Below are 57,075 nucleotides of genomic sequence, written 5' to 3'. Positions count from 1 at the left end.
AGCGCGACGATCTCGCCCTGGTTGACGTGGACATCGACGCCGTTCAGCGCCTTGATGTTGCCGTAGTAGGTCTCGACGCCCTTGATGTCGAGCAGCGTTGTCTCGGCCATCACTTACGCCCTCCGCGCGGCTTGCCTGTCGGGGATTTGGTGGCCGCCGGTTTGGACTTGGCCGTTAGACGCTCGGACGGTGCTCTTGGCGCGGAGTTGGCTCTTGTATCGTATTGGGTGGCCTTTGAAGCTCCCTTCGACACTGTGACCCGCTCGCCCTGGCTGTGGCCGATCGTGTCGCTTACCGGGCCGGCGAGATAGGAAGACGATGTGCCTGGTCCGTGAGCCGAATCCGGCCCGATGTCCAGCTGCTCGATGACGTCTTCATCGCCGACCTCGGTCAGCACCGTCTCGACCTCCTCGTCGTCGACGCCGAGATAGGCGGCGATGACGCGCGGGTCGGTACGCACCGATTGCGGGCTGCCGTCGGAAATCTTGCGGCCATATTCAAGCACCACGACATGGTCGGAAATCTGCATGACCACCGACATGTCATGTTCGATCAGCAGGATCGAGGTACTGCTCTTGATGTCCATCAGCAGCGAATTCAGCGCTGCCGATTCCTTCGGATTGAGACCGGCCGCAGGCTCGTCGAGGCACAGAAGTTCGGGCCCTGTGCACATGGCGCGCGCAATCTCGAGGCGCCGCTGCGCGCCATAGGGCAGGTCGCCGGCCGGATCGTCGGCGCGATCGACAAGGTCGGCCTTCTCCAGCCAGTGCTTGGCAAGCTCCACCGATTCAGCCGAGGCCCTGCGGTAGCCGCCGATCCCGAATAGGCCCAGGATCGTGTAGCCGGATGCCTTCATCAGCTTGTTGTGCTGGGCAACCAGCAGATTCTCCAGCAGCGTCATGCCCGAGAACAGGCGGATGTTCTGGAAGGTGCGCGCCACCTTGGCGCGCGCCGGGATCTCATGATTGGGCAGCCGTTCGAGCAGGAAGCTCGAGCCATCGGCCCGGTTGAGCGTAATCATGCCTTCCGACGGCTTGTAGAAGCCGGTGATGCAATTGAAGACGGTGGTCTTGCCGGCGCCATTTGGTCCGATCAGCGCGGTGATCTCGCCGCGCTTGGCCTGGAACGACAGGTCGCCGATGGCGATCAGGCCGCCGAACTTCATCGAAAGATGCTCGACCTGGAGGATGGCGTCTTTCATACCCGGATTGGTCTTCTGAATGGAGGTCGCGCTCATCAGCCGTGCCCTTCCTTGGTGAAGGAGGAGGAGACCGCTTTTCGTTCACTGAGGAAGGCCGTCGGTTCACGGCTGCCGACAAAGCCGCGCGGCTTCCACAGCATGACGATGACCATCGCCATGCCGAACAAAAGCATGCGGTAAAGCTCCGGGGTGAAATCTTTTCCGAAGACACTTTTCAGGAAATCGAGTTCGCGCAGCGCCTCGGTGCCGCCGATCATCACCAGCGCGGCGACCGCGATGCCGACCAGCGAGCCCATGCCGCCGAGCACCACGATGGCCAGGATGATCGCCGATTCCAGGAAGACGAAGGATTCAGGGCTGACGAAGCCTTGCCGTGCGGCGAAGAAGGCGCCGGCAAAACCGCCGAACATGGCGCCGGTGGCAAAGGCGGTGAGCTTGGTGGTGGTGGTGTTGATGCCAAGCGAGCGGCAGGCAATCTCGTCCTCGCGCAGCGCCTCCCAGGCGCGGCCGACAGGCATGCGCCTGAGCCTGATGGTGACGAAGGCGGTCAGCAGCGCCAGCCCGAGAATGAGATAGTAGAGGAAGATCTTGTAGTAGGCGCTTGACTGGGCGATGTGCAGCACCTTGCCGATATAGTTCGGGTCGGTCGAATTAAACGTCATCAGGCCGAAGAAGGTGACCTTCGGGATGCCGGAGATGCCGGCCGAGCCGTTGGTGACTTCACGCCAGTTGATCAGCACCAGGCGGATGATCTCGCCGAAGGCCAGCGTCACGATCGCCAGGTAATCGCCACGAAGCCTGAGCACCGGAAAGCCGAGCATAACGCCCCAGAAGGCGGCCATGGCGCCGGCGGCGGGCAGCAGGATCCAGAACGACAGGCCGTATTGCGAACCGAGCAACGCATAGGCATAGGCACCGACCGCGTAAAAGGCGACGTAGCCGAGATCGAGCAGGCCGGCGAGGCCGACGACGATGTTCAGCCCCCAGGCCAGCATCACATAGATCAGGATCTGGATGCCGAAATTGTCGACCCACTTCAACGAGCCCTGCAGGCCGCCGGTTATCGACCACGCGTAGATCGACAGCACCACGACGACGAGGATCGGGTATAGCACCAGCGCCGCAATCCCGAGCTTGGTGAAATTGGCGTGGATGAAGGAGCGGAAATAGAAGATCACGCAAGCGAGCGCGTAAATGACGGCCAATGCGCGCAGGAACTGAAGGTAGCCGGCCAGATCGGGTCCCACCAACACCGGCAGGGCGCTGCCGAACGCAACGAGGACAACCGCCAGCACAACGGCGACGATGAAGGCCGGAAGCAGGAAGAAGCGCGACGCGACGCTCGCCGGCAACAGGCCGGTGGCGACATTGGTGATCTTCTGATTGGCCATGAACGGCTGGCCATATGCAATGTAGAAGAAGCGGCCAAGCATGGTCAGCACGACCACGGTGATGAGCAGCAACCAGCGCTGCACCAGGATCAGCTGGTTGCTTATGTTCTGGTCGGTCTTCAGGCCGATGAAGAGAATGAACAACCCCAGCGAGATGGCGCCGGCATAGAACGCTTCGCGCAATGCACGCTGCACGGGGGAGGCGACGGTGTCGCGCTCCGAGGATACGGAAACCGCCATTGTCTCAGACCTTTTCGACTTCTGGCCGGCCCAAAATGCCGGAAGGCAGGAAGATCAGCACGATCGCCAGGATCGAGAACGCCGCGACGTCCTTGTAGTCGATCGAGAAATACGCCGACCACATGCTCTCGATGAAGCCGATCAAAAGCCCGCCAAGCACCGCGCCCGGCAGAGACCCGATGCCGCCGAGAACGGCCGCGGTGAAGGCCTTGACCCCCGGCACAAAGCCGTCGGAAAAGGCGATGACGCCGTAATACATCAGGAACAACGTGCCCGCGACGGCCGCAAGCGCTGCACCCATGATAAAGGTGATCGAGATCGTACGGTCGACATCGACACCGAGCAGCGCCGCCATCTTGCGGTCCTGCTCGCACGCCCTTTGCGCCCGGCCGAGGGAAGTCCTGTTGACCAGGTACCAGAACAGCGCCAGCAGCAGGGCGGTGACGACGACGATGATGATCTGCTTCAGCGACACGCTGATGCCGTTGATGTTGTAGACCTGGCTGACCATCGGCGGGATCGGCTTGTTGCGCGGGCCCTGCGTCACCTGGATGAAGTTCGACAGCGCGATCGACATGCCGATGGCGGTGATCAGCGGCGCCAGCCGGAACGAACCGCGCAGCGGCCGGTACGCCACCTTCTCGATCGTCCAGTTGTAGAGGCTGGTGAGCAGCATCGCCACGATCATCATGATCAGCAGCGCCAGGACGACCGGCACCGAATAGAACAAGGAGCCGAGGATGAGGAAGACGACGAGGGCGGCGAAGGCCCCGACCATGAAAATGTCGCCGTGGGCGAAGTTGATCATGCCGATGATGCCGTAGACCATCGTGTAGCCGATTGCGATCAGCCCATAGATCGATCCCAGCGTCAGCCCATTGATAAGCTGCTGGACAAAGTACTGCATGTGTACATGGCTCCCCTGGAATGTCGCCCATGCAGACGCATTCCTTTTCGTATTTCCCCTAGTCGTAAAGTTTCGAGCCCGGATTGCAACGTGATTTTTCAAACGTCGAGCGTGTTTTGCCGGCACGCCTTCCGATTGCCCGTTTTTTTGCTCCCAACCCCTGGACTATCGCGGACCCTATCATTGGCATAACGCAATGTCTTTGACGATTCAGCCGGACCAGCGACCTCATTTCGAAGAAATCCCGGTCAAAATTAGGTGATGAGACGAATCTTTGCGTTGTTGGCGGGCTTCGTTTTTTAGCCACATTCCGTACTGACCAGCTGCAACATGGGTTACTTCCGACTACGGCGGTTCGGGTAGTGTGCTGAGAGTTCTGCAAATTCGCTGAGAGAGGGCGGTCATGGCAGGCTGGTGATGTTCAACGTCACCGATTCCTGGAAGGAACGCCACCATGACCAAGACAGAAGGTAAATCGACCAGCGCTGCCGTCAAAGACATTCTGCTTTCGAACCCGGAGGGGCTGCACGAAGTGATCCGTGCGGTAATGCAGGAGGTTCTCGAGGCCGAGATGGAGGAGGCGCTGGGTGCTTCGAAGGGCGAACGCACGCCTGAGCGCCTTGGGTATCGCTCGGGTTACTACGGCCGCACCCTGGTCACCCGGGTGGGCAAGCTTGAGCTGCGGGTTCCACAGGACCGGGCGGGTCACTTCTCCACCGAGCTGTTCGAGCGCTACCAGCGTTCGGAGCGGCCTTGGTGGCGACGCTTGCGGAGATGTATGTGCAGGGCGTGTCGACCCGCAAGGTCAAGGCGATCACGGAAGAGCTGTGCGGTCATGCGTTCTCGGCTTCGTCGATCTCGGCCATCAACAAGCGCTTGGACGAGAGCCTGAAGGCGTTTGCCGAACGACCGCTTCAGGAGCCATTCCCCTACCTCATTCTCGATGCCCGCTACGAGAAAGTGCGCGAAGCCGGCATCGTGATGAGCCAGGCGGTGCTGATCGCGGTCGGCATCGACTGGGACGGGCGCCGGCAGATCCTGGCCGTGGAGATGGCCAATCGCGAGAGCCGCTCGGCCTGGAAGGACTTCCTCGTCGGCCTCAAGGCGCGCGGCCTCAAGGGCGTCGAGTTGGTTGTGTCCGACGACCATGCCGGCCTGGTCGCGGCGATCGGCGAGGTGATCCCGGAAGCAGCATGGCAGCGCTGCTACGTCCACTTCCTCAGGAACGCGCTCGATCACCTGCCCAGGAAGCACGGCGACGATTGTCTGCAAGAACTGCGCTGGCTCTACGACCGGCGCGATCTCGCCGAGGCCAAGGCCGATCTCGCCGCGTGGCTGTCCAAATGGTCCGCCCGCTACCCGCGGCTGACCACCTGGGCGGAAGAAGCCATAGAACAGACGCTGACTTTCTTCCGGCTGCCGCGTCAGCATCACAAGCACCTCAAGTCCACCAACATGCTTGAACGGCTCAACGAGGAAATCCGCCGGCGCACCTATGTCGTGCGCATCTTCCCGAACGCCGAAAGCTGCCTGCGCCTGGTCAGGGCGCTGGCCGTCGAAACCAACGAAAACTGGATGGAGGCCAACCGCTATATCAACATGGATGATCTGCGCGAGCACAAGAAGCTCGCTCTACGCCAAGCCGCATGACCAGTTTCATGATCGCCCATTTTTACTTGACGCACACAACTGCGGTGGATGCCTCGCCCAACGCGCTAACCTTTCGCTGACTGGTTTCGCCAAGAGGTCCCGCCCTGGGTCCAAGTCCTGGTCTCGGTGGATGATCGGCAGCCTACCGTATCACTTAACCACAAACCCGTGCGCGAACGGATCGCGGTCGTCGATGAAGATGGTGTTCAGGCCGGTCATCCGCGCCCAGCCGCCGATCGAGGGAATGATGGCCGGCTTGCCGGCAACAGTGACGTCCCTCTCGACCTTGCCCTTGAACAGCGAGCCGATGATCGATTCGTGGACAAAACTGTCGCCGGCCTTGAGCTTGCCCTTGGCATGGAGCTGCGCCATGCGCGCCGAGGTGCCGGTGCCGCAAGGTGAGCGGTCGATCGCCTTGTCGCCATAGAAGACCGCGTTGCGCGCATCCGCGCCCGCCACTGTCGGCTCGCCGGTCCACAGCATGTGGGACAGCCGGTTGATGCCGGGGTTTTCCGGATGCACGAACGAGTACTTCTCGTTGAGCCGCTGCCGCACCACAGGGCTCCAGGCGACGAAATCGCCGGCGGAATAATCAGCCATGTCGCGAAAATTCGCCTGCGGCTCGACGATTGCGTAAAAATTGCCGCCATAGGCGACATCGACGGTGATCTCGCCAAGCTGCGGGCAGTCGACCGTCAGTCCCTCGGCATAAAGGAAGGACGGTACATTGGTGATGCGCACCTCCTCGACATAGTCGCCGACTTGCTTGTATTCGGCGATAACCAGCCCGGCCGGTGTGTCGAGCCGGAGCACGCCGGGTGTCTTCGGCTTGATCAGCCCATGTTCAATGGCCATCGTCACCGTGCCGATCGTGCCGTGGCCGCACATCGGCAGGCAGCCCGACGTCTCGATGAACAGGATGGCTATGTCGCAATCCTCGCGCGTCGGCGGATAGAGGATCGAGCCCGACATGACATCGTGGCCGCGCGGCTCGAACATCAGCCCGGTGCGGATCCAGTCATACTCCGCCAGGAAATGCGCCCGCCGCTCCATCATCGTCGACCCCTCGAGCAAGGGACCGCCGCCGGCGACCAGCCGCACCGGATTGCCGCAGGTATGGCCGTCGATGCAAAAGAAGGATTTTTTGGCCATGATTTCCTCGAACTCAAAACCGTTGCGGGCTGAAGGGAGCAAGATCGATCGGCGAAGTCTGCCCGAGAACAAGATCGCGGATCAAGCGGCCGGTGGCCGCCGCCTGGGTCAGGCCGAGATGGCCATGGCCGAAGGCGTAGACAACGTTGGGCGCGGTTCGCGCCGTGCCGATCACCGGCAGCGAATCCGGCAGCGACGGGCGATAGCCCATCCATTCGCGGCCACCTGACGCGTCCAGCCCCGGAAGGAACTGTCTGGCTTTTTCCAGCATGGCCTTCGAGCGCGCAAAATTCGGCGGCCGGTCGAGACCGCCCAACTCGACGGCGCCGCCGACGCGCAAGCCCGTGTCGAGTGGCGTGATGACGAAGCCATGGCCGGAAAAGATCAGCATCCGCTGCACGTCGAAAGCGGTCTTCGGCAGTGTGGTGTTGTAGCCGCGCTCGGTTTCGAGCGGGATGGTGTCGCCAAGCGCCTTCGCCAGCCGATGCGACCATGCCCCGGCGGCCACGACAAGATGTCTTGCCTGCCTGGTCGTGCCGTCGGTCAGCGCCAGCGTCGCGCCATCAGGATTGGCGGCGACGCGCTCTATGCGCGCCTTTTCGAAACGCGCGCCCAACCCTTCGGCATAGGCCCACACCCCCTTGCCGAGCAGTTTCGGATCGGCGACGGTCTTCCAGCCCGGCACGAAGGTGCCCTTGATGAAGCGCGGCGACAGTCCCGGCTGCAGCCGCGCCAGTTCGTCGCCTTCGACATGGCGAAAGCCGATGCCGAAGCGCTCGCGCGCCGCCCAGCCCGGCAGCCCGGCCTGAAATTCGGCCTCGCTTTCATAAAGCTCCAGCGAGCCGTCCTCGCGCAGCATCAGCCGCGTGCCGGAACGGTCGAGCAGGCCCATCCATTCAGCCTCGGCGAGCTTCATCATGCCTGCCTGAGCAGCAAGGCTCGCCTCATATTTTTCTGGTGCGCCAGCGCGCCAGAAGCGCAACAGCCAAGGCAACAGCTTCGGCAAGTAGGCCGGCGGGATGCTGAGTGGCCCGAGCGGATCGGCAAGCCATTTCGGCAAGTGCCTCATCATGCCCTTATGCGCCAGCGGCAGCACGTCGGAGAAGGCGAAGGCGGCGGCATTGCCGGAGCTCGTCTCCTCGCAGATGCCGGTGCGGTCGAAGACCGTGACGCTGCGCCCGGCCTCGGCCAGCATGGCCGCCGCGCAGATGCCGACAATGCCGCCACCGACAATGGCGATATCTACCCCTTCTCCCCGTTCACGGGGTGAGGAGTGGTCCGCGAAGCGGTGGAAAAGCCGACTGCTTGGCTTTCCGAACGACGAACGCCCGGAGCGCCAGCGAAGGGCTGCGGGGCCCGAAGGGCGGATGAGGGGCGGCGGCCCTCCTCTGTGTCCCTGGAATTTCCTTGCACGTCGGCGCTGCCCCTCATCTGGCTGCCGCCATCTTCTCCCCGTGCACGTGCACGGGGAGAAGAAAGCCTTCAGAACTGCGGCAGCTTCGGCCGTACCGCCAGCGCGTCCTTGACGATCTTCTCGACCGCTTTGCGGCGCTCGCCCGACAGCGGCTGGCGCGGCATGCGCACGCGGTCATTTGTGTCGATCGCGAGCACTTCGGCAAGCTTGATGTTTTGGACCAGATAGGTCGAGACATCGAGATCGAGCAGCGGCCGGAACCAGCGGTAGATCGAAAGCGCCTCCTCGCGGCGGCCCTGCTTCATCAGCTGGTAGATGGCGACGGTCTCGCGCGGGAAGGCGACGACCAGACCCGCCACCCAGCCGATGGCGCCCACCGACAGCGCCTCGAAGGCGAGATTGTCGACGCCGGTGAACAGATCGTAGCGGTCGCCGAAGCGGTTGATGATCTCTGTCGAGCGGCGGATGTCGTCGGAGGACTCCTTGATGGCGACGAAGCGCTTGTCGGCGGCCAGTTCCTCCATCTGGTCGACGGTGACGTCGACGCGGTAGGCGAGGCGGTTGGAGTAGATCATCACCGGCAGGTCGCCGGCCTGAGCGACGGCGCGCAAGGCGGCGACCGTCTCTTCCGGGTTGGTGTGATAGATCGGGCTCGGCACCACCATCAGCCCGTTGGCGCCTTCCCGGCTCGCGCGCTTTGCGATGCTCGCCGCCTCGCGGGTGCCTGCCTCGTTGACCGTCAGCAGAACCGGCTTGCTGCCGGCAACTTTCTGGGCAGTCTTCAGCACCTCGATTTTTTCGTCATGCGACAGCATCGGGCCTTCGCCGAGCGAACCGCAGACGATGATGCCGTCGCAACCGGCCTCCATCTGCAAAGCAAAGCAGCGCTCCATCTCGGCATGGTCGAGGCGGTCGTCATCAGTAAACTTGGTCGTGACGGCGGGGAAAACTCCGGTCCACATGATCGTCTCTCCATCTGATATATCAGCCGTATATCTGTTGGAAGACCGGCTGTCAACGCGGACTCCGTTGTGATATATGGAAGATATATCAGGAGCCCACCTTTGATATCCAGTGAGACAGCATACCCCGAGCCGGCTGCCGCCAAGGCCTACCATGTACTCGAGCATATGATCGTGACGTTGGAACTGGCGCCGGCGAGCTTTGTCACCGAAGGCGCCCTCATCGAGAAGCTGGCGCTAGGACGCACGCCGGTGCGCGAAGCGATCCAGCGCCTCGCCTGGGAAGGACTGCTCGATGTCAGGCCACGCGCCGGCATCGCCATTGCCCCGCTTCATCCCGGCGACTGGCTGCGCGTGCTGGATGCCAGGCGCGGCGTCGAGGTGGTGCTGGCGCGCTCGGCCGCCCGCTTCGTCACCCGCGAGGCCGCCGACCTGTTTCATGAGGCAGCCCTTGCCATGCAGAAGGCCGTCATCTCGGGCAATGTGCTGGCCTTCATCCAGGCCGACAAGGCGCTCGACGAGGCCTTGGCGATGGCCGCCGACAACCCATTTGCGGCCCGTCTGGCCGCGCCCCTGCAGACCCACAGCCGCCGCTTCTGGTTCCGCTACAAGGCCGACACAGGACTGGCCGAATCGGCTGAGCACCACGTCGCGCTAATCCGCTCGATCCTGGCTGGTGACGAAGAGGCTGCCGCCAAGGACGCCAAACGCCTTATGGCACTGCTGCGCGGCCATGCCGAAGTGGCCGCCACACGCTGAACTCCGTCTTTGCTCCAGACTTCCGACCGGTCTTTTATCAGGTGCCCGGCAAGACTGCTGCCATAGCCGCCCCGTCCCAGCCTTCGCCAGCCGTGATGATGCAGCTTTGGCCGTGTGTGTCGGTGGCCAGGATGGTCCAGGTGCCCTGGTCGGAGACGAATATCTCAAGCACCACATTTGGGTTCACCAGGCCACGTGCGGCTTGGCTTTCGTGGAACTTCTCGCCGAGCGCCTTGACCAGGTCGGTCCGCGCCGCGCATTGATCGGCTTTGGCCTCGGCGATGCCGGACATCGCGAACACCGCAAAGAATATCGCCGCCACAAGACGTCGTGTCATCTGACACCTCCTTGCGCCAGACGAGAACCCCGGCTGCAACCGGCGCTATTTTGATGGCCTGCACCACGGCAGGAATGCAATTTAAGGCAGATGACAGGCTCTTGGTTCCATCGCTTTAACGTGATGGCCAATGTCGGTTTCGTACAAAGAAAGGCCCGGGACGTTGAACCCGGGCCTTCTTGCCGATCTTCGAAATCGTCCGGTCAGTTCATCGTCGGGATGACGAACTCGGCACCGTCCTTGACGCCGGAGGGCCAGCGCGAGGTCACCGTCTTGGTCTTGGTGTAGAAGCGGAACGCGTCCGGGCCGTGCTGGTTGAGGTCGCCGAAGGACGACGCCTTCCAGCCGCCGAACGTGTAGTAAGCGATCGGAACCGGGATCGGCACGTTGATGCCGACCATGCCGACCTGGACGCGCGAAGCAAAATCACGAGCAGCATCCCCGTCACGGGTGAAGATGGCGACGCCATTGCCCATCTCATGATCGTTGGCGAGCTTGATGGCGCTCTCATAGGTCGGCGCACGCACCACCGACAGCACCGGGCCAAAAATCTCTTCCTTGTAGATGCGCATGTCAGCGGTCACATTGTCGAACAGGCAGCCGCCCATATAGTAGCCATCCTCGTAGCCCTGCATGGAGAAGCCGCGGCCATCGACGACCAGCTTGGCGCCTTCCTTGACGCCGGTGTCGACATAACCCTTGACGCGTTCCAATGCCTGCGCCGTCACCAGCGGGCCGAAATCGGCGGACGAATCCGTCGACGGGCCGACCTTGAGGCTTTCGACACGCGGGATCAGCTTTTCCATCAGCCGGTTGGCGGTGTCGTTGCCGACGGGAACGGCAACCGAGATCGCCATGCAGCGCTCGCCGGCCGAGCCGTAGCCCGCGCCGATCAGCGCGTCGACGGTCTGGTCCATGTCGGCATCGGGCATGATGATCATGTGGTTCTTGGCGCCGCCGAAGCACTGCACGCGTTTTCCCGCCGCCGTGCCGCGCGAATAGATGTAATGCGCGATCGGCGTCGAGCCGACAAAGCCGATAGCCTTGATATCAGGATCGTCGAGGATGGCGTCGACGACATCCTTGTCGCCATTGACGACGTTGAGAACGCCAGCCGGCAGGCCAGCCTCGAGGAACAGTTCGGCGATGCGCATCGGCACGCCAGGGTCACGCTCGGAAGGCTTCAGGATAAAGGCGTTGCCGCAGGCCAGCGCCGGGGCAATCTTCCACAACGGGATCATCGCCGGGAAATTGAACGGGGTGATGCCGGCAACGACGCCAAGCGGCTGGCGCATCGAATAGACATCGATGCCGGGGCCGGCGCCGTCGGTGAACTCGCCCTTCATCATGTGAGGCGCACCGATGCAGACTTCGACCACTTCGAGGCCGCGCTGGATGTCGCCCTTGGCGTCGGCGATGGTCTTGCCGTGCTCGCGCGCCAGGAGATCGGCCAGTTCGTCATAGTCGCGGGCAACCAGTTCAAGAAACTTCATCAGCACGCGCACACGCCGCTGCGGGTTGGTCGCAGCCCATTTGATCTGTGCTTCCTCGGCGTTCAGCACAGCCGCACGCAGTTCCGCCGGCGACGCCAGCGCCACCGTGCCGCGCACCGAGCCGTCCATCGGCTGCATGACGTCCTGCTTGCGCCCGCTGGTCCCGGCGACATGCTTGCCGCCAATGAAATGACCGTATTCGATCATGGTTTCTCTCCCTGAGTTTGTGATGAAGCATTCAACGCCTTTGCAGGCGCGAAGGCAACGCGAGGGGAAACGCAACCGTTGTGCGGTAAATAGACAACGAAGGACGAGTGTGCATTAATTGCCGCAAATTACAGATTGCTGAAAGGCCCGAAGGTTGCGCTCCGTCACACCCCCCTCTGTCCTGCCGGACATCTCCCCCGCAAGGGGGGAGATCAGATGTGGCTGCCGCCTTCGCAAATCTTCAACGCAGCAAAAGAGACGCAGGCGGCGGAGCTGCCAATCTCCCTCCTTGCGGGGGAGATGGCCGGCAGGCCAGAGGGGGGTGGGCGGGAACGCCGCCTTCGCCGCTAGCCCGGACCACCCCCATGAACTGGGATGATGTCCGCATCTTCCTCGCCGTGGCCCGCGCCGGGCAGATCCTTGGCGCCGCCAAGCGGCTGGAACTCAATCACGCCACCGTCTCGCGCCGCATCGCAGCGCTTGAGGATGCGTTACGGACAAAACTGTTTCGCCGGCTTACCACCGGCAGCGAGCTGACGCCGGCCGGCCAGCGCTTTCTCGACATTGCCGAGCGCATGGAAGCCGACATGATCGCCGCGCGCTCCGCCGTGTCGGGCGAAGGCGACGATATCTCAGGCACCGTGCGCATCGGCGCGCCCGACGGGTTTGGCGTCGCATTCCTCGCCACGCGTCTTGGCGCGCTGACCGCGCTGCACCGCGAACTCACCATCCAGCTGGTGCCGGTGCCGCGCTCCTTCTCGCTGTCGCGGCGCGAGGCCGACATCGCCATCACCGTCGAGCGGCCGAGCGAAGGCAGGCTGGTGGCGGGAAAGCTGGTCGACTACACACTCGGCCTGTTTGCCTCGCGCGCCTATGCGCAGGCGCACGGCTTACCCGAAACCGCTGCCGAACTCGGCCAGCATACGCTGATCGGCTATGTCCCAGACCTGATCGTCAGCCCGTCGCTCGACTATGCGGCAGAGTTCAGCCCGGACTGGCGCACCAGCTTCGCCATCTCCTCAGCGCTGGGCCAGGCCGAAGCGGTGCGGTCGGGCGCTGGCATCGGCATCTTGCACACCTTTGTCGCCCGCTCGATGCCGGAGCTGATCCCCGTCGACATCGTGACGCCGATCCGCCGCGCCTACTGGCTGGTCTATCATGAATCGGTCCGGCCGCTGCGCCGCGTGCAGATCGTCGCCAACTTCATCACCAAGGCGGTCGAGAGAGAGCGCGGGCTGTTTGTCTGATGGCCGCGCCGCCTTGCCTTCGCCACAAAATCGGCCAGTGTGGCAACAAGCGCGATGTCGCCTATCATTAGGGATTGGCTGCGCCGGGTGGGACACTTTTTTGCAAAGCTGGTGCGGATCAAAATGCGAGCGGTGCTCGCCATCTTGCCGCTTGTCGCGCTTTCCGCCTGCGCCAATCCATGGACCGCAGTTCCGGAAGCCGAACTGCCCAAGCCGGTCCGCATCGCAATGGCCCGCCCGTCGCCTTTCGTCTTCGGCAATTACTGCGGTCCCGGCACCCGCACCGGCGACCTCTCGGCTCGCCCTGTCAATCGCCTCGACAGCGCCTGCCAAATCCATGACGCCTGCTACATCGCGCGCCATAATCATTGCGACTGCGACGGCGCGCTCGTCGCCTCGGCAAAGGCGATCCGTGATGACAAGACAGCGCCGAAAAAGGTGCGCGGCGAGGCCGAGCTTTTGATCGCCACTTTCGCACTTCCCGTCTGCAAGGTCTTTCCGCAAGGCTTTATGCCGCCGCGCGACCCGGCTGAGCTGAAGACGATGAACGGGGCCACCGGATGAACCGCGCCATCTGCCTGGCTCTGGCCGGGCTGGGGCTGGCGGCCCTTGCCGCTTGCGCCGCCCCGATCCGGCACAGCTGCGATTTCTTCCCCGATGCGAAGGATTGCGGCCGGCCGTCGGTATCGGCCGGCACGCCCGGACCGCAGACTGCAGCAGCAGCGTTTTTCGGCGATGCCGGTGCCAGCGACTATGAAAGGCAGTTCCTGGCGCTGCTCGCCCACAACCAGATTGGCGCCATCGACAGGGCGAACGGCACCGGTCCGTTCGGCCATGACCGCCACGCCATCGCCAACCGCGATTTCCAGGCCACCTACCGGACGCTGGAACAGCTGGCGAAGCCGGTTAGCGCCGAACAGATGCCGGCAGGTAGGGGCACCGGCGAAGGCCATTTCAACGGCCGTTGGCGCGTGTCGCGGCAGACGCTCTATGTCAACGCCGCCGCGCGGCCCTCCGCGCCAAAGACGTTCAGCTTTTCCGGCCTGCAGGCGCGCTCGATCGAGATCGTGATGCGCCAGGCGGGAAAGCAGCCGGTTGAGATATCTGGCGCCTGCGACGGGCGCTGGCGATTCGCGCCGGCGGTGGCTCGCGCAGCGTGGCGAGCGGTGCCGCCTTCCGCCTCCGCCTGTCGGCCGGGCAAACCGCCAGCCTGTTCCCCAGCGATGGTTTGAACCGTTGCAGCCTCAAGCTCAGCTCCAGTCTGGCGCCGGCAGGCGCCCCGCTCATCATCCTGCGCGAAGAGGTTGCCTATCCGGCGATAGCCGCGCTCGACAGCCGCTACGAGCGTTGTCCAGTGCCCGATCCATCCCGCCTGGATAAGCTTGCCAGCGTCTTTTACGCCGGCCGCTGGCTGTCGCAGACCTGTTCGCTGCCGCTCGGGTCACCGCGCCTGTTACGCAAGTCGCGCGACGGCTTTAACGCCAAGGTCGAAGCGCTGCTCGGCGCGCCTTTACCCGACAGCGCCTTCGACAAGGCCGACCCCGAACTGCCGCTCGATTTCTCGCGCGCGCCGAAACTCAAGCTGGTCTATCTGTCGTCGCTGGAGTTCAAGGCCGATTTTTCCGGCCGCGTCATCGAGCGGCTGATCCGCCATCACGCAGGCCTCGGCACCAAAGTGCGCATCATGGTCACAGACGTGCTGGAGCGCGACAAGGACGACGCGCTGCTGCACCGGCTGGCGGCCGATTATCCCAATGTCGAGTTGCAGGAATATCGCTGGCGGGCCGACCACGGCGCGCCGGTCGACGAGCAACTGTCACAGCTGCACAAGACCCATCACGTCAAGATGCTGGCGACGCTTGCCGAGGATCCCGCCCGCTCGCGCGTCATCATCGGCGGCCGCAACATTCATGACGGCTTCCTGTTCCACAAGCCGATCGACCTGTCGCGCTATCCGAACCTCGAGCAATACGGCAAGACCGACGGCCTCTCGCTCAACTACTATTCGAACTGGAGCGATTTCGACATCGAGTTTGCCGACCCGGCCACGGTCGAGACGCTGGCCGCGCATCTCTCGACATTGTGGCTGCGCGACGCCGACACCAACATCGCAAGGCCCTTCTCCATTCCGGTGCGCTCCGACAGCCGGCGCCCGCCGGGCACGGTGCGCCATTTCATTTCCGTGCCCTACGAGGACAACCATGCGCTCGAGACCTATTTCGTCGAGCTGATCGACACTGCCCGGCACCATATCGAGATCGTCAATCCCTACCTTAATCTGACGCCGAAGCTCAGCCTGGCCATCGAGCGGGCGCTGGCGCGCGGCGTCAGGATCGACATTGTCGGCCGCATCGACCTCAAGGGCGATATTGGCGGCAAGCTGCTGACCGCGCTCAACAAGCTGTTCGTCGAGAAATATGGCGACCGCATCAACATCCGCGAATTCAAGGCGCCCGATGTCGTGCTGCACTCCAAGATCATGATGATCGACGAAAGGCTGGTGACGATCTCGTCGGTCAATCTCAACAACCGCAGTTTCTTCCACGATCTGGAGAACGGCATGACGGTGCTCGACCCTGCCTTCTACGCCAGGATGCAGCCGGTCTACGACGACTATGTCGCCCATTCGAATCCGGTATCGACCAAGGTAATGATCCCCTGGGCCTACCGGTGGCTGTTCTCGAAGGGCTGGGTGAAGGAGGCGTTTTGAGAGGCTGGCGAGGCTGAAGGAATGCCGTTCTGTAGCGATCCTTTACACCCCCTCTGTCCGGTAGGACAGAGGGGGTGCTGGCCCGCGAGCTTTAAAAAGCACCCCTACCTCAAATACCGCTCCGGCCCCAGCTCCCGCACATCGATATCAGGCACCTTGCTGGAGATGATGTCGGACAGCACCTTGGCCGAGCCGCAGGCCATGGTCCAGCCAAGCGTGCCGTGCCCGGTGTTGAGATAGAGGTTGGAGAACTCGGTGCGGCCGACCAGCGGCGGCCCGTCCGGCGTCATCGGCCGCAGCCCGCACCAGAAGGACGCCGCCTTGAGGTCGCCGCCATCCGGGAACAGATCGCCGACCGAATGTTCGAGGGTGCGCCGGCGCGATTCATGCAGCCTGAGATCGAAGCCGGAAATCTCCGCCGTGCCGCCGACGCGGATGCGGTCGCCGAGCCTGGTGATCGCCACCTTGTAGGTTTCGTCCATTACCGTCGACACCGGGGCGGCGACCGCGTCCTTGATCGGAACGGTGATCGAATAGCCCTTGACCGGATAGACCGGGATCGGGCGCCTGAGCAGGCGCATGAAGCGCGCCGAATAGCTGCCCAGCGCCAGCACATAAGCGTCGGCCGCGCGCGAGCGCTGGTCGGTGCCGACGCTGACGATGCGATTGCGGTTCTTGGAGAAGCGCCGGATCTGCGTGCCGTACTCGAACGTGACGCCGCGCGCCACGCAGAGCTCGGCCAGCCGATCGGTGAACATCTTGCAGTCGCCAGTTTCGTCGCCGGGCAATCTCAGCCCGCCGACAAACTTTTCCCGCACGCCGGCCAGCGCCGGCTCGGCCCCAATGCAGCCTTCGGGATCGAGCAACTCGTAGGGAACGCCATATTTCTTCAGCACCTCGACATCGCCGCCGGTGCCGTCGATCTGCTTTTGCGTGCGAAACAGCTGCAGCGTGCCCTTGGTCCGCTCATCATAAGCGATGCCGGTCGCCTCGCGCAGCGCCTTCAGCGTGTCGCGGCTGTATTCGGCGAGCGGCACCATGCGCGCCTTGTTGATGGCGTAGCGATCCGCGGTGCAATTGCGCAGCATCTTGATGAGCCATGTCCACATATACGGATCGAAGGCCGGCCGCACCACCAGCGGGCCGTGCTTCATCAACAGCCACTTGATTGCCTTCAGCGGAATGCCGGGGCCGGCCCAGGGCGAAGCATAGCCCGGCGAGATCTCGCCGGCATTGGCGAAGCTGGTTTCCAGCGCCGGCCCTTTCTGGCGGTCGAACACCGTCACCTCGTGGCCGGCCTCAGCGAGATAATAGGCAGTGGTGACCCCGATAACGCCGCCGCCCAACACGAAGATCTTCATCGCATCACTCTCCACGACGACTTCCGTCAGAGGGCCGCCGCCTCCTGTCTGCCGGATTCTGCGGCGTCCGCCAAGGGGCGGCGTGTCGCGGCTCTATTCGTTGATATAGCGGCGGTGGAAGCGGGGGCCGAGACTGGTCAGGATTTCATAACCGATCGTGCCGGCATGACCGGCGGCGTCATCGACGCTCTGCGAGGGGCCCAGGAGTTCGACAAGGTCGCCCTCGCGCAGCCGGCCGGCCGGCAGGGCCGAGATGTCGAGTATGATCGAATCCATCGACACCCGCCCGACAAAGGGCAGTCGCACGCCGTCGAGCCAGGCAGCCGAAGCTGCGCGCCGGTGCCAGCCATCGGCATAGCCGAGCGAGATCGTGGCCGCGCGCAAGGGACCGCTGGCCAGAAACGCATGTCCGTAGCCGACGCCCGCGCCCTTATCGATGCCGCGTGTCTGGATGATCTTTGCCTCGAGCCGCACCACCGGCAGCATCGGGTTCGCCTCATCAGGCGTCGGATTGATGCCGTAGAGCGCAGCGCCCGGACGCGCGAGGTCGTACTGATAGCGCGGCCCAAGAAAGATGCCGGAGGAATTGTCCAGCGACGCCGGCGCCTTGGGCAGCATTTTGCGCAGCCGTTCGAACTCCCTGAGTTGCGCGTCATTGGCCGCATTGGTCGGTTCGTCCGCACGGGCCAGATGGCTCATGACGAGAACGACATCGACGCCGGCGAAAGCATCGGCCGTAAGCGCCTCGACCTCTGCCGGCGCCATGCCCAGCCGCGACATGCCGCTGTCGACCTGGATGGCGGCCTTGAGCTTGCGGCCGGCCTTCTGGCCGGCTTTGCTCCACGCCTTCAATTGTCCGCCACTGTTGATGACGGGAACAAGGTCGGCAGCCACCGCTTCGGGTTCCGAGCCCGGCGGCAGCCCGTTCAGCACATGGATTTCCAGCTTCGGTCCGAGTGCGTCGCGCAGCGCGACACCCTCGGTGAGATGCGCGACAAAGAAGCTGTCGCAGCCTTCGGCAACCAGTGCCGCCGCCACTTGCCGCGCGCCGAGCCCGTAACCGTCGGCCTTGACGACGCCGGCGCAGCGCACGCCGCCGAGCTTTGCCTTGAGCCGCCGGTAATTCTCTCGGATAGCGCCGAGATCGATGGTGAGAATGGCGCCGGCCGCCGCTTCGCTGATCGTATCTTTGGCTTTATGCATCGCAGACCCGCTGAAGTCGGCGCTGCCCCTCATTGTCCTGCCGGATATCTCTCCCTATCCCTATACGGGGAGTTGAGGAGCGGTCGGCGTAAAGCGGACGAAAAGCCAACTGCTTGGCTTTTCGAGTGACGAAAGCCGGCAGGCGGGTGAGGGGCAGCCCATACGCTGCGCTAAGAGGCCATTGCCCGGCGTCGTTCATATGGGTCTCGTGGCTGCGGGTGTCCCGATCAATAAAGCACGAATCAGGTGCCGTGCGAACCGTCACATCCAGCTAGGCAAGATGACGGAACGCCGCCACCACATCCTCATAGACCTTGCGTTTGAACGGCACTATCAGATCGGGCAGGTCCTGCATCGGCCGCCATGCCCATTCATCGAATTCGGCGGTGTGGCCGCCCGGCGGCGGATTGATCTGGATCTCTCTGGTCTCGCCGTGAAAGCGGTAGGCGAACCATTTCTGCGTCTGGCCGCGATAGCGGCCCTTGAGGGCGATGCCGACCAGATCGGGCGGCAGGTCGTAGTTGATCCAATGCGGCGCCTCGGCCAGCAGCGTGACCGAGCGCATGCCGGTCTCTTCATAGAGCTCGCGCCCGGCCGCCTGCAGCGGCTCCTCGCCCTCGTCGATGCCGCCTTGCGGCATCTGCCAGAGCTGCGTGGTCCCGGCAAATTCGCTGTCCGGTTCGGCGATGCGGTGCCCGACCCAGACCAGCCCGTCGCCATTGAGGATCATCAGCCCGACACAGGGGCGGTATGGCAGCGTCTCGGGATCGATCTTTTTAGCCATCGGAGTTTAAAGCCGTTCTGAGATTCGCTCCGGCGAGGCAGTGGCGAATGATTTCGAGAACCGGAGCGGAGCGTACTCAAAGTAGGCTTGCCCCGGAAGCGGAAAACGTGGGTTCGTTCCAGTCACTGCCACCCAGCCCCGTTGCCGCCGTTGCGGTCGAATGGCAGAGTAATTCCATGAAAAATATTCAAATCATCGACGGCGCCTTGAACGCAACCTTCAGCGTGTTCGAGGCAACAGAGGAGGAGTACGCCGCCATCTTCCCGGATGGAAGAGACATGGAACTGGCCGAAGATTTATTTGAGCGGCTTGGTGAAGACGAGGCAGGTCGCGTGCTGGCGCCGCTTTGGGGTCGTCCCATCCTGAAACGCGATGTGCTCGGAATCCACGGCACCCTGTTCTACAACAACGAATATCGGCGGAGACACATCCCGCAATCAAAGCGCGAGGTCGACTGGGATGATGGTTCAATCAATCAGGCCCAGAGAGAGCTCTTTTCTCGGCATCGTTGAAAATCGCCACAAGCGCCGGTCAGCCCTTTTCCGGGTCGATGGCCACCGCCGAGATCGGCACGATCTCGATGCCGCGCTTTTTCGCTTCGACCGCCCAGAACGCCACGGTGTCGACGGTGAGGTCGAAAGCCGAGCCGATGCCGACGGCGGAGCCTTTCGCACGCGCGGTCGCTTCCAGCGCGTCGAGCTTTTTCAGGATGGCGCCGCGGTCCTGCACAGCGTCAATTGCCGTATCGCCGGCGACGAATGGCACACCGTCCTTCAAGGCGAGATCGGACGCCAGGCTCCGTGCGGACGAGCCGTCATCGATATAGGCAAGGCCGCGCTTGCCGAGTTCGGCCATGAACGGCCCCATCGCTGTCGCGTCGGCCGAAAAGCGCGCCCCCATATAGTTCATGACGCCGGTATAGTTGGTGGTCCGCGACAGCGCCCAGCGCAGATTCTTCAGATTGTCGTCCGGGCTTGCCGCCACTGTCAGCGTGTTGCGGCCGGGATTGACGTTGGGATAGTCGAACGGTTCGAGCGGCACCTGCATGACCACCTCATGCCCGCGCTGCCGTGCCGCCTGCATCCAGCGGCCGATGCTGTTGCCTTGCGGCGCAAAAGCCAGCGTCACTTCGGCCGGCAGCTTGGCGATCGCGGCCTGCGTGCCGGTCTGCGACACGGCAAGCCCGCCGATGACGATTGCCACTCGAGCGCCACGCGAACCCGACCACGGCCGCGCATAGACATCGAACGGCCGCCGGCCGTCAGCGGCGCGAACCGGGAGTGGGCCGGTGTCGCTGGCCTCGATCAGCGCCCTGTCGGGGATATGCGCGATCTTCAGGTTCTGGCCGATCGTCGACGGGTCGTGGATGACGATGGCTGCATTGGGCGGGCCGTCACCCTCCTGGGTTTGCACATGGATGATCTGCGGACCGCTGGCCTTGGGCGTTTCCGCCTTCGGCGCTGCCGCCGTCACTTGAGCAGTGGGTGCTGCGGCCGCGGGCTCGGCCGCCGCCGTCACCTTTGGCGTCGAGACCGCGATTGCTTCCGGTTTGCGGAACGGCTTCTCGCGCAGCGCGATCGCGCCGGAGATGCCGACCGCGGCCAGCACGACCAGCGTCGCCGCGACGGCGCCAGCGCTGATCCCGCGCGACGCAGCACGCGGTCGGGCGGCCTGTCCGAGTGGGCGTTCGATGTCCTTGCCGATGTCAGCCAAGCCGCATCCCCGGGCGCATGATCGGCGAAATCTTTTCGCCATGCGCAGATCCAAAACTGACGGCGCGTCCCCTGCGCCTTTTGAGGCAGCGCCCAGCGGTCCCCGAATCAAACTGCCGGAACCTCACGGTCCCGGCAGCATTGCATCGCTTCGATTGGGCAGCCAGAGCTACCAGTCGATTTCACTGGTTAAGCACTGCCTTCTCCGGATTCGGCGGGAATGCCGGATCGGTCTTCTGGCCGCGCAGCAGCTGTTCGGCATAGATCAGCTGCAGATCGTCCTTCGGATCCGGCGGCACATAGGCAGCCGAGCCCGAGCCGGTATCGCTCTCGTCGGCGCCCTTGATATGGCCCTTGAGGTCCGATTCGCCGCGCGTCAGGTCCCTGCCCTGCAGTTCGGGCGGCAGCGGCTGGTCGACCTTGATGTCGGGCGTGATGCCCTTGCCCTGGATCGACTTGCCGGACGGCGTGTAATAGAGCGCCGTCGTCAGGCGCAGCGCGCCGTTCTCGCCAAGCGGGATAATGGTCTGCACCGAGCCCTTGCCGAACGACTGCGTGCCGACCACTGTGGCGCGGCGCAGATCCTGCAGCGCGCCGGCGACGATCTCGGAGGCGCTGGCCGAACCGCCATTGACGAGCACGATCAGCGGCTTGGCGCCGATGTCGTCGCCTGCCTTGGCGTCGAAGCGTGTGACGTCCTTCGGGTCGCGGCCGCGGGTCGAGACGATCTCGCCACGGTCGAGGAAGGCGTCGGACACGCTCACCGCCTGGTCGAGCAGGCCGCCCGGGTTGAGGCGCAGATCGAGCACATAGCCCTTGAGCTTGTCGTTCGGCACCTGCTTCTTGATGGTGTCGATGGCGTTCTCGAGGTCGTCATAGGTCTTTTCGGTGAAGGAGGTGATCTTCATGTAGCCGATGTCGTTCTCGACCCGGAACTTGACCGCCTTGACCTTGATGATGTCGCGCACCACCGTCAGCTCGATCGGCTTGTCGGCGCCTTGGCGCAGGATCGTCAGCTTGATCGGCGTGTTGACCAGGCCGCGCATCTTTTCGACCGCATCGTTGAGCGTCAGGCCGCGAACCTCTTGGCCGTCGATCTTGGCGATATAGTCGCCGGCCAGCACGCCTGCCTTGGCAGCCGGGGTGTCGTCGATCGGCGTGATCACCTTGACCAGGTCGTTCTCCATGGTGACCTCGATGCCGAGGCCGCCGAACTCACCCTTGGTCTGCACACGCATGTCCTGCGCCTGCTCGGCATTCATGTAGGAGGAGTGCGGGTCGAGCGAGGTGAGCATGCCGTTGATGGCGTTTTCGACCAGCGACTTGTCGTCCGGCGGCGTCACATACTGCGCCCGCACGCGCTCGAAGATGTCGCCGAAGATCGCCAGTTGCTTGTAGGTCTCGGAGCCTGCAGCGTTCGCCGTCGAGCCGGGCGCGCCATAGACCAGGCTCATCGCTGACGCGCCCATCAGCGCACCGGCAATAAGAAGCGACAGTTTCCGCATCATTTCACGTCCTTCCAGAGAAGCGGTCCGCCCACCATGGGGTCGGATCGACGGGTTTTCCATCCTTGCGGAACTCGACATAGAGTTCCGGCGTGGCATTTCCATTCTTCGAGGCCGAGGTGCTTGCCACCCGGGCCTCTCCCATCGCGCCGACCGGCTCTCCTGCGAGCACCGACTGGCCAGACGCGACGCTGATTCTGCTCATCCCCGCCAGGACGACATGATAGCCGTCTCCCGCATTGAGGATCAAGAGTTGACCATAGGAGCGAAAAGGCCCCGCATAAAGCACATTTCCGTCCGCCGGTGCCGTGACGATGGCTCCCGATTGTGTCGCAACCATGTCGCCAAGCATCACCGCGCCGTTACCGTCATCGGCCCCGAAACGCAGCTTGATCTTGCCGGTGACCGGCAGCGAGACTTGTCCCTGAAGTGCCGAAAACGGCGCGGCGGCGGTGAGGCGGTTGCCTTCCGGCACGGGCAGCGAAGCCAGCTCCGTCGACGCGGTTGTGCCTGCATCGGCGTTATCGGCGTCCGGCTTATCGCTGTCGGCCGCTTTCTGTTCGCCTGCCTTGACGGCATCCGCCGCCTTGCGGCTCTTGTCGGCTTCAAGCGAAGCGATCAGCTCTTTCAGGCTGCCGGCCTTGGCCGCAAGCGCCTGGGACCGCTGCTTTTCAGCGGCCATCGCCGTCCAGGTGTCCGCCTCGAGCTTCTGCTTGGCTTCGAGCAGCATGGAGAGGCGTTTCTTTTCCGCCGTCTGCTCGCCGACCGCCGCCGTCAGCCGCGTCCGCTCGGCCTCGATCGAGGCCGTCACCCGGGTCTGTTCCCTGAGGTCGGCCAGCAATTTGTCGGTCTGCTGGCGCAGTTCGGGCACCACTGCGCCGAGCAGGATGGCGCTGCGCACCGACGACAGCGCGTCTTCCGGCTTGACCAGGATCGCTGGCGGCGGATTGAGCCCCATGCGCTGCAGCGCGCCCAGCACCTCGGCCAGCACGTCGCGCCGCGCCGCCAGCGAGACACGGATCTTCTGTTCCTCGCCCTTCAGTCCTTCGAGCCTGGCGCCGATATCCTCGATGTCCTGGCCGAGCTTCTGCTCGGTCATAGCCGACTGGATAAGCGCCGCGGTGATCGAGGCATGGTCCTTCTTGACCGAAGCAATGTCGGCGGCGAGCTTGGCCAGCCGTTCGGACGACAGCGTGATCTCGGCCGACACCTTCTCATATTCGGCACGGCTCAGATCGGGGTCGGGCGCCACGTCCAGCGTATTTTCGGCCCGTGCAAGCCCGAGCGACAGCAAAACCACCGCCGCAGCGATGCCGCAGCGCGCGTGCCGGAAGCCCGTTCGTGATTTCCCGTTGTCAGCCATTGAAGCCCGACTCTATGCGTGGCTTCGTTAACGAACCATCAACCATGATCGAACCGAAGCCTAGCACAAAACAGCCGCGCATTGGGGCGGAAATCCGGACGATTGACCCTCGACCCACTGATTTACGAACGGTGGTAGGGATGTCCCGAAAGAATCGTTGCCGCCCGATAGAGCTGCTCGCCCAGCATGACACGCACCAGTTGGTGCGGCCAGGTCGCCGCGCCGAACGAGACCATCAGCTCAGCCTGATCGCGAATCGACTGGTCGTGCCCGTCGGCGCCGCCAATGGCGATGACCAACGCCTTGCGTCCGCCATCGCGCAGCTGGCCGATACGGCTGGCGAAATCGTCTGAGGACAGGTTTTTGCCGCGTTCGTCGAGCAGGAACAGCGCCGTGCCCGGCTGCAGCTGTGCCTGCAGCTTCTGGCCTTCCTCGCGGCGGCGCTCATTGGCGTTCTGGGCTCGTCCCTCGGCGATCTCGGCGACACCAGAGAATTCGAACCCGATCGCCGGGCCGCTCTTGGCGAAACGCTCGAAATAGCGGTCGGCGAGTTCTCTCTCGGGGCCGGCCTTCATCCGGCCCACGGCATGAACTGCTATCTTCATCCCTGCCTCGGCGAGCTTTCAATCCATGTCGCACCCAGGATGGTTACGACATGAGACGGAGCTCAGTGCAAGGTCTCTTCCTCGAGGTCCGGCGCCTGCCACATCTTTTCAAGATTGTAGAATTCGCGGACTTCTGGGCGGAAGACATGGACGATGATGTCGCCTGAATCGATCAGGACCCAGTCGGCGCCGGACAGCCCCTCGACGCGCGCCGTGCCGAGACCGGCATCCTTGAGCGCCTTGAGCAGGTGGTCGGCGACAGCCGAGACATGACGGTGCGACCGGCCCGACGCGATGACCATATAGTCGCCGAGGCTCGATTTCCGCTGAATGTCGATTGAGACAATATTTTCGGCCTTGGAGTCTTCCAGACTGGCAAGGACTGTCTTGATGGCACGGGACACGGCGTCATCTACGCTGATCCTGGCCGGCGAAGGCATGATGTCAGCCTTCTTCCGCAATGCTGTTCTCAGTGTATTTCCTTTCGCAGCAAGAACAACCAAATCACCCACGAAATCAGGTGACACCCTATAGATAGGCAGAGTTCCCTTGCAGTTTCAAGACGGGAGGCCCTGCCACCGCGAACGCAGTGCACGACTTCCGGTTCCGGAGCCTTGAGAAAAATCGGAACCCATGGCCGCGGCAGGGGTTATCGACACACCCCCCAAACGGATTTTCCTGATGCCAATCGACCCCCAGAACACGCTGCTCACCGTGCAGGCTGGCCTTGCGCAACTCAGCACACTGATCGTTTCCTATTCCTTCTCCGCCATCGGCGCCATCATCCTGCTGGTCGTCGGCTATCTCGTCGCCGGGCTCGCAGAACGATCGATCTCAGCCGGCCTCGGCCATATCCATGGTTTCGACGCGACGCTGCGCCATTTCTTCTCGAAGATCGTGCGCTACGCCATCCTGATCCTGGTGGTCATCATGGTGCTCGGCCAGTTCGGCGTTCAGACGGCCTCGATCATCGCCGCCATCGGCGCCATCGGGCTGGCAATCGGCCTGGCGCTGCAAGGCACGCTGCAGAACATCGCCGCAGGCATCATGCTTCTGGCGCTCAGGCCATTCCGCATCGGCGAATATGTCGAGGTCGGCGCCATTTCCGGCACCGTCGAGGAAATCGGCCTGTTCGCCACCAAGCTCCGCACGACAGACGGCGTCTATGTGCTGGCGCCCAATTCGACGCTGTGGAACCAGCCGGTGCGCAATTTTACCCGCAACGGTGTGCGCCGCGGAGACATCACGCTGAGCATCGGCTCCTGGAACGACATCGACCTGGCGCAGAAAACCATGCTGGGCGTTGCCGGCGGCGAGCGCCGCGTCAAGCGAGAGCCGGCGCCGATCGCCTTCGTCGCCGCGGTGGGCGATGCCAGCGTCGCCATCACCTTGCGCTACTGGACCACGGCGGAGGATTTCTTCGCCACCCAGATCGATCTCACCAAACGCGTCAAGCAGGCGTTCGACGCCGAAGCCATTTCGGTTCCCGCACCTCCGCCGGAGGCTCGACAGGAAACTGCCGCCACCAGGCAGTAGGAGCTGTGAAACCGTTCAGCGCTTATCTTCCGGGGCGTAGGCGAGCTCCACCGGCAGCGGCGCCTGCGCCGACATCGGCGCGAAACTGCTGGTCTCCGTAGCGGGGACGGCGCGCGTGGTGGCCACTCGCCACAGCACGAACAGGCAGAAGACAGTGGCGATGACGATGGCCACATAAATGAAGGCCTGCGTGCCATAGACAGCCGACAGGGCCGTCACGATACCCGGCACGATGAACCCCGACAGCGACCAGGCAAACAGCAACGAACTCGACAGCGCCACCATGTCGTCCTTGCCGGCGCGGTCGGCGGCATGCGCGCTGGCCAGCGAATAGATCGATTCCGAGGCGCCGTCCCAGACGATGTAGATCACCACGAGCACCATCAGCGCGCCGCCGTCGAAGCCGATGGCCAGAATACCGGCGACGATGGCCAGTGCCGCAGCGCCGGCCAGCACGTAACGGCGATCGGTACGGTCGGAAATCCAGCCGAGCGGTATCTGCAGGATCAGCGTGCCGACGGGCATGGCCGACAAAAGCAGCGCCACATCCGCCTGGCTGTAGCCCTTGGCCGTGGCATGGATCGGTGCGAACCCCGCGATCGCCATCGACAGGCCGCCGACGGCCAGCATGCCGGCCACGCCGACCGGCGAGATCCGCCAGGCGCGGCCAAGCGCCACGGAGGCTGCGCGAGGTGGCGGCGGTTGAGCCAACCGCGTCATGCCGACCGGCAGGATCGACACCGCGGTGAAGGCAATGCCGATCAGCGGCGCCTGCGCCGTCGCGATGTCGACCGCCGCCAGCAGGGCATAGCCGACGCCAAGTCCGGCGACATAGGCGACGTAAAACACCGCCATCACCCGGCCACGAATGGCGTTTGCGACGGCATCGTTGAGCCAGCTCTGGGCGACGATGAACAGGCCGCATATTGCAAAACCGTAAAGCGCGCGCGCCGCGATCCACAGCAGCGGGTAGGTGCCGGCGCCAATGGCAGCATTCGACAGCGCTATCAGCGCCGACAGCACCATGAAGGCGCGGGCGTGCCCGACGCGGCGCACCAGCGGCCCGGTCAGGATACAGCCGGCAAGTCCGCCGGCAGACAGGCCGGTGATGATCAGCCCGGCCCAGGTCGGATCGAAGCGCTCGACGCCAAGCCGGACCGGGATATAGGCGAACATCAACCCGTTGCCGACCGCGATCAGCGCCATCGACACGATTACGCTGGCAATGGCGATCACGGGCGCCGGCGGGGCGCCATGATTGGGGTCGATGTCGGTCTGGTTCACTGGTGTGGCCATATCCAGCGCAGCATCGCCCAGCCAATCGCGAAAGGCCGCCGTAAAAGCGACATCGGCGATCTGGTCTTACGGAGTTACCCCTTGGCTTGCTGGCGAATAGCACTCGATGACAGCGACGAGCGTGGGCCGTGGATGAAGGTCCAGGCCGGCGCCTTCATGCGCGCGAGCCGGGGCGCATCACCCTCGTCGACGCGGGCATAGTCGAACGTCTTGGCCACGACCGAGGACAGGAAGGACAGCGTCGCGCCCGGGCGGTCGATGACCGCGATGGGGAAGGTCATGACGATCTGGCGCCAGCGCTGCCAACGGTGGAAATCGCGAAGTGAGTCGGCGCCCATGATCCAGACGAAGTCGACGCCGGGATTGCGTGCCTTGACCAGCGCCAGCGTGTCGGCGGTGAAGCGAATATGATGCGCCGCCTCGAAGGCGGTGACCTTGATCTTCGGGTTCTTGGCGACCTGCTCCGACTGGAGCAGCCGGTCGCTCAGCGGCGCCAATTCCCTGGTGCTCTTCAGCGGATTGCCAGGCGTCACTATCCACCATAGCTGGTCGAGCGCCAGCCGCCTGAGCGCGATTTCCGCCACCAGCGCATGACCGGCATGCGGCGGGTTGAACGAGCCGCCGAACAGGCCGACGGCAAGGCCCTTTTCGGCATGCGGCATGCGGAGGTAGTGCGAGGAAAGAGGCGCCCCACCCTCCCCCTTGTGGGGAGGGTCGATCCGCGAAGCGGAGCGGGGTGGGGGGATTGCAGAATTCAGCGTCGTACCCCCACCCGGCTCGCTGCGCTCGCCACCCTCCCCACAAGGGGGAGGGTAAGGCCAGCGCTCAAGGCCTCACCTGTCCCGACCCGCGCACGCGGTATTTGAACGAGGTCAGCTGCTCGACACCAACCGGTCCGCGCGCGTGCATCTTGCCGGTGGCGATGCCGATCTCGGCGCCCATGCCGAACTCGCCGCCATCGGCGAACTGGGTGGAGGCATTGTGCAGGAGAATCGCCGAGTCGATCTCGCTGAAGAAGCGCTGCACAGCCTTTGCATCCTCGGCGATGATCGCCTCTGTGTGGTGTGAGGAGAACGTCTCGATATGGTCGATGGCGCCGGCAATCCCGTCGACCAGCTTTACCGCGATGATGGCGTCGAGATATTCGGTCACCCAGTCGGCATCGGTCGCCGGCTTGGCGTCGAAGAACAGCTTCATCACTTCCTGATCGGCATGGATCTCGCAGCCGGCGGCGCGTAGCGCGTCGAGGATCGGCACCAGATGCGTGGAGGCCACCATGCGGTCGACCAGCAAAGTCTCTGCAGCGCCACAGACACCGGTGCGCCGCATCTTGGCGTTGACGGCGATCCTGACCGCCATGTCAAGATCGGCCGAACGGTCGATGTAGAGATGGCAGATGCCTTCAAGATGGGCAAAGACCGGCACCCGCGCCTCGCTCTGGACGCGCCCGACCAGGCTCTTGCCGCCCCGCGGAATGATGACGTCGAGATTGCCGGAAAGCCCTTTCAGCATCTCACCGACGGCGGCGCGATCGGTGGTCGGCACCAGCTGGATGGCATCCTCAGGCAAACCAGCGGCCTTCAGGCCCTCGACCAGGCAGGCATGGATGGCGGCGGATGAATTGAGCGAGTCCGAGCCGCCGCGCAGGATCACCGGATTGCCGGCCTTGAGGCAGAGTGCGCCGGCATCCGCCGTCACATTCGGCCGGCTTTCATAAATGACGCCGACAACGCCGAGCGGCGTGCGCACGCGCTCGATCTGCAGGCCGTTGGGGCGATCCCAGGCCGCGATCACATCGCCGACCGGGTCCCTGAGCTCGGCGATTTCACGGATGCCATCCGCCATGGCACGGGTGCGCGCCGGATCGAGCTTCAACCGGTCCATGAAGGAGCCGGACAAGCCCGATTCGTGTCCGTTAGAGACATCGATGGCGTTGGCATCGAGAATCTGCTGCTGGCGCGCGATGATCGCGTCGGCCATGGCGAGAAGTGCGGCATCCTTGGCGGCGGCGGTCGCAATCGCCAACGGTCGGGCGGCCGCGCGGGCGCGGCGGCCGATATCAGCCATCAGCGCGACGGTGTCATCCCCGGATTGTTCATGCAACTTCAGCATGTCTCATCCTCCGCTTACCTCGCCCCCGGCCCATACCTGGCCGGCAGCCCGTATCTGGTCACCCGGATCGCTCACCACCAGATCGTCGCGGTGGATCATCGCCGAGCGCGCCTCGTAGCCGAGCACGGTTTCGATCTCGGCGGTCTTCAGGCCTGCGATCCTTACGGCATCGGCGGCATCGTAGGCAACAAGCCCGCGCGCGATCTCGCGCCCTTCCGGCGACAGGATCGCCACCGTGTCGCCGCGCGAGAAATTGCCGCTGACCAGCCTGACGCCGGCCGGCAGCAAAGATTTGCCGGACAGCAGCGCACCGATGGCGCCGGCGTCGACGGTGAGCCGCCCGGCCGGTTCGAGCTGGCCGGCGATCCAGGTCTTGTAGCCTTTCACCGGATTGGCGCTCGGCCTGAAGAAGGTGGCGCGCTCGCCACGTTCGATCGCCATCAGTGGCGACAGCCTGGTGCCCGAGGTGATGATCATGGCGGTGCCGGCGGCGGTGGCGATCTTGCCGGCATCGAGCTTGGTGCGCATGCCGCCGCGCGACAGTTCGGATGCGGCCGCCCCGGCCATAGCCTCGATATCGGGCGTGATGCGGTCGACCACCGGAATGAATTTTGCATCGGGATCGCGCGCCGGCGGCGCCGTATAGAGCCCGTCAATGTCGGAGAGCAGCACAAGCAGGTCGGCGCCCATCATCGTCGCCACCCGGGCCGCCAGCCGGTCATTGTCGCCATAGCGGATTTCGGAGGTCGCCACCGTGTCGTTCTCATTGATGACCGGCACCGCCTTCATCTTGAGCAGCGTCGAGATCGTCGCGCGGGCATTCAGATAGCGGCGGCGCTCTTCGGTGTCGCCCAGCGTCAGCAGGATCTGGCCCGATTTCAGCGAACCCTTGCCCAGCGCATCCGACCACGCGCCGGCCAGCGCGATCTGGCCGACGGCCGCAGCCGCCTGGCTTTCTTCCAGCTTCAGCGCCCGTTTGCCGAGACCGAGAATGGTGCGGCCGAGCGCAATGGCGCCGGACGATACGACCAGGATCTCGGCGCCGCCATTGGCGAGCACCGCAATATCCTCGGCAAGCGAGGCAAGCCAGTCGCGCTTCAGGCCGCTGGTGCGGTCGACCAGCAAGGCCGAACCGATCTTGACTGTGATGCGCCGGTATTTTGTCAGCGATTGCGCCGTCATCGCTATTGGTCCCAGCGGGTCTCGACGGGAGCGGCAGCCCTGTCGCGCGCTTCGCCGACAACCGCCATCAGCGCCCGCAGCACCGCTTCGACGCCCTCGCCGGTGGCCGCCGACAGCAGCATCGGCGCGCGGCCGGCAGCGCGTTTGAGCGACGCAACCTTCTTCTTGCGCTCATCGGCGTCGAGGATATCGACCTGGCTCAGCGCCACGATCTCGACCTTCTCGATCAGCCCATTGCCATAGGCATCCAGCTCGGCGCGCACGGTCTTGTAGGCCTTTCCAGGATTTTCCTCCTGCGCCGAGACCAGGTGCAAAAGCACACGCGTGCGCTCGACATGGCCGAGGAACCGGTCGCCGATGCCGACACCCTCATGCGCGCCCTCGATGAGGCCCGGAATGTCGGCGATGACGAATTCGCGCGCATCGATGCGGGCAACGCCGAGACCTGGATGCAGCGTGGTGAAGGGGTAGTCGGCGATCTTTGGCTTGGCCGCGGTGACGGTTGCCAGAAAAGTCGACTTGCCGGCATTTGGCAGCCCGACCAGGCCGGCGTCGGCAATCAGCTTCAGCCGCAGCCAGACATTCATCTCTTCGCCGGGCTGGCCGGGATTGGCGCGGCGAGGCGCCTGGTTGGTCGAGGTCTTGAAATGCTGGTTGCCGAAACCGCCATTGCCGCCCTTGGCCAGCAGGAAGCGCTGGCCGACCACGGTCAGGTCGCAGATCAGCGTCTCATTGTCCTCGGCAAACACCTGGGTTCCGGCCGGCACCTTGAGCGTCACATCGGCGCCCTTGGCGCCGGTCATGTTGCGGCCCATGCCGTGGACACCGGTCTTGGCCTTGAAATGCTGCTGATAGCGATAGTCGATCAGCGTGTTGAGACCGTTGACCGCTTCCAGCCAGACATCGCCGCCGCGGCCGCCGTCGCCGCCATCCGGGCCGCCGAACTCGATGAATTTTTCGCGCCGGAACGACACAGAGCCGGCGCCACCGTCGCCGGAGCGGATATAAACCTTGGCTTGATCGAGAAATTTCATTGGACTACGCAGTTTCTGTTGGCCTTGCGGCTTTGCTCTAGATCTTGCGCCTTGCTCTAAACCAAGGCGCGGCCAAGGGCGAGGCCGTTTTGCGACTAAAGCGCCGGATGCCCTTTTGTCGGGGACGCGGTAGCAGTGTTCGCGGACGGAGCTTGAGGGGCGCGGGAATGAAGGTTGTGAGCTACAACATCCAGTACGGTATCGGTCTGGATGGCCGCTACGATCTCGGCCGCATCACCGAGGCGGTTCGCGGCGCCGACGTGATCGCGCTGCAGGAAGTGACCCGCAACAATCCGAGGAACGGCAACCGCGACATGGTCGCCGAGATCGGTGAGGCGCTGCCCGAATATTTTGCCGCCTACGGCAGCAATTTCGAGGTCAATGTCGGCTCGCGCCTGGAGGCCGGCCGCGCCATCACCACCACTTTCCAGCTCGGCAACATGGTGCTGTCGAAGACGCCGATCCATCTGTCGCGCAATCTGCTTTTGCCGCGCAGCCGCAGCCTTGAGGCGATGAACTTCCAGCGCGGCGCACTCGAGGCGCTGGTCGAGACCCCGCTCGGCTTCATCCGCTTCTATTCCACGCATCTCGACCATCGCAGTCCGGTTGAGCGCGCCAGCCAGATCCGTTTCCTGCGCCAGCGCCTGTTGAACTATGCCTTCGAGGGCGGCGGTCTCTCCGGCATTCCCGAGATCGGCCTGCCGGACCTGCCCTATCCCGAAGCCTTCATCGTCATGGGCGACTTCAACATGCTGCCCGGCTCGCCCGAATATGTCGAACTCGTCGGCCGCCCGGACCATGAATTCGGCATGCCCTTGACCGCCGATCTCGCCGTCGACGTCGCCCAGCGCCTGAACACACCAGACGTCGTCACCTGGGTCGATCCCACGCGACCCGAAGACACAAGCCGCCACAAGCGCATCGACTACATCTTTACCTCGGCCTCGCTCGCCGGATCGCTGAAGCGCCTGTGGGTCGACCCGCAAGCGGTCGGTTCGGACCATCTCCCGATTTGGGTCGAGATGGGCTGAGTTGAGCCCGATCCACAACCAACGTTTCCAAACCTGTCGTTTGGAGGCACGCGCCTAGGTGTTGAGATTCAGGTCAGGCCGAGCCGAAAACACTGGTTTTCGAGAACCGGAGCGGAGTGTACTTAAGTACGTGCACCGGAAGCGCATAAGACCCGCGTTTGCAGGCCGGCCTCACCTGAATATCAAAACACCTAGAAATGCACCCAGTTTCGAAGACTGATCCAGGTCTTTCTGTCCAGCCGGTACCGCTCGACCGGCACCTGGCCGGCGACGATCGAGTTCAGCATGCCCTGGCCGGCATACTGGAAGCCGCATTTGTGGATGACCCGGCGCGAGGCCGGATTGATCACCCGCGTCGAAGCCTGCAGCACGTGGATCGACGTCCGTTGGAAGGCAAGGTCGACCAACGCGTGCGCGGCCTCCGTCGCATAGCCGCGCTTCCAATAGGGCTCGCCGATCCAGTAGCCGAGTTCCAGCCCTCGATCGGTCATGTTGAGGCCGGCGCAGCCGACGAAAATGTCGGTGCCGGCGAGCGTCAGGGCGTAGGCGATGCCGGCCCGGCGCGACCGGGTCATAGCCAGGAAGGCGCGTGCCTCGGCCTCGCCATAGGGGTGCGGCATGCGGGCCAGCATCTCGGCGACGTGACGGTTGTCGGCAAGCTCGACCAGTTGCGCGATGTCGGCTTCACACGGGGCGCGCATCACCAGCCGCTCCGTGGCCAGCACCGGGCAATCTATCGCGTAACTTTCGTCTTCGGTGTCTTCCGCTTCGGCAACCATTCGACGTCCTCCAGGCAAGAAAAAAGGGGAGATGGAAAACCCATCTCCCCTGATCCTTTTCCTGGCTCCATTCACTGGTTTGGCCAGACACCGGTTCCCGAGATGGGCGCCGGTTTTATAGTGCGGAACCGGCTACTCCGCGGCTTTGGTAATCGGGTTGACCGATACGTAGGTTCGGCCGTTGGCTTTTTTGTTAAAGGTGACTGCGCCGGTCTCGAGCGCAAAAAGGGTGTGGTCCGTGCCCATGCCGACATTGACGCCGGGATGCCAGGTGGTGCCGCGTTGACGGATGATGATGTTGCCCGGGATGACGGCTTCGCCGCCGAACTTCTTCACGCCCAGACGCTTGGAATGCGAGTCGCGACCGTTGCGCGACGAGCCGCCAGCTTTCTTGTGTGCCATCTAACTAACTCCGATGCGCCCTAGGGCGCTTGAATGGTCTTATGAACGCGTTCGCGTTCCGTTTCAAGTCCGATCCGGCAACCTTGTCGCCGGTTCGTTTTACTTCTTCGCCAGTTCCTTGGCCTGCTCGCGCCAGTCGTTGATCTGGTCGGTGCTGAAGGGCATGTGCGCGTCGATCTTGGCCACGTCCTTGTCCGACAGCTTGGCAAGCTGGGCGAAGGTGGTGATCCCCTGCTCGTGCAGCTGGCCGGCGGCAACCGGGCCGATGCCCTTGATCACGGCCAAATCGTCCGGCTCGCCCTTCGGCGCCTTGAACAGCGGCGCGGCGACGGCGGTCTCCGTCTTGGCTTCATCCTTCGGAGCAGCCTCGGCTTTGGCTTCCTTCTTCGCCTTGGCTTCCTTCGGCGCGGCCTCGGCCTTCGCCTCGGGCGCTACGTCAGCCTTGACTTCCTTGGCTTCCACCTTGGCTGAGGCCTTCTTGGAAGGCTTGGCGCCACCCAGCAGGATCTCGGCGATCCGCACGGTGGTCAGAAGCTGGCGGTGGCCGATCTTGCGGCGCGAATTCTGCCGGCGGCGCTTCTTGAAAGCGATGACGGTGCGGTTCTTGCCCTGCTCGACGACTTCCGCCGTGACCAGAGCGCCATCGACGAACGGGGCGCCGAAGGTGACATTTTCGCCTTCGCCATGGGCGAGGACGCTGCCGATTTCGACGATATCGCCGACATTGGCTTCGAGCTTCTCGATCTTCAGGAGATCGTTGGCGGCAACGCGATACTGCTTACCGCCCGTTTTAATGACTGCGAACATTTTTTGCCTTTCGCTGTTCGGTCGGCCTCGATGAGCCGCGTCACGCGGTTCGGCCGTCTTTTTGTCAGTCTGCGGGTTCGAAAAACAAGCGGCGTGGAAGAACCCTCCACGCCGATTGCGCGCTTCCCCTAACCGAAGGTTCGGTACGAGTCAAGGCAAACGGCCGGATTCCTTGGCCATGCGGCCTCCTTGCCGCGCCCGATCCCTCTGGTCGAGACCGGTTGGCCTATCTGCCGACGTGGCCGCGGCGCAGCCCTCCCGGCAAAGCCCGCACAGGAAGCTGAATTTCCCCGCGGATTTGGCCTTGTAACCTGCCCGCCCAGCCGTTATCTAGTGCGCCGCGCCGGCAACGGCCGACCATGACCGCGGAGAGGTGGCAGAGTGGTCGAATGCACCGCACTCGAAATGCGGCATGGGTGCAAGCCCATCGGGGGTTCGAATCCCTCCCTCTCCGCCACCCTACGCCCTGCGGGCTTCGGGTGGCAGGCCACCCGGAACCGCATCTGGGCGTAGGAGTGTCGCCCGAAGCTACGAAGTAGCGTAGGGGGGACCGGAACGAAGCAGGATGCCCTCCGAAGGCTGCCGCTAGGCAACAAGGCCTTGCCTTATTTGGTTAACCTCTTCGATCGGGACTGGATGCCCGGTGAGGAAGCCCTGCATCAAATTTACCCCCAGGCGCTGCAGCAATATGTACTGCTCCTCCGTTTCGACGCCCTCGGCGAGCACGACATGGCCGAGATTGCGAAGCAGCCCGACCATGTCCCGCAACAGGCTCAAGCCACGAGACGTCTGGCAATCGTGGAGGAAGCTGCGATCAATCTTGACCACGTCGAATTTGAAGCGGCGGAGCCATGTCAAGCCGGCAAATCCCGTTCCGAAGTCGTCCAGCCAGATCTGAACGCCGAGTTTTCGCAACCGCTCCACGTTTCTTACCGCTTGCGCCTCCAGAAAGATGTCACTGCCTTCGGTGATTTCGATGGCCAGTTTCTGGGGCGCAAGGCCGTGCCTGCCAAGAATCTCGGTGATCCGGAGTGAAAAGTTGGGAGCCTTGAGCTGAAGAACGGAGACGTTCACCGTCACGACCGAGCCCAATCCGTATTCCGCCATGTCACCGCAGGCTCGATCGATCAGCCACGTACCCAGTTCCACGATCGCTCCGGTCTGCTCGGCAACGGGTATGAATACGGACGGACTGATCATGGTGCCGTCGAAGTCGCATACCCGCATCAGACTCTCGTGGCCCAGCACGCGTCCCGACGCCAGCTCGCGAATTGGCTGGTAGGCGACAGAAACGAGCTGGTTGGAAACTGCCACCTTCAGCAGTTCTGAAAGATTTTCGCCGGAGCGATCCTGGCTGGTGGCATGCGGGTCGTAAATCGTGAACGTAGCCCGACCGGCAAACTTGGACGCGTAGAGCGCGCGGTCAGCTTCCTGCAGCAGGATTCTAAGCTCTATGCTCTGATCGGCGCGCGTCAACGACGCCCCGGCACTGATCGTTACGATGTTGAGCTTGTCGCCCCGATCAGGGTGGTAGATATCCAAATCCTCTACAGCGCGACAGAATTTCTTCGTTATCTCATGAAGGTGAGCCCGCCCGGTGACCTTGCAGAGAATGACGAATTCTTCTCCGCCATAGCGGGCCGCGATGGCGTTGTTGGCAGCCGCCATCTCGGAAAGGACATGGGCGAGTTTGATCAGGCAATCGTCGCCGGCCTGATGACCAAGTCCGTCATTGAACCTTTTGAAGTAGTCGACGTCGATCAGAATGAGGCCTATCTCGTCGTCGTCCGCGGCCCAGTCTTCGCGCAGCTCCGAGAATTCTCGAATGATCGCCCTGCGGTTTTTCATTCCCGTGAGCGGATCGGTGTCGGCGATTTCGGTTAGTTTCTGCCCCTTCTTGATAGCAGCCTGCTCCTGGAACTGTGCCCGAAGCGCGTGCAGGAAGGTCTGGTAACGCTCCAGGCTCAGCCGCCAGGAAAGATAAAGCGACAAGACGAGGCAGTTCACGAAATAGGCCGACAACACGACCCGACCGGCGATGTCGGCCTGAAGGGAGAACATCGCGGCGTACACAAAGCTTGCGGCGACCGTCGCGGAGGCAAGGGCTGAAAGCCAAAAACGGAAGTTGAAGAACAGATTCGCACCCAGGATGAACACTGTGCCAAAAACCATGAAATGGGAGAGGGCATCCTGATGCTCTGTTCCAACAGCGGAGACGAGCCACCCAAGGGCACCGGAAACAATCGCCAGCGCTGCTACAAGGTGCAAGGTGGCAAGGCCAAAGCCCCGTCGGGCGACAAATTCGACAAGCGCCAGGGAAGTGATCCCTAGCGTAACGCGCGTCAAAACAAGCCGGCCGGCGACATCCGGAAAGAGAAACCAATCGAAAAGGCCATAGGCCACATAGCTGAATACAGCAGCCGCAATACCCCATCGCACAAGGCTGCGATTCTCATCGGCATCCTTCTGCAGGAACAGTGCCAGCAGTTCCGGATCGGCGGAATGCCACCGCGGACGTCCAATCGCTGCCGCCACCTTCTGGGCAACGTCCTCGCTCAGTTGCATCGCAACGCTCCTCCGCGATCTGCAGTAGCGAATGCAACAGCCGACGTCGCCTGCGGTTGGGGAATGAAGACGTCCCTGTCCGCAAGAAAAGTCAGATGTCGCTAACCGAGGGTAAACGGGCGGTTCGGATTTAGCCAGTTTGCAGGATTGATGGCCGTTCCGTTGATTAAAATTTTACTAAAATTTTATTAAAATTGTTAGCGTTGGTTAGCGGCGCACCTATGCTGCTGGCCGGGGACCGGGGCGGTAAACCGGAGAGTAAACGGCATGCCTATCAAGCCAAAACTGCAGCTCGACCAATACAGCCTGGTCACCACCAGGCTGATGACGAAACATGTTGCGACCTCCGAAGAGGCGGCTGACTCCGACGAGTTGAGGGACAGCACGGCCCAGCTCGCCCTGATACTGGACCTTGCTCATCAAGCCTTTGCGCGAAACAAACCGGCCGCCCCCGTCGTCCATCGTTTGGCGGGGCGACTCCACAAGCTCCGCCGGCAGGTTGCTCCCGCGGTCTGGCAGAAACTCGTTCCTTTGGCTCAGCAGCATCGGGTCGCGGAATATTTGCTCCAGGACCCGTTCACGCGGTGGTCGGTCGAAAAACCGCGCGGGTATTCGGGCGATGCAGGCCTGCTGGATATTTACTACAAGCATCCGATCGCCGACGAGATCGTGGCCTCGTCGACCTTACTTGGTCGGCAAATTTATGCGTACACCAGTGAAGCTGCCAGTTCGGTGGCGGGGCGCGAGCGGCGGGATATTCTGGCCAGGACCGTGGACGAGACGGCCAGCAGTGTGGAAAAGGCTGAGGTGCTGGCGATTGCCTGCGGCCACCTCAGGGAAGCCGAACGCTCCGATGCGTTGGCCAGGCATAAACTGCAACGTTGGATCGGCCTGGATCAGGACCCCGTCAGCGTAGCCACGGTGAACCACGACTTTGCCGGCACGGCAGTCGAGGCAGTCCAGGGTTCCGTACGCGGCATCCTGCGCCGCGCCTACGCCCTTGGCACATTCGATCTCGTCTACGCATCGGGGCTTTACGATTACCTGCCGCGTGCCATCGGCATCCGCCTGCTTCAAAGAGCCATGGAACTCGTCAAGCCCGGTGGCGAATTCCTGTTTGCCAATTTCAGCGACGAGATAACGACGGATGGTTACATGGAGACTTTCATGGATTGGCCGCTCATCCTACGTTCGGCCGACGATATGTGGGACATCATCAATGCCGCCCTCGGCGGGAGTCCTTTCGACGCGAAAGTCTACTATGGCTCGAACCGGAATATCGTTTACGGCAAGGTGAGGAAGGGCGATCTCTAACTAGGCGCGGGAATCGCGCGCGCATCCCCGTAACAAGGTAGGTCTGCCATGACGAGGCCATGCCTTCGCCGGCTTTCCGGCGACGGGCGAGCAGGTCGTCCGGGCTGCGGGCGGCCTACGCCGTGTTCGTTCTGCTTGCCGCCATACAGATGTGGCGGCGGTTCCAGCAGCACGACGGTGCTGCCCGCTCGGCGGGCTGCGTCTGGCCGTTTTGCTGGCACTGCCGCTGATCGCCAGGCTGTCGGTCGTGCAATGCAACGCGACTGGCCGGCCTGATCAGGCCTCGAAATAGCGGGCACGATCGAGATCGGCGATGAGCCCCGGCCCGGTCGGCTGCCATCCCAGCGCAGTGCGGGTCTGCTCACTTGACGCCGACAAGTCCCTGCCGATGAAATGCCCGAGAAAGCCGAAATGCGCAGCCGCGTCCTCGGGGCCTATGGAAACCACCGGCAGGCCGAGCCGGCGGCCGATGATCTCGGCGATCTCTTTGCTCGCCACGCCCTGTTCGGCAACCGCATGATAGCTGACGCCGCCCGCCCCCTTCTCCAGCGCCAGCCTGTACAGGGTGGCGGCGTCGAACCGGTGCACCGCCGCCCAGCAATTTGCGCCGTCGCCGACATAGGCCGAGACGCCCTTTTCACGCGCAATGGCAATCAGCATCGGCACGAAACCGTGATCGCCCTCGCCATGGACGGTCGGCGCCAGCCGCACCGTCGATGCGCGCACCCCGCGCGCTGCGAGCGCCACGGCCGTTGCTTCCGAAGCGCGCGGCATGGCGGCCGATGGAGGCGCGGGTTTGTCGTCTTCGGTTGCCGGCCTTCCCTGCGCAAAACCGGCGAGGCCGGAGGTGACAAGCAGCGGCCGCTCGGAACCCTCGAGCGCCGCGCCGAGCGTTTCGATGGCGCGCTGGTCAACTGCGCAACTGGCGGCGAATCTCGAAAAGTCGTGGTTGAAGGCCGTGTGGATGACGCCATCCGATTGGGTAGCGCCGCTGCGCAGGCTGTCGAAATCCTCGATATCGCCGCGATGCGCCTCGGCACCCGCGGCCACGATCGACTCCGCACCTGCTTCCGACCGCGCGAGGCCAAGCACCTGATGGCCCGCCCCGAGCAATTCCCGCACAACAGCCGAACCGACAAAACCGGTAGCCCCGGTAACGAACACACGCATGATGATTTCTCCTTGGTTTTTGTCGAACGCCGTACAGCCAGCCCGTTGCGAAGGAGATAGAAGTTTGAGATCATACGATCTATACTGTAAAATCCGAGATATCTTCGCAATCGTCCGAGAACGCTCATGGATCCGCTGTCAGACGTGCTGTCGCTACTGAAGCCGCGCAATTACCTGTCGGCTGGGCTGGAAACCGGTGGCGACTGGGCGATCCAGTTTCCTGACCAGCAGGCCGCCATCAAATGCGGCGCCGTGGTGTCCGGCCGATGCTGGCTGTCGGTCGAGGGCGTCCCTGACGCGGTGCGGCTGGACGTGGGCGACTGCTTCCTGTTGCCGCGCGGCCGGCCTTTCCGCCTTGCCAGCGATCTCGGCCTGCCGACGGTCGATGCGCGAACGATCTTTTCACCGGCGCGGACCGGCGGCATCACCGTCCATAATGGCGGCGGCGATTTCCTCCTGGTCAGCAGTCGCTTCACGCTGTCCGGCGACCATGCCGGCATCCTCTTGCGGATGCTGCCGCCCATCGTCCACATCCGCGGCGAGAGCGACCATTCGGCGCTTCGCTGGCCGGTGGAGCGGATGATGCAGGAATTGCGCCAGCGGCGTCCCGGCGGCTTTCTCATCGTCGAGCACCTCGCCCACATGATCCTGATCGAGGCCTTGCGCCTGCATATGACCGCGCAAGGCAATGTCGGCTGGCTGTTCGCACTCACCGACAGGCAGATCGGCGCGGCGATCGGCGCCATGCACGAGGACCCGGCGCATGGCTGGACATTGCAGCAACTGGCGGAGCGCGCCGGCATGTCGCGATCGACTTTTGCGCTCAGATTCAAGCAGACGGTCGGGGCCTCACCCCTGGATTATCTGACGCGCTGGCGCATGATGCTGGCCGGCGACAGGCTGATGCATTCCGGCGATCCGGTTTCCGTCATCGCGCTGGCGCTCGGCTACGAATCCGAAAGCGCCTTCAGCACGGCATTCAAGCGCGTCATGGGCTGTTCGCCGCGGCAGTACAGCCGCCGGGAGCCGGACCTGACTGCGCAGGCCGAACGCGAAGCCGCCTGAGGCGGCGATCCGAGCGCCTTGATTACCTTGCCCTTAGAGGCTGTAGCGCGAACGAAACTCGGTGAACGACATCGCCAGATTGTTCTCGTCCACATGGCCGGTGATTCCGTCCACACTGCGCGAGTCGAGTTGTAGCGGGCGAGCCAGAGCGGACAATTGCCGAAGCCGCTCGGATTTCCCAGCGCGCTTCGACCGCTGCGGCCCTTCTGCTCAAATCGATCCCTTGCTTGCTCCATGGCATGCGCTTGACAATCGACTGATTCGCAACCCTTCGGGGATATAAGTATTCCAGTTAACTTAGGGATAATCGGCAGGAGGAACTAGATTTCAGACGCTCAATTGGCACGAGCAAAATCGCGTTTTTCATGCTTTCAGAATGACTTGCTCGCGTGCTGGCGGTTAACCGGCACCAACTTCTCCGATTTCCTTGCCTCTACGGCTGGGTAGCGCAATAGGGTTAATTGCGCGATTGCTAATATGCCTATATCTTAGGCGGCGCGGGGGGCCTCATATCTTCCCGCAGTGGCCGGTGCGGTGAAGCCCCACAAGCATGCCCAACCTGCACCGGCCATTCCCTATCTTTTCCAAGAGCTTCCGTGAAGCCTCTAGGACGCGTCGCGTTTCGGCGATGGTCGATTGCAGGGAGTCCAGTTGGCTCTCCGCTCGGAGCTGGCTACGGCGGGCGCTTTCAATGAACTGGTGGTCAGGTTCCCACCGGTCTTTCATCGGGCTTAGCCTCTCTACAGACGAACGAACTTGTCGAGATGCAGGCGTATCCGCTGGCCCTCAGCATAGGACAGCGCAAACGGTTCAATCACGAATGATCGGGTAATTTCCTGGTCTTCCTTGGCCACAGGAACGGACCATCCGCCGCCGGCTTCGACCACTTCCACGCAAGGCAATGCTTTGCGGATTGGACCCACGTTTCCACCACAGCCTCTATACGAAAAGCAATGGTAACCTCGAGTTTTATACTCCCGTCGAAAGCGGGTTTTCAACAACAAAGATGGTCTGAATCATACCATTCGGGTCAGCGGATAGCGGCTGCCGAGGTAGCGTCTCCAAGGCCGAGAAAACCGCCATCCGCGCGCAACAGCGGGTTTCCATAGTCACGGCTACATCCGAGGAATCGACCGCATAGATTCAGGAATGTGTGTTGTCGTCACGGTTCCATACAATTTAGAAGGCCATTCCCCTACGGCAGGGTAGCGCCAAAATGAAAGCATAAGCGGGCGGGCAAGTTGAAGGCGTACTGATGCCGGATCGGGCTTTGGTCCAGCAAAACCCTTTCAGCCTGGCGTCTCGGAAAGGTGCGCGGCAATGGCGCTCACAAAAGCCTTGCCGAACTCCTTGAGTTTGGCGGCGCCGACGCCATTCACCCCGGCAAAATCGTCGAGGTCTTGCGGACGACGCTCGGCCATGTCGATCAGTGTACGATCCGAAAACACCACATAGGCCGGCACCTGGCGTTCCTTGGCCAGACGCAGCCGCAGCGTCTTGAGCGCCGCGAGCAGCGACGCATCTACATTTTCGCTCTGGGGGCTCTGCCCGGCGCGAGCCGCGCGGCGCGCGGCGCGCGTGCGCATCTCGACCCGATACTGGAACGGCACCTCGTCCCGGCCGAGTGCGTGGCCCTTGTCCGCGATGGCCAACCCGCCATGGCCGGCCGGGTCCGGCATCAGGAAACCGTTCGCGACCAGCTGGCGAATCATAGATTGCCAAAAATCCTTCTTGTGCGCGGCGCCATTGCCGAAGGCTGCCAGCCTGTGATGCCCCCTTGCCGCGATCTTTTCAGTCTCGTGGCCGATCAGGATGTCGATGACATGGCCGGCGCCGAAGCGCTCGCCGCTCTGCGCCACCGCCGCCAGGATGAGGCGCGCCTCGGAGGTGCCGTCGGCGCGCGGCGCCTGTTCCAGGCAATTGTCGCAATTGCCGCAAGGGACCGCCTCTTCACCGAAATAACCGAGCAGCACCTGGCGGCGGCACTCGGCCGTCTCGCAATAGCCGATCAGCGTATCGAGCCGGCCATGCGAGCGGCGCTTGTGTTCGACAGCGGCGTCCTCGTCGTCGATGAACATGCGGCGCATGCGGATGTCGCCAAGGCCGTAAAGCATATGCGCCTCCGCCGCCCGGCCGTCGCGACCGGCGCGGCCGATTTCCTGGTAATAGGCCTCGAGGCTGCCCGGCAGGTCGGTGTGGAAGACATACGCGACATCAGGCTTGTCGATCCCCATGCCGAAGGCGATGGTCGCCACCATGACGACGCCCGACAGCGTCATGAAGGCGTTCTGGTTGGCATCACGCGCCTCCTTGCTCATGCCGGCGTGATAGGCGAGCGCGGGGACGCCGTTCTTTTCGAGGAATGCCGCCATCTCTTCGGTCTTCTTGCGCGACAGGCAGTAGACGATGCCGCTGCGCCCCTGATGGCGCTCGATGAAGTTGAGCAACTGCCGCTTGCTGTCCTGCTTGGGCTCGATGGCAAGCTTGATGTTGGGCCGGTCGAAGCCAAGCACCTGCGTTTCGACACGCCCGCCAAACAGCCGTCTCTCGATGTCTGCCCGCGTCGTCTCGTCCGCCGTCGCCGTCACCGCAATGATCGGTACGTCGGGAAAGATGCCACGCAGTTGCGAAAGGTCTTCATATTCGCGCCGGAACGCCGGCCCCCACTGCGAAATGCAATGCGCCTCGTCGATGGCGATCAGGCTGACATCGAGCCTGGCAAGCGCATCCAGCATCCGCTCGGTCATCAGCCGTTCCGGCGCGAGGTAGAGCAGCCGCGTCTGGCCCGACGCGACGCGGCGCCATGCCGCGACATTGGCATCACGGTCGATCGAGGAATTGATCGTATCGGCGGCGACGCCGGCGAGGCGCAGTGCGGCGACCTGATCCTGCATCAGCGCCACTAGCGGCGAAACGACAATGGTCAGCCCGCCCTTGACCAGCGCCGGAACCTGATAGCACAGCGATTTGCCCGCACCCGTCGGCATGACCGCCAGCACGTGGCGGCCGCCAAGCAGTGCCTCCATCACCGCGGCCTGTCCGGGACGGAAATCGTCGAAACCGAACACGTCCTTGAGGACGCGCCGTTTGGGATCGTGCGTCGGTACGCTCGTCGTCGATATCTGCATCACTGATGTTTTCGATCGGCCGCCCGAAGCAGCGGCGTGGACAGAACGATTAGCGCAGCCCCTGCGTGACCACAACAAGCAGCAGCAACACCCCACCGGCGATCGACCTGGTTGGCATCGTTAAACCTATCTTCACCATGTTGCGGCACCGCCCAACCCTGCGGCGATGTTTCGAGTACCGCTGCGCCACGAGCGCACAGGCAACAGCCCGCGCCTCCCCAGGAGGCGCGGGTTTCCTGTTTCTGGAATTGCCGAAAAGGTTCAGGCCAGGAAATCGGCGCGGTGCGGGGTAAAGCTGTCGACCAGGCGCCCGGCCTCCAGCGCCTTGACGCCGTGCACCAGATTGGACGGCACGATGAAGCTGCCGCCGGTCTCGATGGTCGCGGTGCGGCCGTCGATAATCACCTCGAAGCGACCTTCGGCGACATAGCTGGCCTGGACATGCGGGTGCGAATGCAGTGCGCCGACGCCGCCCTTGTCGAAGCCGAACTCGACCATCATCAGCTCATCCGTATGCAGGAGAACGCGCCGCCTGTTGCCGTCCGGCGTCGGCGTCCACGCGCTCTCGCCGGGTTGGGCAAAAATCTTATGCTCGATCATGACTGTTTCCTCATCGCGCCAGCCAGCCGCCATCCACCGGGATCACGGCGCCGTGCATATAGTCGGATGCGGGGGCCAGCAGGAAGACAGCGGCGTCGCCTATGTCTTCCGGTCCGCCCCAGCGCCCGGCCGGGATGCGCGCCAATATAGCGGCGCTGCGGTCGGGATCGGCGCGCAACGCCTCGGTGTTGTTGGTTTCAATATAGCCGGGCGCAATGGCGTTGACGTTGATGCCTTTTGCCGCCCATTCGCAGGCCAGCAGCCGGGTTATGCCGAGCGCGCCATGTTTCGACGCGGTGTAGGACGCGACACGAATACCGCCCTGGAAACTCAGCACCGAGGCGATGTTGACGATCTTGCCGCGCTGCCCGGAATCGGCCAGCACGCGCCTGGCAAAACCCTGGCTGAGGAAGAACAGCGTCTTCAGATTGACGTCGATGACGTCGTCCCAATCGGCCTCGGAGAAATCGACCGCGTCGGCGCGGCGGATGATGCCGGCATTGTTGACCAGCCCGTCGATCGGGCCGGTCTTCTCCCACACCTGGTCGAGCATGGCCTTGGCGGCAACATGATCGGCGAGATCGCACCGCACAGTCTCGAACTGGCCGCCGGCTTCCGCGACTTGTCTTTCCGTGTCGTCCATCACAGAGCGGCCGACACCGATGACGATGCCGCCGGCGCGCGCGATCGAGACGGCGATGCCCTGGCCGATGCCGGTGTTCGCGCCGGTGACCAGGATACGCTTGCCGGCCAGGCTGAAGGAGGAAGGGCCGCTCAACGCAATTCACCCAGCGGCACCGGGTCGACATCGGTGTAGTCGACATTGTCGCCGGCCATCGCCCAGACGAAGGAGTAGTTCGAGGTGCCGACCCCGGAATGGATAGACCAGCCTGGCGACAGCACTGCCTCCTCATTGGCCATGACGATGTGGCGGGTTTCGTCCGGCTCGCCCATGAAATGGAAGACGCGCGCCGTCTCCGGCAGGTCGAAATAGAGATAGGCCTCCATGCGCCGGTCATGCACATGGCAAGGCATGGTGTTCCACACCGAGCCCGGCGCCAGTTGGGTCATACCGACCACCAGTTGGCAGGTCTTGACGCCATCGGCATGGATGAACTGGAAGATGGAGCGTTCGTTGCAGGTTTCCTTGCTGCCGAGATCGAGGCGCTTGGCATCGCCAATGCGGATCAGCCGGCTCGGATGGGTATGATGCGCCGGCGCGCTGAGCAGGTAGAATTTGGCCGGTGCGCCCGCGTCGGCCGACGCGAACGACACGTCGGTCCTGCCCATGCCGAGATAGAGCATGTCACGTGCCTGCAACTGGTGGGTCTCGCCATTTGCCGTCACCGAGCCGGCGCCGCCGATGTTGACGATGATCAGCTCGCGGCGGTCGAGAAAATTCTTGGTCCCCGTCGGCTTGATCGCCTCCAGCGGCAGCGCTGTCCCTTCCGGCACGGCGCCGCCAACGATCATGCGGTCATAATGGGTGTAGGTCAGGCTGATGCGTCCCTGCTGGAACAGGTCGTCAATATGGAAATTGTGACGCAGTTCGTCGGTGCCCATGGAAGCAGCGGCGACCGGGTCGATGGCGAAACGCGAGGTGAAATCGGTATGCGGGTGACTTTGAGTCATTGCTGCTCCAGCTGAATGAATGGCTATTTGGTTGCCGACGCCTTGACCGAGTCGGCGTAGTAGACCTGGCGGGCGTGCAGCCGCTCGCGGTAGCGCTCTTGGCTGGCGGTGAGATGAGCGCGCATCGCCTCGCGCGCGGCTTCGGCGTCGCCTGAGGTGATCGCATTCAGGATCACCAGATGCTCGCGTTGCAGCCCTCGCTGATAGCTGTCGGATTGCACCAGTTCGGTCGACCAGGGCGAGGTCACGTCGCAAGGAATGGCGCGGCGTCCGAGCACATCGAGCATCTCGACATAGAACGGGTTGTTGGTGGCGCTGGCGATTGCCCGGTGGAAGGCGAGATCGGCCGGACCGGTCGGCTCGCTGTTGAGCAGCAGCCGTTCGAATTCGAAGAACGCTTCCTGGATCGCTGCTTCCTGCGCGGCGTTGCGGCGAATGGCGGCGAGCCCGGCCGATTCGATTTCGACGGCCAGGCGCACTTCGAGCACATTGAGCGCGATGGAATCCTTGCTGCCCATGTCGGCGGCGAGCGCGCCGAACATCGTTGAGATGTGCTCGGTGACGAACACGCCTGCGCCCTGGCGCGCCTCGACCAGCCCGTCGGCGGCGAGCTTGGCCAGCGCTTCGCGGATGACGGTGCGGCTGACGCCGAAGGTCTCGGTCAGTTGTCCTTCGGTCGGCAATTTGTAGCCGGGCAGGATCTCGCCCGCCTGCAGCTGCTTGCGGATCGCAGCGACGACGGTCTCCGACAGTTTGGGTTTTCTCTCGACCCTGAGATCAACAGCGCTATCCGATGCCATATCGCACCCCTGTTTGAAGACGTCTATTTGAAGACGCCCTATTTGAACACGCTCGGCAACCAGAGCGAAATCGCCGGAATATAGGTGACCAGCCCCAGGACCACGATGCCCGCGCCATAGAACGGCCAGATCGAGCGCATCGCTTCCCAGACCGTAATCTTGCCGACGGCACAGGCGACGAACTGCACCGTGCCGACCGGCGGTGTGTTCAGGCCAATGCCGAGATTGAGGATGGTGATGACGCCGAAATGCACGGGGTCGACGCCGTAATGGGTGACCAACGGCAGGAAGATCGGCGTGCAGATGATGATCATCGGCCCCATGTCCATGAAGGTGCCGAGCAGCAGCATCAGGACGTTGAGCAGAAGCAGCACCACCAGCGGATCGGTGGAGATGGCGTTCATGCCTGCGATCAGCAGCACCGGCACTTTGAGATAGGCCATCAGCCAGCTGAACGAGGCCGCCGTGCCGATGATCAGCAGCACCATCGAGGTCGTGCGCACCGCGCCCTTTGTGGCATGGACGAAATCGCCCCAGGCCATCGACCGGTAGACGAAGACGGTGACCAGCAAGGCGTAGATGATGGCGATGCAGGAGCTTTCCGTCGCCGTGAAAACGCCCGAGCGAACGCCGCCGAAGATGATACCGATAAGCAGAAGTCCGGGGATGGCGATGACCGCCAGCTCGCCGACACGCGAGAAGCCGGGAAAGGCCTCGACCGGGTAGCCTCGGCTGCGGGCGACGAAATAGGCAGTGACCATCAGCGAAGCAGCGAACAGCAGGCCAGGCAGGATACCGGCGGTGAACAGGTCGGCGATCGAAATCTTGCCGCCGCCGGCGATCGAATAGATGATCATGTTCTGCGACGGCGGCAGAAGCAGCGCGATCAGCGCCGCCATCGACGTCACGTTGACGGCGTAGTCGGCGCCGTAGCCGCGCGCTTTCATCTGCGGGATCATCAGCCCGCCGACGGCAGCGGCTTCCGCCACCGCCGAGCCGGAAATGCCGCCGAACAACGTCGCGGCGATGATGTTGACCTGACCGAGCCCACCGCGGACATGACCGACCAGCGAGCCGGCAAAGGAAACGATGCGTTGCGCGATGCCGCCGCGCACCATCAGGTCGCCGGCAAAGATGAAGAACGGGATCGCCATCAGCGAGAACGCCGACATGCCCGACTTCAATTGCTGGAACACCACCAGGGGCGGCAGGCCGAGATAAAGCACGGTGGCGAAGGACGCCGCACCCAGGCAAAAGGCGATCGGCGTGCCGGCAAACATCAAAAGCGTGAAGACGCCGAACAGGATCCAGAGTTCCATCTAGGCCTCCTGCACGGCCGGCATTTCCGGCACTTCCTCGAGATTGATATCCTTGTCGATGTCGGCGCCGGACCAGCGCAGCACGATGCGTTCGGCCGAGAACAGGCAGATCAGAAAGCCGCCGGCGACCAGCGGCAGATAGTCGAAACCGCCGGGAAGCTCGAGCGCCGGGATGATGGTCCGCCAGGTCAGCCCGACCAGCTTGCAGCCGTACCAGACCATGCCGAAGCCGAAGCCGAACGCGATCAGGTCGGACAGGGTGCGCAGCGCCCATTTGCTGCCCTTGGGCAGGATATAGAGCAGCACGTCGAAGCCCATATGGTAATTCTCGCGCACGCCGACGGCAGCGCCCAGGAAAATGAACCAGTTCATCAGCATGATGGCGGTGACTTCGGTCCAGCTCGGTGACGCGTTGAGCACGAAGCGGGAAAACACCTGGTAGGCAACAAGCGCGGTCATGGCGACCATCCCGATGCCCGCGAGATAGAGCGCACCGTCGCAAATCTTCGAAAGCACTGCACTGAAGCGCGGTGGCGCTCCGCTCCTGGCCGTTCTCGCAGTCATCCGATCCTCCCGGTCTTTCCGTCCCCTAAAAGCGATTGGCGGGGCGGCGCCATGCCGCCCCGCCAGAAAATCACTTGGTCGCCTGGATGCGCGTCGCGAGGTCCTTGAGCTCCGGCGTCTTGAGATACTTGTCGTAGACCGGCTTCATCGCATCGATCAGCGGCTGCTTGTCGATCTCGCTGACCTTGACGCCGGCCTTCTCGACGATCTCTCGCGACTTCTTCTCCTGCGCGTCCCACAATTCGCGCATCTTGACGACGCTATCCTTGGCCGCCTGCTTGACGATCGCCTGGTCTTCCGGCGTCAGTCTGTCCCAGCTCGATTTCGACATTACCAGCACTTCCGGCACGATCTGGTGCTGGTCGACGGTATAGTGCTTGGCGACTTCGTAGTGCTTGGCGGATTCGAAGCTGGGCCAGTTGTTCTCGGCGCCGTCGATGACGCCGGTTTCGAGCGCCGAATAGACCTCGCCATAGGCCATCGGCGTGGCATTTGCGCCAAGCGCGTTGACCATGTCGACGAACACGTCGGACTGGATGACGCGGAACTTCATGCCTTTCAGATCGGCGATCGAGGTGATGTCCTTCTTGGTGTTGTAGAAGGAGCGGGCGCCGGAATCGTAGAAGGCAAGGCCGACCAGATCATGCGTCTCGAATGCCTTGAGGATCTCGTCGCCGATCGGCCCGTCCATGACATGGCGCATGTGCTCGACCGAACGGAACATGTAGGGCAGCGACGGCACCGCGGTTTCCGGCACGATGCCGTTGAACGGACCCATCGAGACGCGGTTCAGATCGATGACACCGGTCTGCGTCTGCTCGATCGTGTCCTTTTCCTCGCCGAGCTGCGCCGAATGATAGACCTCGACCGAATAGCGGCCGGCGGTGCGCTCCTTGATGAGCTCGCCGAGATATTTGACCGCCTCGACGGTCGGATACCCGTCCGGATGGGTGTCGGCCGAGCGCAGTACGGTCTGGGCGCCGGCAACGCCGATCATCAGCGAGCCGAAGGCGAATGTGGCTGCCATCAGTTTTGAAAAATGCAACATGACTGTCTTCCTCCCTTTTAAAATTCCACGCGCCCGGCTCACAGCCGGTACGCCTTCTTGGCAAGCGTGTAGGCAAGCTCCCGCGCCAGCTCATGCGCCTCGTCCTCACGCAGCCGGTGCTCGGCGACGAGACGGGCGAGAAAGGCGCAGTCAACCCGGCGCGCCACATCGTGGCGGGCGGGTATGGATGGAAAGGCGCGGGTGTCGTCGTTGAAACCGACAGTGTTGTAGAAGCCGGCGGTCTCGGTGGTCATCTCGCGGAACCGGCGCATGCCTTCCGGGCTGTCATGGAACCACCAGGCAGGCCCGAGCTTCAGCGCCGGATAGACGCCGGCCAGCGGCGCCAGTTCGCGCGCGTAGCTGGTCTCGTCGAGCGTGAACAGAATGATGGAGAGGTCGCGCTCCAGCCCGACGCAGTCGAGCAAGGGTTTGAGCGCCGCGGCATAGTCGGTGCGGGTCGGAATATCGAAGCCTTTGTCGCGGCCGAATCTCTGAAAAATTCCGGGCGAATGGTTGCGCCATGAGCCGGGATGGATCTGCATGACCAGCCCGTCGTCGCGGCTCATCTTGGCCATCTCGGTCAGCATCTGGGCGCGAAACAGCTTGCGCTCGCGCTCGTCGTCCGAGCCGCGGCGGATGCGGTTGAACAGCTCTTCCGCCGCCGCATCGGAAAGATTGGCGGTCTCGGCCGTCGGATGGCCGTGGTCCGATGAGGTTGCGCCGAAGCTTTTGAAGAAAGCGCGGCGATTGCGATGCGCGTCGAGATAGCCGGCCCATGTGCCGGTGTCGCAGCCGGTGATCTCGCCCAGACGATCGAGATTGGCCGAAAATCCTTCGAAGTCGGGATCGACGACGGCATCCGGCCTGTAGGCAGTGATGACGCGGCCCTGCCAGCCGCTGTCGCGGATCGTCTTGTGCCATTGGAGATCGTCGAGTGCGCCCTCGGTCGTCGCGATGACCTCGATGTTGAAGCGCTCGAACAGCGCGCGTGGGCGATAATCGTCGCGCTGCAGCAGGGCGGCGATGGTGTCGTAGTGGCGGTCGGCGGTGTCGGCGTTGAGCGGCTCTTCGATGCCGAACAGATGCTCGAGCACATGGTCGAGCCACAACCGCGTCGGCGTGCCGCGGAAGAGGTAATAGTGCTCGGCGAAGCGCCGCCAGATCGCCCTGGGATCGGTCTCGACCGGCGAGCCGTCGAGGGTCGGGACGCCGAGATCTTCCAGCCGCACGCCCTGGCTGAACAGCATACGGAAAATGTAGTGGTCGGGCACCACCAGCAATTGCGCGGGATCGGGGAATGGCTCGTTGAGCGCATACCAACGCGGATCGGTGTGGCCGTGCGGGCTGATGATCGGCAGGTCCTTGATGCCGGCATGGAGATCGCGCGCGATCGACAGCGCGCGCCCTTCGGCGGCAAAAAGCAGATCCGGATCGGTCAGTCCCGCCACGTCGTTCCTCCCAGGGGCGATATCGGTAGGATTGGAAAGAAATAATGTCAACATACAAAAACTGGATTGTTGTATGATGACTTTTAACCGGCGTCAGGTCATTGTGCGGCGGAAGAGCGGATGTTACGCCGCTAGCAGATCCCGCCCCGCACACCATCCAGCGACAAGCCGCGCCCAACAAGCCAAGCCATGACCAGCAGACGCCTTTCCAACGCAACAGTGCAATCCTTGCCGGCCTCGGTCGCCGTCCCCGCCTATGATCGCGCCAGTGTCGCCCCAGGCATCGTCCATCTCGGCGTTGGAGCCTTCCACCGTGCCCATCAGGCCGCCTATGTCGATGACTGCCTGGCGGCCGGCGAAACCGGCTGGGGCATTGTCGGCGTCTCGCTGCGCAGCCCCGACACGCGCGATGCGCTGACGCCACAGGACGGGCTCTACACGCTGGCGGTGCGCGGCAGCGATGGCGAAGCGCTGCACATTATCGGCTCGATCCAGTCGATGCTGGTCGCGCCGGAAGACCCCGGCGCGGTGCTGGCCGCGCTGACCGACCCGCGCACCCGCATCGTCACCCTGACCATCACCGAAAAGGCCTATCTCAGGGCCGCCGACGGCAGCCTCGACGAAAACCATCCCGATATCGTCCACGATCTGGGCAATCCCGGATCTCCCAGGACAGCGCATGGATTCCTGGCGGAAGCGCTGGTGCGACGCCGGGCCGCCGGCACGCCGCCCTTCACCGTGCTTTGCTGCGACAACCTGCCGGCCAATGGCGCCACGCTGCACCGGCTGCTGGTCGGGTTTGCAAAACTGCGCGATGCCGGCGCTGCTGCTTCAGGCGACGCTGCCCTCGCCGGTCATATAGCCGATGACGTTGCATTCCCATCGAGCATGGTCGACCGCATCGTGCCGGCAACCACCGATGCCGACCGGGCGCGCATCGCGGTCGAACTCGGCCTCGAGGACGCCTGGCCGGTGATGACCGAGCCATTCCGGCAATGGGTGATTGAGGACAGGTTTCCAGCCGGACGGCCGGCCTGGGAGAAATTCGGCGTCACCATGGTCGAGGATGTCCGGCCGTTCGAGGACATGAAGCTTCGGCTGCTCAACGGCGCCCATTCGGGCATCGCCTATATCGGCCTGCTCAGCGGCCACGTCACGGTCGACCGCGCCTTCGCGGATCCCGCGATCCGCGCGTTCGTCGACCGGCTCTGGGCCGAGGCCATCCCGACCTTGCCTGGGGATGCCGGGCTCGACACCTCAGCCTATACGGCCGAACTTGCCGAACGTTTCTCCAACACAGCGCTGGCCCACCGCACGGCGCAGATCGCCAATGACGGCAGCCAGAAATTGCCGCAACGCATTGTCGCTACCGCCATCGAGCGCATCCAGGCCGGCCTGGTCCCGGAGCATCTGACGCTGGTGATCGCCGCCTGGATCGCCGCCTGCGAGGCGCGCGGCAAGGACCTGCCGGAAGCCCACTTTACCGATCCGCTCGACGCGGCACTGGCGGCGCTCGACGAACGACGGATGCTGGAACGAGTAGCGGCGGTGTTCGACTGGGCCGGCTTCGCCAGCGGCAAGCCCGAGCGGCAGACGCTGATCGAACTGGTCGCCGCTCATCGCGAGCATATCCTGCAAGGCGGGATCGTGCTTGCGCTCTCAGCGCTCGGCATACCGGAGCCGACAAACGTAGGCTGAAGCTGGTCCGGAACCGCCCATTTCAAGCCTATTGTCCCGCCGGAGCGTCCAGCCTCTGCCGCGACGAATACTCCGTGCCTTGCGAATTCCAGAACAGTCGCACTGCCTTGCCGACCAGGTTTTCGGCAGGAACGAAGCCGACACTGAGCCGGCTATCGGAGGAATTATCCCTGTTGTCGCCAAGCACGAAATAGTGGCCTTCGGGCACGTCGAACACCCGCGTGTTGTCGGTTATTGAATTGTCCGTAAGACTGATGACGGAATAGGAAACGCCGTTGGGGAGGGTTTCACGTTGCAGTCTGGCGCTTTGGGGAGAGTCCTCGGAGCTGTACGGACCAACATCCTCGAGTTTGACCGCCACACCATTGATGCGAAGGATTCCGTCGACCATCTGGATTTTGTCGCCCGGCAGTCCAACGACCCGCTTGACGTAGTCGATGCTCGGATCCGCTGGAAATTTGAACACCACAATATCTCCGCGCTTCGGCTCGGCGGCAAAGATCCGGCCTTCGAAGGGCAGCAGCCCAAGAGGAACACTGTAGCGGCTGTAACCATAGGCAAACTTCGAGACGAAGAAATAGTCGCCGAGTTCCAGCGTTGGTGTCATGCTGCCTGCCGGGGTCGAAAACGGCTGGAAGAGGAATGTGCGGATCGCTAACGCGGCTCCGTAGGAGGTCAGCACGGCCAACAGCAGCACCGAAAGGCCGTGTGAATACCACCGGTTCGGTCTGTATCGTGACGCGAAAGGCACGACGAGCGCTACCCACAGGACCATGAGACCTAAACTGGAGAGATCCACCAGCCAGGCGAGATCGACCCCCGGCAGAACCGGGAATCCCACATATGTCAGCGCAATGCTTATGGCGCTGATCACCACCAGGCTGGCAACCGCCGGCCGGCCGGCGCCGATCCAAAGGAACCCGCCGAACGGACCGCCAAAGGCCGCGATCAGCGCCGTCGTCCACCGGGATCGCGAGGCCGCTTCCGGTTGCGTTGTCTGTTCCGTCATCGGCCACCCCAAATCGATAGACAGCCGGACTGTCGAACAACCAGAAAGCAGGGGCAAGCCCCGATCCGACTGTACCGCCGCAGCCAAATCGCGGTTCCGCCGGCGCCATCGCCTAATACAAGCTCATCTCGCCCTGACTGGCAGCCGGCATGCCGCCACCCGATCTGATCATGCTGGCTGCCCGCCCTGAAATCCCGCCAAGGCCCTGCGCCTATGCGAGACGATCCAGGATGGCGGCCGCAACAAAAAAGCCGGGCTGAGCCCGGCCTTTTCTTCAAGTCATTCTGCGGCTTACGCCGGCAGCAGCGCGCCTTCGAGCGTGGTAAGCTGGCTAAGGAACTGCTCCGCCTTGCTGCGGCTCTGGTCGTCCTTGGCGTCGGCGGCGTCTTCCTTGGCTTCCTGGATGCGGCGGGCGAGATCGGCGCGGTCGATATCGCCGACGGCGACCGCCGATTCGGCGAGCAGCGTGCAGCCGGCAGGGACGATGTCGGCAAAGCCGCCGAACACCACATAGCGCTCTTCCTTGCCGCCGGCGGTCTTCAGCGTGACGACGCCCGGCTTGATCGTGGTCATGACTGGCGCATGGTGCGCCATGACTGTCATTTCACCTTCGGCGCCTGGAATGACGACGGACTCGACCTGCTCGGAAACCAGGAGGCGCTCCGGCGAGACCAGTTCGAACTTGAAAGCTTCAGCCATGTCAATTTAGTGAGTAGGGAATAGTGAGTAGGGAGTAGGGAGAGGACAGCTGTCCTGATCACCCGGCCGCTATTCACTACTGACTACTGACTACTCCCTATTGCCTTGATTACGCTGCTTCAGCCGCCAGGCGCTGAGCCTTCTCGACCGCTTCGTCGATGCCGCCGACCATGTAGAAGGCGGCTTCCGGCAGGTGATCGTAGTCGCCGTTGCAGAGGCCCTTGAAGCCCTTGATTGTGTCGGCGAGGTCGACCAGCTTGCCCGGCGCACCCGTAAACACTTCGGCGACGAAGAACGGCTGCGACAGGAAGCGCTCGATCTTGCGGGCGCGGGCCACCGTCTGCTTGTCCTCTTCCGAAAGCTCATCCATGCCAAGGATGGCGATAATGTCCTGCAGCGACTTGTAGCGCTGGAGGATCGACTGCACCTGGCGGGCGACGGCATAGTGCTCCTCGCCGACGACCAGCGGATCGAGCATGCGCGAGGTCGAGTCGAGCGGATCGACGGCGGGGTAGATGCCCTTTTCCGAGATCGCGCGGTTGAGCACGGTCGTCGCGTCCAGGTGGGCGAACGAGGTCGCAGGCGCCGGGTCTGTCAAATCGTCGGCCGGCACGTAGATCGCCTGCACCGAAGTGATCGAACCCTTGGTCGTTGTGGTGATGCGTTCCTGCAGCGCACCCATGTCGGTGGCCAGCGTTGGCTGGTAACCCACGGCCGAAGGAATACGGCCGAGCAGCGCCGACACTTCAGAACCGGCCTGCGTGAAGCGGAAGATGTTGTCGACGAAGAACAGCACGTCCTGGCCCTGGTCGCGGAAATATTCGGCGACCGTCAGGCCGGTCAGGCCGACGCGGGCACGCGCGCCCGGCGGCTCGTTCATCTGGCCATAGACCAGTGCCGCCTTGGAGCCTTCGCCGCCGCCCTTCTTGTTGACGCCGGACTCGATGAACTCGTGATAAAGATCGTTGCCCTCGCGGGTGCGCTCGCCGACGCCGGCGAAGACCGAGAAGCCGCCATGCGCCTTGGCGACGTTGTTGATCAGCTCCTGGATCAGAACCGTCTTGCCGACGCCGGCGCCGCCGAACAGGCCGATCTTGCCTCCGCGGGCGTAGGGCGCCAGAAGGTCGAGCACCTTGATGCCGGTGATCAGGATCTGCGCTTCCGTCGACTGTTCGACATAGGTAGGCGCCGGCTGGTGGATGGCGCGCATTTCGATGCCGTCGACCGGGCCTTCTTCGTCGACCGGCTCGCCGATGACGTTGATGATGCGGCCGAGCATGCCCGGGCCGACCGGAACGGTGATCGGCGCGCCGGTGTCATAGACGTCCTGGCCGCGAACCAGGCCTTCGGTGGAATCCATGGCGATGCAGCGCACGGTGTTTTCGCCCAGATGCTGGGCAACTTCGAGCACCAGGCGGTTGCCGACATTGGAGGTTTCGATGGCGTTCAAAATGGCCGGCAGGTGATCGCCGAACTGCACGTCGACGACGGCGCCGATGACCTGGCGAACCTTGCCGATGGCGCCGGTCTTCTTGACGGCAACGCTCGTCGTCTTCGCTGCCGGGGCCGCGGCCTTGGCGGGCGCGGCCGCCTTCTTGGCCGGAGCGGCCTTCGCCGCTGCTGCCGGAGCCTTTGCCGCCGCCTTGGGGGCCGTCTTCGCGGGGGTCGCTGCTTTCGCCATCGTCTTTACCCTTCTCGTCCTTTGTTTCTCACGCTCCATCAGAAGGTCGATGACCTCCTGGCGGTCGCGCCTAGAGCGCTTCGGCGCCCGAAATGATTTCGATCAGTTCCTTGGTGATCTGCGCCTGCCGCTGGCGGTTATAGGTGATCGACAGTTTGTTGATCATGTCGCCGGCGTTGCGCGTTGCATTGTCCATGGCGCTCATCTTGGCGCCCATCTCGCCGGCTGCGTTTTCGAGCAGCGCGCGGAAGACCTGGACCGAGATGTTGCGCGGAATGAGGTCGGTGAGGATCTCGCCCGGTTCCGGCTCGTATTCGTAGACGGCGTTGCCACCAGCGGTCGCTTCGGCCGGAGCGGAAGCCACGCCGGCAGGAATGATCTGCTGCGCGGTCGGAATCTGGCTGATCACCGACTTGAACTGCGAATAAAACAGCGTGCAGATATCGAAGCCGCCTTCGCCGAACAGATGGATGATCTTACGGGCGATGGCATCGGCATTGACGAAGCCGAGCTTCTTGACATCGCGCAGGTCGACGCGGTCGATAATCAGCGAGGCATAGTCTCGGCGCAGGATGTCGAAGCCCTTCTTGCCGACGCAGATGATCTTGACCTGCTTGCCGTCGGCCAGCAGCCGGCGGATATGATCGCGGGCCAGACGTGCGATCTGCGAGTTGAAGCCGCCGCAAAGGCCGCGCTCGGCGGTGCAGACGACGAGCAGATGCACATCGTCCTTGCCGGTGCCGGTCATCAGTGCCGGGGCATCGCCGCCGCCGCCGATCGCCTGCGTGATATTGGCCAGCACCGCACCCATCCGCTCGGAATAGGGACGCGCCGCTTCCGCCGCTTCCTGCGCGCGGCGCAGCTTCGCCGCGGCGACCATCTGCATCGCCTTGGTGATCTTCTGCGTCGCCTTGACCGAGGCGATACGGTTACGAAGGTCTTTTAATGAAGGC

Annotated in this window: 51 protein-coding genes, 1 tRNA gene and 2 pseudogenes (2 of these 54 cut by a window edge); 13 read left to right on the top strand and 41 right to left on the bottom strand. The window is 63.3% G+C overall.

The genetic code is table 11. The features are described 5' to 3' along the window. From NKL06_RS18720 to NKL06_RS18705, 4 genes and pseudogenes are all read right to left on the bottom strand, one after another. Positions 1 to 110: the 5' portion of an ABC transporter ATP-binding protein gene (locus NKL06_RS18720; RefSeq protein WP_023668718.1), read on the bottom strand. Its footprint begins 619 nt before the window's first position; the window shows 110 of its 729 coding nt (coding positions 1-110); it begins with the start codon at positions 108 to 110; the stop codon falls past the left edge of the window. A gap of 20 nt (positions 111 to 130) precedes the next feature. Next, positions 131 to 1,237: pseudogene (locus NKL06_RS18715) on the bottom strand (ABC transporter ATP-binding protein); the annotation flags it as partial. Next, positions 1,237 to 2,832, bottom strand: coding sequence for a high-affinity branched-chain amino acid ABC transporter permease LivM (gene livM / locus NKL06_RS18710; RefSeq protein ID WP_023668716.1), 1,596 nt, complete (start codon positions 2,830 to 2,832; stop codon positions 1,237 to 1,239). The pseudogene NKL06_RS18715 and the gene livM, both read right to left, overlap by 1 nt. 4 nt (positions 2,833 to 2,836) lie before the next feature. Then, positions 2,837 to 3,739 carry a branched-chain amino acid ABC transporter permease gene (locus tag NKL06_RS18705; protein WP_023668715.1) on the bottom strand — a complete coding sequence of 301 codons (903 nt, stop codon included), beginning with the start codon at positions 3,737 to 3,739 and terminating at the stop codon, positions 2,837 to 2,839. 454 nt (positions 3,740 to 4,193) lie between these two features. On the opposite strand from NKL06_RS18705, the pseudogene NKL06_RS18700 reads away from it, so the two are divergent. Next, a pseudogene (locus tag NKL06_RS18700) lies at positions 4,194 to 5,389 on the top strand (IS256 family transposase). Between the two features lie 150 nt (positions 5,390 to 5,539). Here NKL06_RS18700 and NKL06_RS18695 read toward each other — a convergent pair. The 3 genes from NKL06_RS18695 to NKL06_RS18685 all read right to left on the bottom strand — a co-directional run bounded on the left by NKL06_RS18695 (position 5,540) and on the right by NKL06_RS18685 (position 8,917). Beyond that, on the bottom strand, positions 5,540 to 6,541 hold the full coding sequence (locus NKL06_RS18695; protein ID WP_023693148.1) for a 4-hydroxyproline epimerase: 1,002 nt from the start codon (positions 6,539 to 6,541) through the stop codon (positions 5,540 to 5,542). Between the two features lie 13 nt (positions 6,542 to 6,554). After that, the gene (locus NKL06_RS18690; protein WP_245260085.1) at positions 6,555 to 7,736 is read right to left on the bottom strand and encodes an NAD(P)/FAD-dependent oxidoreductase; all 1,182 of its coding nucleotides are present in this window, start codon (positions 7,734 to 7,736) and stop codon (positions 6,555 to 6,557) included. 287 nt (positions 7,737 to 8,023) lie between these two features. Next, entirely contained in the window at positions 8,024 to 8,917 is an 894-nt protein-coding gene (locus NKL06_RS18685) for a dihydrodipicolinate synthase family protein (protein ID WP_023693150.1), read from the bottom strand. A 69-nt stretch (positions 8,918 to 8,986) separates the two neighbouring features. Here NKL06_RS18685 and NKL06_RS18680 point away from each other — a divergent pair, with 69 nt between their 5' ends. After that, a complete protein-coding gene (locus NKL06_RS18680) occupies positions 8,987 to 9,676 on the top strand; it encodes a GntR family transcriptional regulator (protein ID WP_373420159.1) in 690 nt (229 codons plus the stop codon). 37 nt (positions 9,677 to 9,713) lie between these two features. On the opposite strand, the gene NKL06_RS18675 is transcribed toward NKL06_RS18680, so the two are convergent. Then, on the bottom strand, positions 9,714 to 10,013 hold the full coding sequence (locus NKL06_RS18675) for a hypothetical protein (RefSeq protein WP_023693151.1): 300 nt from the start codon (positions 10,011 to 10,013) through the stop codon (positions 9,714 to 9,716). A gap of 203 nt (positions 10,014 to 10,216) precedes the next feature. After that, entirely contained in the window at positions 10,217 to 11,713 is a 1,497-nt protein-coding gene (locus NKL06_RS18670; protein ID WP_023693152.1) for a CoA-acylating methylmalonate-semialdehyde dehydrogenase, read from the bottom strand. A 365-nt stretch (positions 11,714 to 12,078) separates the two neighbouring features. On the opposite strand from NKL06_RS18670, the gene NKL06_RS18665 reads away from it, so the two are divergent. From NKL06_RS18665 to NKL06_RS18650, 4 genes are all read left to right on the top strand, one after another. Further along, positions 12,079 to 12,960 carry a LysR family transcriptional regulator gene (locus NKL06_RS18665; protein WP_023693153.1) on the top strand — a complete coding sequence of 294 codons (882 nt, stop codon included), beginning with the start codon at positions 12,079 to 12,081 and terminating at the stop codon, positions 12,958 to 12,960. A gap of 123 nt (positions 12,961 to 13,083) precedes the next feature. After that, positions 13,084 to 13,524 carry a phospholipase A2 family protein gene (locus tag NKL06_RS18660; protein WP_023693154.1) on the top strand — a complete coding sequence of 147 codons (441 nt, stop codon included), beginning with the start codon at positions 13,084 to 13,086 and terminating at the stop codon, positions 13,522 to 13,524. Continuing rightward, positions 13,521 to 14,192: a hypothetical protein gene (locus NKL06_RS18655; protein WP_352580724.1), complete on the top strand. Its 672-nt coding sequence runs from the start codon at positions 13,521 to 13,523 to the stop codon at positions 14,190 to 14,192. Before NKL06_RS18660 ends, NKL06_RS18655 begins: the two co-directional genes overlap by 4 nt. Then, on the top strand, positions 14,189 to 15,670 hold the full coding sequence (locus NKL06_RS18650; RefSeq protein ID WP_352580722.1) for a phospholipase D-like domain-containing protein: 1,482 nt from the start codon (positions 14,189 to 14,191) through the stop codon (positions 15,668 to 15,670). The genes NKL06_RS18655 and NKL06_RS18650 overlap by 4 nt, the downstream gene beginning before the upstream one ends. 104 nt (positions 15,671 to 15,774) lie before the next feature. Here the strand turns inward: NKL06_RS18650 and NKL06_RS18645 are convergent, their stop codons facing one another. The 3 genes from NKL06_RS18645 to NKL06_RS18635 form a co-directional block, all read right to left on the bottom strand. After that, a complete protein-coding gene (locus NKL06_RS18645; RefSeq protein WP_023693156.1) occupies positions 15,775 to 17,031 on the bottom strand; it encodes a D-amino acid dehydrogenase in 1,257 nt (418 codons plus the stop codon). Between the two features lie 93 nt (positions 17,032 to 17,124). Next, a complete protein-coding gene (gene alr / locus NKL06_RS18640) occupies positions 17,125 to 18,234 on the bottom strand; it encodes an alanine racemase (protein ID WP_031197166.1) in 1,110 nt (369 codons plus the stop codon). Between the two features lie 271 nt (positions 18,235 to 18,505). Further along, positions 18,506 to 19,018, bottom strand: a complete 513-nt coding sequence (locus NKL06_RS18635) for an RNA pyrophosphohydrolase (RefSeq protein WP_023693158.1) — start codon at positions 19,016 to 19,018, stop codon at positions 18,506 to 18,508. A gap of 47 nt (positions 19,019 to 19,065) precedes the next feature. On the opposite strand from NKL06_RS18635, the gene NKL06_RS18630 reads away from it, so the two are divergent. Further along, positions 19,066 to 19,530, top strand: coding sequence for a DUF8220 family protein (locus NKL06_RS18630; RefSeq protein ID WP_245267136.1), 465 nt, complete (start codon positions 19,066 to 19,068; stop codon positions 19,528 to 19,530). 19 nt (positions 19,531 to 19,549) lie between these two features. Here the strand turns inward: NKL06_RS18630 and NKL06_RS18625 are convergent, their stop codons facing one another. From NKL06_RS18625 to rsfS, 5 genes are all read right to left on the bottom strand, one after another. Then, positions 19,550 to 20,731 carry a divergent polysaccharide deacetylase family protein gene (locus NKL06_RS18625; protein ID WP_023693159.1) on the bottom strand — a complete coding sequence of 394 codons (1,182 nt, stop codon included), beginning with the start codon at positions 20,729 to 20,731 and terminating at the stop codon, positions 19,550 to 19,552. Between the two features lie 181 nt (positions 20,732 to 20,912). Beyond that, a complete protein-coding gene (locus NKL06_RS18620) occupies positions 20,913 to 22,238 on the bottom strand; it encodes a S41 family peptidase (RefSeq protein ID WP_023668701.1) in 1,326 nt (441 codons plus the stop codon). 1 nt (position 22,239) lies between these two features. Beyond that, positions 22,240 to 23,598, bottom strand: coding sequence for a murein hydrolase activator EnvC family protein (locus tag NKL06_RS18615; protein WP_023668700.1), 1,359 nt, complete (start codon positions 23,596 to 23,598; stop codon positions 22,240 to 22,242). Positions 23,599 to 23,720: 122 nt separating this feature from the next. After that, a complete protein-coding gene (gene rlmH, locus NKL06_RS18610; RefSeq protein ID WP_023668699.1) occupies positions 23,721 to 24,203 on the bottom strand; it encodes a 23S rRNA (pseudouridine(1915)-N(3))-methyltransferase RlmH in 483 nt (160 codons plus the stop codon). Between the two features lie 62 nt (positions 24,204 to 24,265). Continuing rightward, entirely contained in the window at positions 24,266 to 24,643 is a 378-nt protein-coding gene (gene rsfS / locus NKL06_RS18605; RefSeq protein ID WP_023668698.1) for a ribosome silencing factor, read from the bottom strand. Positions 24,644 to 24,884: 241 nt separating this feature from the next. Here rsfS and NKL06_RS18600 point away from each other — a divergent pair, with 241 nt between their 5' ends. Further along, a complete protein-coding gene (locus NKL06_RS18600) occupies positions 24,885 to 25,739 on the top strand; it encodes a mechanosensitive ion channel family protein (protein ID WP_352580719.1) in 855 nt (284 codons plus the stop codon). A 15-nt stretch (positions 25,740 to 25,754) separates the two neighbouring features. On the opposite strand, the gene NKL06_RS18595 is transcribed toward NKL06_RS18600, so the two are convergent. The 5 genes from NKL06_RS18595 to obgE form a co-directional block, all read right to left on the bottom strand. After that, positions 25,755 to 27,035, bottom strand: a complete 1,281-nt coding sequence (locus tag NKL06_RS18595) for an MFS transporter (RefSeq protein WP_023693160.1) — start codon at positions 27,033 to 27,035, stop codon at positions 25,755 to 25,757. A 74-nt stretch (positions 27,036 to 27,109) separates the two neighbouring features. After that, positions 27,110 to 27,697: a nicotinate-nucleotide adenylyltransferase gene (locus NKL06_RS18590; protein WP_023693161.1), complete on the bottom strand. Its 588-nt coding sequence runs from the start codon at positions 27,695 to 27,697 to the stop codon at positions 27,110 to 27,112. A gap of 163 nt (positions 27,698 to 27,860) precedes the next feature. Then, entirely contained in the window at positions 27,861 to 29,147 is a 1,287-nt protein-coding gene (locus tag NKL06_RS18585; protein ID WP_023693162.1) for a glutamate-5-semialdehyde dehydrogenase, read from the bottom strand. Positions 29,148 to 29,150: 3 nt separating this feature from the next. Continuing rightward, on the bottom strand, positions 29,151 to 30,329 hold the full coding sequence (gene proB / locus NKL06_RS18580; protein WP_023693163.1) for a glutamate 5-kinase: 1,179 nt from the start codon (positions 30,327 to 30,329) through the stop codon (positions 29,151 to 29,153). 2 nt (positions 30,330 to 30,331) lie between these two features. Then, complete coding sequence (gene obgE / locus NKL06_RS18575) at positions 30,332 to 31,363, bottom strand: GTPase ObgE (protein ID WP_023693164.1); 1,032 nt, start codon at positions 31,361 to 31,363, stop codon at positions 30,332 to 30,334. 167 nt (positions 31,364 to 31,530) lie between these two features. Here obgE and NKL06_RS18570 point away from each other — a divergent pair, with 167 nt between their 5' ends. Then, positions 31,531 to 32,394, top strand: coding sequence for an endonuclease/exonuclease/phosphatase family protein (locus tag NKL06_RS18570; protein ID WP_023668690.1), 864 nt, complete (start codon positions 31,531 to 31,533; stop codon positions 32,392 to 32,394). A gap of 191 nt (positions 32,395 to 32,585) precedes the next feature. On the opposite strand, the gene NKL06_RS18565 is transcribed toward NKL06_RS18570, so the two are convergent. From NKL06_RS18565 to NKL06_RS18555, 3 genes are all read right to left on the bottom strand, one after another. Then, positions 32,586 to 33,173 (bottom strand): GNAT family N-acetyltransferase, encoded by a 588-nt coding sequence (locus tag NKL06_RS18565; protein WP_023684119.1) that lies wholly within the window; start codon positions 33,171 to 33,173, stop codon positions 32,586 to 32,588. A 132-nt stretch (positions 33,174 to 33,305) separates the two neighbouring features. Next, positions 33,306 to 33,575, bottom strand: coding sequence for a 50S ribosomal protein L27 (rpmA, locus tag NKL06_RS18560; RefSeq protein WP_015315190.1), 270 nt, complete (start codon positions 33,573 to 33,575; stop codon positions 33,306 to 33,308). Positions 33,576 to 33,674: 99 nt separating this feature from the next. Continuing rightward, a complete protein-coding gene (locus tag NKL06_RS18555) occupies positions 33,675 to 34,382 on the bottom strand; it encodes a 50S ribosomal protein L21 (protein WP_023693165.1) in 708 nt (235 codons plus the stop codon). A 367-nt stretch (positions 34,383 to 34,749) separates the two neighbouring features. Between NKL06_RS18555 and NKL06_RS18550 the strand changes: the two genes are divergently transcribed. Further along, positions 34,750 to 34,839, top strand: a tRNA-Ser gene (locus tag NKL06_RS18550). 128 nt (positions 34,840 to 34,967) lie between these two features. Here NKL06_RS18550 and NKL06_RS18545 read toward each other — a convergent pair. Beyond that, a complete protein-coding gene (locus NKL06_RS18545) occupies positions 34,968 to 36,947 on the bottom strand; it encodes a putative bifunctional diguanylate cyclase/phosphodiesterase (RefSeq protein WP_023693166.1) in 1,980 nt (659 codons plus the stop codon). 267 nt (positions 36,948 to 37,214) lie between these two features. On the opposite strand from NKL06_RS18545, the gene NKL06_RS18540 reads away from it, so the two are divergent. Continuing rightward, a complete protein-coding gene (locus NKL06_RS18540) occupies positions 37,215 to 38,261 on the top strand; it encodes a class I SAM-dependent methyltransferase (protein WP_023693167.1) in 1,047 nt (348 codons plus the stop codon). A gap of 276 nt (positions 38,262 to 38,537) precedes the next feature. On the opposite strand, the gene NKL06_RS18535 is transcribed toward NKL06_RS18540, so the two are convergent. Further along, positions 38,538 to 39,431, bottom strand: a complete 894-nt coding sequence (locus NKL06_RS18535) for an SDR family oxidoreductase (protein ID WP_023693169.1) — start codon at positions 39,429 to 39,431, stop codon at positions 38,538 to 38,540. A 126-nt stretch (positions 39,432 to 39,557) separates the two neighbouring features. On the opposite strand from NKL06_RS18535, the gene NKL06_RS18530 reads away from it, so the two are divergent. Beyond that, positions 39,558 to 40,496, top strand: a complete 939-nt coding sequence (locus NKL06_RS18530; RefSeq protein WP_023693170.1) for an AraC family transcriptional regulator — start codon at positions 39,558 to 39,560, stop codon at positions 40,494 to 40,496. Positions 40,497 to 41,236: 740 nt separating this feature from the next. Here the strand turns inward: NKL06_RS18530 and NKL06_RS18525 are convergent. The 10 genes from NKL06_RS18525 to uxaC form a co-directional block, all read right to left on the bottom strand. Further along, entirely contained in the window at positions 41,237 to 41,389 is a 153-nt protein-coding gene (locus NKL06_RS18525; RefSeq protein ID WP_023668683.1) for a hypothetical protein, read from the bottom strand. Between the two features lie 396 nt (positions 41,390 to 41,785). Beyond that, the gene (gene recQ / locus NKL06_RS18520; protein ID WP_023693171.1) at positions 41,786 to 43,624 is read right to left on the bottom strand and encodes a DNA helicase RecQ; all 1,839 of its coding nucleotides are present in this window, start codon (positions 43,622 to 43,624) and stop codon (positions 41,786 to 41,788) included. Positions 43,625 to 43,885: 261 nt separating this feature from the next. Beyond that, entirely contained in the window at positions 43,886 to 44,224 is a 339-nt protein-coding gene (locus tag NKL06_RS18515) for a cupin domain-containing protein (protein ID WP_023693173.1), read from the bottom strand. A gap of 10 nt (positions 44,225 to 44,234) precedes the next feature. Next, positions 44,235 to 45,002 carry a 2-dehydro-3-deoxy-D-gluconate 5-dehydrogenase KduD gene (kduD, locus tag NKL06_RS18510; RefSeq protein WP_352580714.1) on the bottom strand — a complete coding sequence of 256 codons (768 nt, stop codon included), beginning with the start codon at positions 45,000 to 45,002 and terminating at the stop codon, positions 44,235 to 44,237. Next, complete coding sequence (gene kduI, locus NKL06_RS18505; RefSeq protein ID WP_023693175.1) at positions 44,999 to 45,856, bottom strand: 5-dehydro-4-deoxy-D-glucuronate isomerase; 858 nt, start codon at positions 45,854 to 45,856, stop codon at positions 44,999 to 45,001. Before kduI ends, kduD begins: the two co-directional genes overlap by 4 nt. Positions 45,857 to 45,879: 23 nt before the next feature. Then, entirely contained in the window at positions 45,880 to 46,656 is a 777-nt protein-coding gene (locus NKL06_RS18500; RefSeq protein WP_023668680.1) for a FadR/GntR family transcriptional regulator, read from the bottom strand. 38 nt (positions 46,657 to 46,694) lie between these two features. Further along, a complete protein-coding gene (locus tag NKL06_RS18495; protein ID WP_023693176.1) occupies positions 46,695 to 47,975 on the bottom strand; it encodes a TRAP transporter large permease in 1,281 nt (426 codons plus the stop codon). Beyond that, entirely contained in the window at positions 47,976 to 48,539 is a 564-nt protein-coding gene (locus tag NKL06_RS18490; protein ID WP_023693177.1) for a TRAP transporter small permease, read from the bottom strand. A gap of 70 nt (positions 48,540 to 48,609) precedes the next feature. Beyond that, complete coding sequence (locus NKL06_RS18485) at positions 48,610 to 49,587, bottom strand: TRAP transporter substrate-binding protein (RefSeq protein WP_023684104.1); 978 nt, start codon at positions 49,585 to 49,587, stop codon at positions 48,610 to 48,612. Positions 49,588 to 49,625: 38 nt separating this feature from the next. Then, positions 49,626 to 51,035 (bottom strand): glucuronate isomerase, encoded by a 1,410-nt coding sequence (gene uxaC, locus NKL06_RS18480; protein WP_023693178.1) that lies wholly within the window; start codon positions 51,033 to 51,035, stop codon positions 49,626 to 49,628. Between the two features lie 189 nt (positions 51,036 to 51,224). Here uxaC and NKL06_RS18475 point away from each other — a divergent pair, with 189 nt between their 5' ends. Further along, positions 51,225 to 52,733, top strand: a complete 1,509-nt coding sequence (locus NKL06_RS18475; protein WP_023693179.1) for a mannitol dehydrogenase family protein — start codon at positions 51,225 to 51,227, stop codon at positions 52,731 to 52,733. Positions 52,734 to 52,761: 28 nt separating this feature from the next. Here NKL06_RS18475 and lepB read toward each other — a convergent pair whose 3' ends face one another. The 4 genes from lepB to NKL06_RS18455 form a co-directional block, all read right to left on the bottom strand. Further along, positions 52,762 to 53,508, bottom strand: coding sequence for a signal peptidase I (gene lepB / locus NKL06_RS18470; protein WP_032892998.1), 747 nt, complete (start codon positions 53,506 to 53,508; stop codon positions 52,762 to 52,764). A gap of 525 nt (positions 53,509 to 54,033) precedes the next feature. After that, on the bottom strand, positions 54,034 to 54,441 hold the full coding sequence (locus tag NKL06_RS18465; RefSeq protein ID WP_023668674.1) for a F0F1 ATP synthase subunit epsilon: 408 nt from the start codon (positions 54,439 to 54,441) through the stop codon (positions 54,034 to 54,036). Between the two features lie 109 nt (positions 54,442 to 54,550). Next, positions 54,551 to 56,122: a F0F1 ATP synthase subunit beta gene (gene atpD / locus NKL06_RS18460; RefSeq protein ID WP_023668673.1), complete on the bottom strand. Its 1,572-nt coding sequence runs from the start codon at positions 56,120 to 56,122 to the stop codon at positions 54,551 to 54,553. 70 nt (positions 56,123 to 56,192) lie between these two features. Continuing rightward, positions 56,193 to 57,075, bottom strand: the 3' portion of a protein-coding gene (locus NKL06_RS18455) for a F0F1 ATP synthase subunit gamma (protein WP_023668672.1). 2 nt of this gene lie beyond the right edge of the window; 883 of the gene's 885 nt are visible here — the last part of the coding sequence; only part of the start codon is in view: it crosses the right edge, with 1 base visible at position 57,075; its stop codon occupies positions 56,193 to 56,195.

The sequence above is a fragment of the Mesorhizobium sp. C268A genome (genome assembly GCF_040324475.1).
GTDB lineage: Bacteria > Pseudomonadota > Alphaproteobacteria > Rhizobiales > Rhizobiaceae > Mesorhizobium.
This window is presented reverse-complemented; position numbering and strand designations above follow the sequence as displayed.

Bases quoted from the DNA above. Each gene is read 5' to 3' on its own strand.
- livM (WP_023668716.1), bottom strand. From the start codon at position 2,832: ATGGCGGTTTCCGTATCCTCGGAGCGCGACACCGTCGCCTCCCCCGTG.
- NKL06_RS18705 (WP_023668715.1), bottom strand. From the start codon at position 3,739: ATGCAGTACTTTGTCCAGCAGCTTATCAATGGGCTGACGCTGGGATCG.
- NKL06_RS18695 (WP_023693148.1), bottom strand. From the start codon at position 6,541: ATGGCCAAAAAATCCTTCTTTTGCATCGACGGCCATACCTGCGGCAAT.
- NKL06_RS18690 (WP_245260085.1), bottom strand. From the start codon at position 7,736: ATGCTGGCCGAGGCCGGGCGCAGCGTCACGGTCTTCGACCGCACCGGC.
- NKL06_RS18685 (WP_023693150.1), bottom strand. From the start codon at position 8,917: ATGTGGACCGGAGTTTTCCCCGCCGTCACGACCAAGTTTACTGATGAC.
- NKL06_RS18675 (WP_023693151.1), bottom strand. From the start codon at position 10,013: ATGACACGACGTCTTGTGGCGGCGATATTCTTTGCGGTGTTCGCGATG.
- NKL06_RS18670 (WP_023693152.1), bottom strand. From the start codon at position 11,713: ATGATCGAATACGGTCATTTCATTGGCGGCAAGCATGTCGCCGGGACC.
- NKL06_RS18665 (WP_023693153.1), top strand. From the start codon at position 12,079: ATGAACTGGGATGATGTCCGCATCTTCCTCGCCGTGGCCCGCGCCGGG.
- NKL06_RS18660 (WP_023693154.1), top strand. From the start codon at position 13,084: ATGCGAGCGGTGCTCGCCATCTTGCCGCTTGTCGCGCTTTCCGCCTGC.
- NKL06_RS18655 (WP_352580724.1), top strand. From the start codon at position 13,521: ATGAACCGCGCCATCTGCCTGGCTCTGGCCGGGCTGGGGCTGGCGGCC.
- NKL06_RS18645 (WP_023693156.1), bottom strand. From the start codon at position 17,031: ATGAAGATCTTCGTGTTGGGCGGCGGCGTTATCGGGGTCACCACTGCC.
- alr (WP_031197166.1), bottom strand. From the start codon at position 18,234: ATGCATAAAGCCAAAGATACGATCAGCGAAGCGGCGGCCGGCGCCATT.
- NKL06_RS18635 (WP_023693158.1), bottom strand. From the start codon at position 19,018: ATGGCTAAAAAGATCGATCCCGAGACGCTGCCATACCGCCCCTGTGTC.
- NKL06_RS18630 (WP_245267136.1), top strand. From the start codon at position 19,066: ATGATTTCGAGAACCGGAGCGGAGCGTACTCAAAGTAGGCTTGCCCCG.
- NKL06_RS18620 (WP_023668701.1), bottom strand. From the start codon at position 22,238: ATGATGCGGAAACTGTCGCTTCTTATTGCCGGTGCGCTGATGGGCGCG.
- NKL06_RS18615 (WP_023668700.1), bottom strand. From the start codon at position 23,598: ATGGCTGACAACGGGAAATCACGAACGGGCTTCCGGCACGCGCGCTGC.
- rlmH (WP_023668699.1), bottom strand. From the start codon at position 24,203: ATGAAGATAGCAGTTCATGCCGTGGGCCGGATGAAGGCCGGCCCCGAG.
- rsfS (WP_023668698.1), bottom strand. From the start codon at position 24,643: ATGCCTTCGCCGGCCAGGATCAGCGTAGATGACGCCGTGTCCCGTGCC.
- NKL06_RS18600 (WP_352580719.1), top strand. From the start codon at position 24,885: ATGCCAATCGACCCCCAGAACACGCTGCTCACCGTGCAGGCTGGCCTT.
- NKL06_RS18595 (WP_023693160.1), bottom strand. From the start codon at position 27,035: ATGGCCACACCAGTGAACCAGACCGACATCGACCCCAATCATGGCGCC.
- NKL06_RS18590 (WP_023693161.1), bottom strand. From the start codon at position 27,697: ATGCCGCATGCCGAAAAGGGCCTTGCCGTCGGCCTGTTCGGCGGCTCG.
- NKL06_RS18585 (WP_023693162.1), bottom strand. From the start codon at position 29,147: ATGCTGAAGTTGCATGAACAATCCGGGGATGACACCGTCGCGCTGATG.
- proB (WP_023693163.1), bottom strand. From the start codon at position 30,329: ATGACGGCGCAATCGCTGACAAAATACCGGCGCATCACAGTCAAGATC.
- obgE (WP_023693164.1), bottom strand. From the start codon at position 31,363: ATGAAATTTCTCGATCAAGCCAAGGTTTATATCCGCTCCGGCGACGGT.
- NKL06_RS18570 (WP_023668690.1), top strand. From the start codon at position 31,531: ATGAAGGTTGTGAGCTACAACATCCAGTACGGTATCGGTCTGGATGGC.
- NKL06_RS18565 (WP_023684119.1), bottom strand. From the start codon at position 33,173: ATGGTTGCCGAAGCGGAAGACACCGAAGACGAAAGTTACGCGATAGAT.
- rpmA (WP_015315190.1), bottom strand. From the start codon at position 33,575: ATGGCACACAAGAAAGCTGGCGGCTCGTCGCGCAACGGTCGCGACTCG.
- NKL06_RS18555 (WP_023693165.1), bottom strand. From the start codon at position 34,382: ATGTTCGCAGTCATTAAAACGGGCGGTAAGCAGTATCGCGTTGCCGCC.
- NKL06_RS18545 (WP_023693166.1), bottom strand. From the start codon at position 36,947: ATGCAACTGAGCGAGGACGTTGCCCAGAAGGTGGCGGCAGCGATTGGA.
- NKL06_RS18540 (WP_023693167.1), top strand. From the start codon at position 37,215: ATGCCTATCAAGCCAAAACTGCAGCTCGACCAATACAGCCTGGTCACC.
- NKL06_RS18535 (WP_023693169.1), bottom strand. From the start codon at position 39,431: ATGCGTGTGTTCGTTACCGGGGCTACCGGTTTTGTCGGTTCGGCTGTT.
- NKL06_RS18530 (WP_023693170.1), top strand. From the start codon at position 39,558: ATGGATCCGCTGTCAGACGTGCTGTCGCTACTGAAGCCGCGCAATTAC.
- recQ (WP_023693171.1), bottom strand. From the start codon at position 43,624: ATGCAGATATCGACGACGAGCGTACCGACGCACGATCCCAAACGGCGC.
- NKL06_RS18515 (WP_023693173.1), bottom strand. From the start codon at position 44,224: ATGATCGAGCATAAGATTTTTGCCCAACCCGGCGAGAGCGCGTGGACG.
- kduI (WP_023693175.1), bottom strand. From the start codon at position 45,856: ATGACTCAAAGTCACCCGCATACCGATTTCACCTCGCGTTTCGCCATC.
- NKL06_RS18500 (WP_023668680.1), bottom strand. From the start codon at position 46,656: ATGGCATCGGATAGCGCTGTTGATCTCAGGGTCGAGAGAAAACCCAAA.
- NKL06_RS18495 (WP_023693176.1), bottom strand. From the start codon at position 47,975: ATGGAACTCTGGATCCTGTTCGGCGTCTTCACGCTTTTGATGTTTGCC.
- NKL06_RS18490 (WP_023693177.1), bottom strand. From the start codon at position 48,539: ATGACTGCGAGAACGGCCAGGAGCGGAGCGCCACCGCGCTTCAGTGCA.
- NKL06_RS18485 (WP_023684104.1), bottom strand. From the start codon at position 49,587: ATGTTGCATTTTTCAAAACTGATGGCAGCCACATTCGCCTTCGGCTCG.
- NKL06_RS18475 (WP_023693179.1), top strand. From the start codon at position 51,225: ATGACCAGCAGACGCCTTTCCAACGCAACAGTGCAATCCTTGCCGGCC.
- lepB (WP_032892998.1), bottom strand. From the start codon at position 53,508: ATGGTCCTGTGGGTAGCGCTCGTCGTGCCTTTCGCGTCACGATACAGA.
- NKL06_RS18465 (WP_023668674.1), bottom strand. From the start codon at position 54,441: ATGGCTGAAGCTTTCAAGTTCGAACTGGTCTCGCCGGAGCGCCTCCTG.
- atpD (WP_023668673.1), bottom strand. From the start codon at position 56,122: ATGGCGAAAGCAGCGACCCCCGCGAAGACGGCCCCCAAGGCGGCGGCA.